34 protein-coding genes (1 of these 34 running past the window's edge) are annotated in these 57,671 nt (G+C 55.1%); 12 read left to right on the top strand and 22 right to left on the bottom strand.

Annotated elements, in window-relative coordinates:
* Positions 1-1,023: the 5' portion of a sialidase family protein gene (locus B2R17_RS11230; RefSeq protein WP_286764055.1), read on the bottom strand. The gene continues 207 nt to the left of window position 1, outside the view; 1,023 of the gene's 1,230 nt are visible here — the first part of the coding sequence; its start codon is at positions 1,021-1,023; its stop codon lies beyond the left edge, outside the window.
* A gap of 201 nt (positions 1,024-1,224) precedes the next feature.
* Here B2R17_RS11230 and B2R17_RS11225 point away from each other — a divergent pair, with 201 nt between their 5' ends.
* Together B2R17_RS11225 and B2R17_RS11220 are read left to right on the top strand one after the other, a co-directional pair.
* The gene (locus B2R17_RS11225) at positions 1,225-3,381 is read left to right on the top strand and encodes a cytochrome c peroxidase (RefSeq protein ID WP_286764054.1); all 2,157 of its coding nucleotides are present in this window, start codon (positions 1,225-1,227) and stop codon (positions 3,379-3,381) included.
* 724 nt (positions 3,382-4,105) lie between these two features.
* The gene (locus B2R17_RS11220; RefSeq protein ID WP_339887925.1) at positions 4,106-5,527 is read left to right on the top strand and encodes a PAS domain S-box protein; all 1,422 of its coding nucleotides are present in this window, start codon (positions 4,106-4,108) and stop codon (positions 5,525-5,527) included.
* Positions 5,528-6,295: 768 nt separating this feature from the next.
* On the opposite strand, the gene B2R17_RS11215 is transcribed toward B2R17_RS11220, so the two are convergent.
* Both B2R17_RS11215 and B2R17_RS11210 read right to left on the bottom strand, forming a co-directional pair.
* Entirely contained in the window at positions 6,296-7,561 is a 1,266-nt protein-coding gene (locus B2R17_RS11215; protein ID WP_286764053.1) for an OmpP1/FadL family transporter, read from the bottom strand.
* Between the two features lie 269 nt (positions 7,562-7,830).
* Entirely contained in the window at positions 7,831-9,198 is a 1,368-nt protein-coding gene (locus B2R17_RS11210) for an SAM-dependent methyltransferase (protein ID WP_339887937.1), read from the bottom strand.
* Between the two features lie 386 nt (positions 9,199-9,584).
* Here B2R17_RS11210 and B2R17_RS11205 point away from each other — a divergent pair, with 386 nt between their 5' ends.
* Together B2R17_RS11205 and B2R17_RS11200 are read left to right on the top strand one after the other, a co-directional pair.
* Entirely contained in the window at positions 9,585-15,602 is a 6,018-nt protein-coding gene (locus tag B2R17_RS11205) for an ATP-binding protein (protein ID WP_286764051.1), read from the top strand.
* A 218-nt stretch (positions 15,603-15,820) separates the two neighbouring features.
* Positions 15,821-17,884 carry a hypothetical protein gene (locus B2R17_RS11200; RefSeq protein WP_286764050.1) on the top strand — a complete coding sequence of 688 codons (2,064 nt, stop codon included), beginning with the start codon at positions 15,821-15,823 and terminating at the stop codon, positions 17,882-17,884.
* Here B2R17_RS11200 and B2R17_RS11195 read toward each other — a convergent pair.
* Both B2R17_RS11195 and B2R17_RS11190 read right to left on the bottom strand, forming a co-directional pair.
* The gene (locus tag B2R17_RS11195; RefSeq protein WP_286764049.1) at positions 17,869-20,964 is read right to left on the bottom strand and encodes an FG-GAP-like repeat-containing protein; all 3,096 of its coding nucleotides are present in this window, start codon (positions 20,962-20,964) and stop codon (positions 17,869-17,871) included. The genes B2R17_RS11200 and B2R17_RS11195 overlap by 16 nt on opposite strands.
* Positions 20,954-23,995, bottom strand: coding sequence for an FG-GAP-like repeat-containing protein (locus B2R17_RS11190; protein WP_286764048.1), 3,042 nt, complete (start codon positions 23,993-23,995; stop codon positions 20,954-20,956). The genes B2R17_RS11195 and B2R17_RS11190 overlap by 11 nt, the downstream gene beginning before the upstream one ends.
* 231 nt (positions 23,996-24,226) lie before the next feature.
* Here B2R17_RS11190 and B2R17_RS11185 point away from each other — a divergent pair, with 231 nt between their 5' ends.
* The 3 genes from B2R17_RS11185 (at position 24,227) to B2R17_RS11175 (ending at position 28,907) form a co-directional block, all read left to right on the top strand.
* Positions 24,227-27,187, top strand: coding sequence for an FG-GAP-like repeat-containing protein (locus B2R17_RS11185; protein ID WP_286764047.1), 2,961 nt, complete (start codon positions 24,227-24,229; stop codon positions 27,185-27,187).
* 120 nt (positions 27,188-27,307) lie between these two features.
* Entirely contained in the window at positions 27,308-27,496 is a 189-nt protein-coding gene (locus B2R17_RS11180; protein ID WP_008672650.1) for a hypothetical protein, read from the top strand.
* Between the two features lie 214 nt (positions 27,497-27,710).
* Positions 27,711-28,907, top strand: coding sequence for a DUF1559 domain-containing protein (locus tag B2R17_RS11175; protein ID WP_008672648.1), 1,197 nt, complete (start codon positions 27,711-27,713; stop codon positions 28,905-28,907).
* A 356-nt stretch (positions 28,908-29,263) separates the two neighbouring features.
* On the opposite strand, the gene B2R17_RS11170 is transcribed toward B2R17_RS11175, so the two are convergent.
* The 4 genes from B2R17_RS11170 to B2R17_RS11155 form a co-directional block, all read right to left on the bottom strand.
* Positions 29,264-30,505, bottom strand: a complete 1,242-nt coding sequence (locus tag B2R17_RS11170) for a DUF1559 domain-containing protein (protein ID WP_286764046.1) — start codon at positions 30,503-30,505, stop codon at positions 29,264-29,266.
* 84 nt (positions 30,506-30,589) lie between these two features.
* Complete coding sequence (locus tag B2R17_RS11165) at positions 30,590-30,778, bottom strand: hypothetical protein (RefSeq protein ID WP_286764045.1); 189 nt, start codon at positions 30,776-30,778, stop codon at positions 30,590-30,592.
* 263 nt (positions 30,779-31,041) lie between these two features.
* Positions 31,042-32,523, bottom strand: coding sequence for a sulfatase-like hydrolase/transferase (locus B2R17_RS11160; RefSeq protein WP_286764044.1), 1,482 nt, complete (start codon positions 32,521-32,523; stop codon positions 31,042-31,044).
* Between the two features lie 246 nt (positions 32,524-32,769).
* A complete protein-coding gene (locus tag B2R17_RS11155) occupies positions 32,770-35,073 on the bottom strand; it encodes a glycoside hydrolase family 2 protein (protein ID WP_286764043.1) in 2,304 nt (767 codons plus the stop codon).
* Between the two features lie 438 nt (positions 35,074-35,511).
* Here B2R17_RS11155 and B2R17_RS11150 point away from each other — a divergent pair, with 438 nt between their 5' ends.
* A complete protein-coding gene (locus B2R17_RS11150) occupies positions 35,512-36,054 on the top strand; it encodes a hypothetical protein (protein WP_286764042.1) in 543 nt (180 codons plus the stop codon).
* Positions 36,055-36,085: 31 nt separating this feature from the next.
* Positions 36,086-36,880, top strand: a complete 795-nt coding sequence (locus B2R17_RS11145; protein ID WP_286764089.1) for a DUF1853 family protein — start codon at positions 36,086-36,088, stop codon at positions 36,878-36,880.
* A gap of 15 nt (positions 36,881-36,895) precedes the next feature.
* Here the strand turns inward: B2R17_RS11145 and B2R17_RS11140 are convergent, their stop codons facing one another.
* The 7 genes from B2R17_RS11140 to B2R17_RS11110 all read right to left on the bottom strand — a co-directional run bounded on the left by B2R17_RS11140 (position 36,896) and on the right by B2R17_RS11110 (position 47,767).
* Positions 36,896-38,014 carry an alpha/beta hydrolase fold domain-containing protein gene (locus B2R17_RS11140; protein WP_286764041.1) on the bottom strand — a complete coding sequence of 373 codons (1,119 nt, stop codon included), beginning with the start codon at positions 38,012-38,014 and terminating at the stop codon, positions 36,896-36,898.
* A 119-nt stretch (positions 38,015-38,133) separates the two neighbouring features.
* A complete protein-coding gene (gene pelA, locus B2R17_RS11135; protein ID WP_286764040.1) occupies positions 38,134-39,144 on the bottom strand; it encodes a pectate lyase in 1,011 nt (336 codons plus the stop codon).
* A 49-nt stretch (positions 39,145-39,193) separates the two neighbouring features.
* Complete coding sequence (locus tag B2R17_RS11130) at positions 39,194-39,733, bottom strand: DUF1697 domain-containing protein (protein ID WP_286764039.1); 540 nt, start codon at positions 39,731-39,733, stop codon at positions 39,194-39,196.
* A gap of 92 nt (positions 39,734-39,825) precedes the next feature.
* On the bottom strand, positions 39,826-42,192 hold the full coding sequence (locus B2R17_RS11125) for a beta-agarase (RefSeq protein ID WP_286764038.1): 2,367 nt from the start codon (positions 42,190-42,192) through the stop codon (positions 39,826-39,828).
* Positions 42,193-42,420: 228 nt separating this feature from the next.
* Positions 42,421-43,830: a 2-oxo acid dehydrogenase subunit E2 gene (locus B2R17_RS11120; RefSeq protein WP_286764037.1), complete on the bottom strand. Its 1,410-nt coding sequence runs from the start codon at positions 43,828-43,830 to the stop codon at positions 42,421-42,423.
* 137 nt (positions 43,831-43,967) lie between these two features.
* Positions 43,968-46,697, bottom strand: coding sequence for a pyruvate dehydrogenase (acetyl-transferring), homodimeric type (aceE, locus tag B2R17_RS11115; protein WP_286764036.1), 2,730 nt, complete (start codon positions 46,695-46,697; stop codon positions 43,968-43,970).
* A 473-nt stretch (positions 46,698-47,170) separates the two neighbouring features.
* Positions 47,171-47,767, bottom strand: coding sequence for a dCTP deaminase (locus B2R17_RS11110; protein ID WP_286764035.1), 597 nt, complete (start codon positions 47,765-47,767; stop codon positions 47,171-47,173).
* Positions 47,768-48,257: 490 nt separating this feature from the next.
* Between B2R17_RS11110 and B2R17_RS11105 the strand changes: the two genes are divergently transcribed.
* The 3 genes from B2R17_RS11105 to B2R17_RS11095 all read left to right on the top strand — a co-directional run bounded on the left by B2R17_RS11105 (position 48,258) and on the right by B2R17_RS11095 (position 50,587).
* Complete coding sequence (locus B2R17_RS11105) at positions 48,258-49,004, top strand: Bax inhibitor-1/YccA family protein (RefSeq protein ID WP_286764034.1); 747 nt, start codon at positions 48,258-48,260, stop codon at positions 49,002-49,004.
* 3 nt (positions 49,005-49,007) lie between these two features.
* Positions 49,008-49,790, top strand: coding sequence for an LON peptidase substrate-binding domain-containing protein (locus B2R17_RS11100; RefSeq protein WP_008656950.1), 783 nt, complete (start codon positions 49,008-49,010; stop codon positions 49,788-49,790).
* Between the two features lie 446 nt (positions 49,791-50,236).
* Positions 50,237-50,587: an MGMT family protein gene (locus tag B2R17_RS11095; protein WP_286764033.1), complete on the top strand. Its 351-nt coding sequence runs from the start codon at positions 50,237-50,239 to the stop codon at positions 50,585-50,587.
* A 65-nt stretch (positions 50,588-50,652) separates the two neighbouring features.
* Here the strand turns inward: B2R17_RS11095 and B2R17_RS11090 are convergent, their stop codons facing one another.
* The 6 genes from B2R17_RS11090 to B2R17_RS11065 all read right to left on the bottom strand — a co-directional run bounded on the left by B2R17_RS11090 (position 50,653) and on the right by B2R17_RS11065 (position 57,647).
* Positions 50,653-50,955 carry a hypothetical protein gene (locus B2R17_RS11090; protein ID WP_286764032.1) on the bottom strand — a complete coding sequence of 101 codons (303 nt, stop codon included), beginning with the start codon at positions 50,953-50,955 and terminating at the stop codon, positions 50,653-50,655.
* Positions 50,948-52,756, bottom strand: a complete 1,809-nt coding sequence (locus B2R17_RS11085) for an Hsp70 family protein (protein ID WP_286764031.1) — start codon at positions 52,754-52,756, stop codon at positions 50,948-50,950. The genes B2R17_RS11090 and B2R17_RS11085 overlap by 8 nt, the downstream gene beginning before the upstream one ends.
* A 71-nt stretch (positions 52,757-52,827) precedes the next feature.
* Positions 52,828-53,712 (bottom strand): nucleotide exchange factor GrpE, encoded by an 885-nt coding sequence (grpE, locus tag B2R17_RS11080; protein WP_286764030.1) that lies wholly within the window; start codon positions 53,710-53,712, stop codon positions 52,828-52,830.
* On the bottom strand, positions 53,709-54,032 hold the full coding sequence (locus tag B2R17_RS11075) for a J domain-containing protein (protein WP_286764029.1): 324 nt from the start codon (positions 54,030-54,032) through the stop codon (positions 53,709-53,711). The genes grpE and B2R17_RS11075 overlap by 4 nt, the downstream gene beginning before the upstream one ends.
* Positions 54,033-54,114: 82 nt before the next feature.
* Positions 54,115-56,586 (bottom strand): hypothetical protein, encoded by a 2,472-nt coding sequence (locus tag B2R17_RS11070; RefSeq protein WP_286764028.1) that lies wholly within the window; start codon positions 56,584-56,586, stop codon positions 54,115-54,117.
* 779 nt (positions 56,587-57,365) lie between these two features.
* Positions 57,366-57,647: a tyrosine-type recombinase/integrase gene (locus tag B2R17_RS11065; RefSeq protein ID WP_414707299.1), complete on the bottom strand. Its 282-nt coding sequence runs from the start codon at positions 57,645-57,647 to the stop codon at positions 57,366-57,368.
* Between the last annotated feature and the right edge of the window lie 24 nt (positions 57,648-57,671).

Genomic DNA, 57,671 nt, shown 5'->3' with positions numbered 1-57,671 from the left:
GTCGTAGCTGACACGAAGAACGCCGTTTTCGCGTTTGGCTTGAGACGCCGGGTTGGCGAACAAGATTCGACTTTTGCCTTCCGACGGCCACGAGTAGCGAAGGATCGATGCTTGGCAGGTGGGCTCAATCAACGTCTGATCGATCTGAAGTTTTGACCACGTTTGCCCGCCGTCGTCGCTAACGGCGACCTTGCGATGTTTCGTTGAGCCCTTGCCTTGCGTTCGGGCGTTTAGCATCACACGACCGTCCGCAAGTTCGACCATTTGGACTTCGTTGGCGTGGCCCTTGCCGTCGCCCGGAGCCACGTCGCCGATGTTCCAAGTTTGGCCGTCATCGTCGCTATACGCTGCGTAAACTCGCCAATTGTTGTACGGACCTTGGTTGAACGGCATGATGATTCGGCCCTTGTGGGAACCATTCCGCAGGATGATTCCGATGCCTGGACCCGCAGCGACGCTCGTCACATTCTTTTCGCGTTTGACTTGCTTTGAAACGTCATGCGGTGCGGACCAAGTTTGCCCATCGTCGTCGCTCGTCTGGACAAACGTAAAGTACGAATCAGGTCCGTAGCCGTCCGACGCATTGTGTTCGCCGAGCTTGCTGCGTTGATACATCAACAAGACACGGCCGGAATCAAGCACAACGGCTTGAGGGTTGTTCAAGGACAGTTTGCCTTGATCGTTCATCAGAACAACGTCGCTCCAGGTGGATCCGTTGTCGGTTGAACGCTTCATGATCATATCGTTGTCGGAATGATCTCCGCCTTGCCGACCTTCGGCAAAAGCGAGCAAGGGTCCGTCGTTGGTGGTGACCAGCGAAGGAATGCGAATCGCGGGATATCCGTCTTGTTTGGGAACAAAGACATCGACGATCTCGCGATGTCCGGTGGCGTGATCGCCAGCTCGGGCGTCGATCGGCAACATCGCGACAAGAAAGCAGATTGCCGCGAAAAGGAACAGGATTGCCGAGACGAATTGACGGCTGACTCTGCGATGAGGCGGATCGGATAGCAGGCGGGACACAACGAACTCCGTGGAGGAGAATGGGTGGGCGTGAGCGGGTGGGACGGCGAGTGAGCCGTGATTGCGGATTGGCTTTATAGCACGGCGCCGACACGTGGGGTGGCTTCGGCGGGTCGCCCGCTGTCATTGCGATTTGCAAATCACTGGTCCTCATCGACAGGTCTGCGTGACATCGGCAAATGATCGGGTCATACTGTTGCGATGAATTCAAGCAAACTTTCAAGCCGTCGAATCACGGCCCTTCCCTTTTTCGCGATCGGTACGCTTTGCGCTGTGTTGGTCGGGCCGGCGATGATCGTTTGGAGCAACCAGCCAAACGAGTTGGCCAGCGTTGATACAAAGGCAACTCAGCACGCGGAGAAGGTCTTTCCGCTTGTCACACCTGAGACGAAGCTGCATCGTCGACCGGTCGCGGTCGTCGCGATGGAATCCGGCCGTGCCGTCGTCGCGAATCGCCGGAGCGGGACGCTCAGCTTCGTTGACACGGAGTCCTTGCAAGTGAAATCCGAGTATCAACTCGGCGGGCATCCGACCGATGTGGTTCGATCCGGCCAAAGTTTGCTCGTGACCGAACAAGAGGGGCGACTCACTGCGGTTGAGGTCAAGGACGGCGAACCTCGCTTGCAGTGGCAATTCGCAATGCCCAATGAACCGGCGACGGTTCGAGTAACGAGTGACGGCGAGTGGTGCTCGGTTTGCTCGACTTGGGCGAGACGGGTCACCTTTGTGAGTTTGCCGAAAGCGATTGGGCAATCACCAGAGGTCTTGGCTAACGTTGAGCTGCCTTTTTCCCCACGTGAACAATTGTTGCTCCCGGAGCAATCTCGGTTGTTGGTTGCCGATGCCTTTGGGCCTCGAGTCGCCGTCATTCGTTTGGATGACTTTCAGGTCGAGTCCATCCGTGAGATACCCGGAAACAACATTCGCGGGCTGACGCTTGGGCTAGGTGGCGAGAACGTCTATGTGACTCACGAGTTGATCAACGAGATCGCACCGCCGCGAAGCAGTGAGATCATTTGGGGATCGATGGTTTCGGATGCGACGCGCGAAATATCCATTCAATCGATCGTTGATCCCTCAGCGAGTTTGATGAGCGGCAGTCGTTTCATTGCTGTTGGTAACAACACGCGAGGTGCCGGTGACCCCAATGCGGCTTTGATGCGACACGATGGTCGATTGCTCGTGACGATTGGCGGACTTGGGCAGCTCGGTGTGGTTGAACCCGATGGCATCGGTGTCACCCGTATCCCGACGGGCAAACGTCCGGTAGCGATCGCGGAGATCTCGGCGGATCGATTCTTGGTTGCCAATGAAATGTCCGACACCCTGACCCGGATCGATTTTCATTCCGACGCGAGCGTTGTCAGGAAGCAGCCGAAAGTGAGCGGTGAATCATCGCAGGACGAGACACCGTATTCGGAGCCTGAGTCATACGACGAGCAGGAATACAGTTCGAGCGAGTATGAAGAGAAGAGTTACCGAACCGAAGATTATGACACCAGCGACTACGAGTTGGATGGCGACGACGGCGAGTCTGAGGATGCGGGGTATGAGAGCGAATCCTATCGAGCTTCCGATGATCCGGAGGCCGAACCGGTGCTGCCCGTGCGAAAGATCGCAAGCTACCAAATCGGTCCGGACGCGTCTGATGGAGTCGATGCGTTGTTTGCGACTGCGACGACTATGAACCTCGGCGTTGCACCGGAGCTGGAGCCGGCTGATCGTGGCGAGGCTCTGTTCTTCGACGCCAGTCTTTCGCGAGGTGGTTGGTACAGCTGTCACAGTTGTCATACCGATGGGCACACAAGCGGATCGTTGGCCGACACGCTCAGCGACGGAGGCGAGGGGGCGCCGAAGCGAGTCTTGTCGCTTCGAGGCGTCGGGCAAACCGGACCATGGGCTTGGATTGGCGACAAGTCGGAGATTGACGAACAAGTCAAACAAACGCTTCGGCTGACCATGCAAGGAAGAAGGTTGAACGATCGCGACGTTTCTGATTTGGTCGCATTCCTAAAATCGATTCCGCCACCGCCTGCCGCTGCTACATCTGGATCGGAGGCGGATCGACTGCTCATTGAGAAGGGGCGGCACTTGTTCGAAACATTGGATTGTGTCGCTTGCCACTCAGGACACGTGTTCACATCCGAAGCCACCTATGACGTCGGGCTGGATGACGAACGAGGGACGAAGGAGTTCAATCCACCATCTCTGCGCGGCGTAGGTCATCTCAATGGACTGTTCCATGACCTGCGTGCGTTATCCTTGGAACAAGTCGTCGGCGAATTCCGACACCAATTGCCGAGAGACCTTTCCGATGAGGAGCAGTTGCAACTCATTCGCTATCTGAGAAGTCTGTAGAGACAATCGATCTTTCTTTGTACGGAGTGGCGAATACTTCGCCTTCCGGTTGCGGTTTTCAGTAGAAACTGCATTTGGATATCGCATCCAAACTGATTTCGCGTAAAACGTGTCAGCATGAATTTGGCAGGCGTTGCACCGAAACGGAAAATGCTTTGATCGCACGATCTAGCCGGCTTGAGTCCGCGCGTAGTTTGTTGACCTGTACGCCGGTCCACAGGCGTCGCGCCAGGAGGAACTGTGTTTCCTGGGAACAAAACCGAGAAACAGCTCTTCACCGACTCGAATGCCGATCAGCGGCGCTGTAAACTGAGCACACGAGTTGCTGCGGTCCGCAGTTCTCCAGTCTGTGGTACGCATTGTTTGGTTGGCTCGGATCTCGTCCGCGATCAACATCGAAGCATCGGTTTGGCTGGGGCGTTCGCGGTATAGCGGTCGGCAAAGGAAAGAATTTGTCGGGTGACCGAATGTGATTTCGTTCCTACGTCGGACATTGCAGCGATTCTGATCGAAGCGGCGAAACCCGCCACCAAATTGACGGAATGATTGCTACATGATTGATGTGTCTGTGTCGTGAGTCTGAGGCTCGGCATTTGCAGTACGGATCAAACCTGGATGGTTTTGGCGAAGAATCTGAACGGATGTGATGACACGGACACAATTTTTTAACGGGATCCTCGGTTGGACGATCAATCCGGGTGAACGAAGTTAGGCAAATGAATTGATGACACCGAACTCGAAAGACTCCAACCGCGCAAAGTCCGATCAAAGAATCGATGTTGCTCATCAATCCATTGCAAACCTCGGAAGTGCTCTCGATGAATTTGAAATAGGTTTCTTGCGTCTTGAGACCGCGACCATGGTCGTCCAAGACGTCAACAGAACCCTCGCCAAGATGATAGGTCGAGAGGAAAGTGACCTGATTGAACAACCGCTTTCTCAATGGGTTGATGCAGAACAACGGTCCCGATTCATTGGATTCGTAGAAAGTCTTCGCGAAAGTTCGACCAGGTGCGTTGTGGATGAATTTCCCATGACTCACGGCAACAACGCAACGATCTGGTTGCGGTACACATTTGTCGCCAATCAAGTTAGCGATCGACAAACCGATATCGTCAACGCCACGGCGATCGATGTAACTCACGCGAAAGACACTGAAGAAGAGTTGCGATTGGCAAATGACCGATTCGATTCGGCTCAAGCAAATTCTCGAGTTGGCAGTTGGGAGTGGGTGGAGGGTGAACGAGTCGCGTGGTGGTCAAAGCAGCTGTATGATCTGCACGGCATGGATCCATCGCTAGGACCACCCACTTTTGAAGGGTTCATTGAGCTGGTTAATCCGGATGATCGCGAAAAGATAATCGAGGTCAATCGTCCGCCGTTCATTGAAGGCGATGTGCGCCGGTTTGAGTTTTCGAGCAATCCTGCCTTCGGCCCCATACGGCATTATGCTGCCACCGTTTGGTTGACCAACGTCAACGGAAAGATGGTTCGACGAGGGACGACTCAGGACATCACCCAGCCTGTTGCCTTGCGTTCGGCTCTTCAGAAGAGCGAAGAACAGTACCGCGAAATGGTGTTGACCAACGCGGAAGGCAATGCGGTCCTTAACCTCGACGGAAGACTCCTTCAGGTCGACCGGAAGTTCGCCTCGATGCTCGGTCAAGAAGTGGATAGCATCGCAGGCTTGAATCTCTGCCAACTGGCGGAGGCTGAAAGTGCGAAGCTGATCGAAGACCGGATGCTTCATCGAAACAAGTCAGAAGCCCACGAGGTCAGGCTTGCTCACAAAGACGGACATCTGGTGTGGTTGTTGCTGACTTGTGAGCCGCTAATCAACGACTCGGATCAATTCATTGGGATCCAAGCTCACGCCGTCGACATCACGCATCGCAAGCATGTGGAGACGTTGACCAAATTGGCGTCCGAAGCCAAAGAGAAGTTGAAACGTCTGACCATTCGCGAACGTCAGGTCCTTGAGCAGATCGTTGAGGGACGGATGAACAAGGTCATCGCGAACCGGTTGGAGATCAGCGAGAAGACGGTCGAGCGACACCGTTCCAACCTGATGAAGAAGCTTGACGCTCAGAGTGTTGCGGAGCTCGTCAAACTGTCCATGACCGCAGAGATCATGACCGCGTCTTGAATCAGCGTTCTGATTGCACCGTGTTGTCGGTGACGCAGCAACACTCAGGTTCGGTGTCTGACAGTAAGAGTCGACATCTTGTCGGCGGTCTGCCGCAAGAAACACTGAGATGGACCGGAGAGTTCGGTCCAGAAAGCAGGCAAGCTCGGCCAGCATCCAAGGTGACTCTCCTTTGCCCCAAGGCGAGTCGAGTGGATGCTGACCGAGCTTTGCTCTTTGCCCCATAACAGTATCGATCAAGAAACACTATTGAGTAGTAGAGATTTCACAAATTGAGGGGCATCCCCAGGCGGGTGTTCATGTTGAGCGTGCGTGGTAGCGTAGTGTAAGACTTGTCGTGTCAAAGAATGTTCAAAGTGGACGTATGAGTATTTAGTTGTCATGCGTGAGCCACCCATTTGGGAGAAACCTATATTTGAACTGACTGCTGACATTGCTGCCGATTCAGCGAATAGGAAGAGTTGCCAGCCAACGATTTCGGAGCTGCGCGAATACGGAGATGCCGCTTGTTGTTCGGGCCCTCTGGTGGGAACCAAGTCGCCATTAGCGATCGGCGCTATAGCGCAAACCTCGCCTGCCAAGGATGAATTGTCATGTAGCAACTACGCGACAAGAGAGATGGCGTCGCGACGTGACATCGTCGATCGCAACGGCTGCAAGATGCAAAGGCTATAGAGTTGCGCTGCGAAGTCAGCGGGGAACCGCATCGCGAGGGGCAGATCGCGAAGTCGGTTGAAAGTCGAGTTGCGTGATGCCGCTGTTTGCGAACTACTGCTTCATCACGATACCGAAGCTGAGGAAGTCAGCCGACAATCGGTTTGTGATTGATGATCCGGGTACAGCACCCACGCCGGGCAGAATGACAGCCCCCGTGCGAGTGTTTTCAAAGTAGTGCGACCATGCGAGGTTGACGGCAACCTTCTCGTTCAGATTGTACGAACCGCCCATGCTTAGCACGTGTTCGTAGATCAAAGGCGATGCCATGTTGAAGAACGATTCGCTCTCGCGAATCGGATTTTGGTTGTAGCTGTATCCACCTCGCAGAACCAATCGTTCGCCGATCGAACGTTGTGCTCCCACTGCGATCGCGAAGACGCTGCTCCAGTCCAACCCGCCCAGTTTTCCGGTTCCGTCGTAAGTAGCGTCGTCGCCAAAACCGTCCGCGTTGGCGTAGTCGAAGTAGCGGATGTCCGCTGCGAAAAGCCACTGGTCGAAGCCGGTGTAGCCAGTTCCCAGTGATACTACCGAAGGCAGATCGAGATCGCAGGTCAGAGTTCTCGGCAACCCGTTTTCGTCGGCGCCAGTGAACTCAAAAGTCTCCATCCACGCCTTGCTTTTGTAGCATGCACCCAATTGCCAATCCGGCGTCATCAGGAAGTACGAACCCAGCTGAAAACCGCCGCCCCAGTGGTAGCGAGTTGCACGGCCGGACGAATAGGTGTTGTCGCCATTCACAGAATCGAAAACGAATGGTTCGATGCCGACCTGGCCGGTCGTGACCGTTGGTCCAGCAGCAATCGACATTCGTTCAGTGACCGCCATCGATAGGACCGGAGCGATTTGCAAAAAGGACGCTTCGGAAGTGATTTGTCCGAGTCCGGTTGTTTGTGGGGCAAGAACCGGGTTGGTCGTGCTGGATGGAAGACTGGTTTTAAAACCCGCCACTGAATTGACACCCAAACCAAACGTGAAACGCGGGTCCTGCAAGCGATGGGTCCAGGCGAAGTTTGGAACGGGGAACGTCCCCGGCTCTGCATCGGTTGAACCAGTCGTGCCGCCGACAGTGGAGGTCACGTTGTGATCAGCAAACAACAGGTCAACGCCGACTTCTAATTCGGTGTTCTCCATGCCGCTGATCGAGGCTGGATTCCAGTACATCGCGCTGAGTGCACTGATGGGAGCTGCTGTGGAAGCACCGCCCATGCTGCGGTTGATTGGCCCCGCGGACGATATGTAAACGCCCTGCGAATAGGCGAGATTCGCCAACGAGGTGGCCAGCAGCATTGCTGCGAGCGAAAGAAGTCTCTTGTTCATTCGAATTGCCCCAACGATTGATCATTGCATCTGTCGACTGACCGAACACCTCGGTACCTTCGATCAAATCGACTCAATCGCTGCGACCGGCCTGAAATTCCGTTCAAACCGCTACAGTTTCACAGCACGCTCAGAAAACAGCCCCTCTGTGTGACGGGGCTGTTTTGTCAGCAATACAACCGGTGAGATTCTGTCTCTACCATTCCGTAAACGACGGATCTCAAGAAGGTCGTCTCCGGTGTGGTGTGAAACGTCTGTTTCGGGGCGGTCTACTTCGATCCGACAGCAAATTGATAGGTCGCCAGAACGGGATCATCTGACCCGAGAAATTCGCCGACGGTGGTGGATCTGGTTTGCGGTAGATCGCAGGTCAGGAAGAAGTCGGTAGGCGAATTGCTGCCGAAGATGAAGCGTTCGCCCAGTTCTTCCATCCCATCAGTGAACTTTTTGATGTCTGGCGAAGGCACGGTTCCTTCCACGACGTTTTCGCGAACGAGATCGCACCACACCAAGCTATTGGGATGTTGCAACAAGGAGGCGATGTCGCTGAGGATTTGTTGGTTCTCCTCGCGAGTGAAATACATCGAACAACCTTCGAAGACGACTGCGGTTGGACGCTTGGGGTCGAAGTCAGGGTTCTGCAACAGGAGTTGCGAAATCTTGTCGACTTTGAAATCAGCCGACATCGAATGCCGCCTCACACTTGCATCGGGTTTCATCTCCGCGATGACTCGGTCACGTTCCTCGAGCATCTCCGGAAGATCCAATTCGAAGAACGTGGGGCGTCCCAACTCTTCATTCATGCGGAACGGCCGCATGTCCAAGCCAACGCCAAGGATGACCACCTGTTCGATGTTCTCAACGCTTCGAAGCGTTTCATCGATATGACGGGTGCGTGCGAGGACCATGTCCTTCAATTGCGGCAGCACTCCGTTGAGCCGGTTGGCGAGCAGTTCGCCGTGAGGACCGGCGGCCTGCCGTTCGTGACTTTGATCCACCCGAATGTTCTTGCTCTCCGATGACGCGCGAAGGCCAGCGATCATTCGAGCGGAGGCTTTTAGCTTTTGTTTGAAGATCGGCGAGATGCGTGGGTTGGACTTGGTCGGTTTTAATTGAATGGACGGTTGTGCGAAATATCGCATTTCTGCTTCCGCGACCAGTTCCCCATTCGAGGTGAAAACAACCGGCAGAGTGACGAGAACGCGTTTTCCGTTGAAGTAACGCTGCTGGACCGTACGAGCGATGTTCGCCGAGATATCACATGTTGCCGTCAGGTGACCGGTGCTTGGATTGCGATACTTCACATCCATGGCGGCCAACCATAAAGAAGCCGAATCCTCGTCGTTGCAACGATGGATGCCGGCCAACGGAACTCCACGCAACAGTGTCGTCAGTGCGAGACCACCGGTGTAGTCCGCGGACAAAGAGATCAAAGCCGCTTGATGGGTGCCATGTTGATTGGTGGATGCCTTCGTCAACGGCAACACTGATTCGCAGCCGCCCTCAGTCACGGATGTGACCTTCCACTGCACGGCTTTCAGAACTGGGATGGCGTTGTGCAAGAGCTCCGTCATCAGCTCTGGATTCACTCGTTGCTCATAGTCTTCTTCCCAGCTAACCGCTGGCTTTCCATCCACTGATGTAAGCATGTTCTCTCCAAAGGAGCCTACTGGAATAGCAAGAACGCGTGTTCACCCAAGAACACTGGATCCAATCACTTTGAAAGAACCGGGAACTTTACCAAACGTTCTTTTTGGTTGGCTCGCCTCCAAATCGCCTCGCGACAAGATGGTTATACCAATGGTATGGACACTATTGAGAGTTTTTAGAAAGTCAACTGAAATATTCCGCTCATTTGATTGGTTCGTTGAGAGTGGCACGGATCTGCGCGGTACTGTTGCACGGGCAAAGTCTAGCCATTGCGCAAGGATGATCGATTGCCCAAGGAAGCACAGTGACCAAGGCCCCGAGGTCATGATCGCTTCTTCGCAGTGACGCTTTCAACTATCCAATCGAGGCGAATGTGAGTTCCCTTCCACCTAACGTTTCTGACGCAACAAGCAGTCAGCGGTACAACGTCCTGAAGAAGTTGTCCAACGCGTCCGTTGTTTCGTGTTTCTCCGCAATTGACACGACAACCGGTGGAAAGGTCATCCTGCGCGAGGTCCCCAAACTCTTCTTTCAAGAGCGCGGTTTTCATCGATTCAAAACAGAATCGCGACTCACTTCAGGCATTTACTGCGAGACGTATTCGCGGCCGATTGACTTCATGGTTGGCGAGACCCACCTGCAAGTGGTGTATCCGTACGTGGAAGGAGTCAGCCTGGCGCGGCGGTTTCGAAAGCGTCCGCTGACGGCAACCGAAGCGATGCTTTTGGCCAAAGATTTGTTTGAAGCCCTCGAGCAGATCCATCAGATTGGGTGCATTCACAGGGATATACGCCCGTCCAATATCATTGTGCGTGACGACGCACGTTCGGTGCTGTGTGGTTACGTTCCGTTGTGGTGCCCGGAACTGTTTGGCAAAGACGATTTGTTGGCTCGCGAGTGTGCGACTTATACCTCGCCAGAGTTGTCCGGCATTATCGATCACGATATCAGCGAAACATCGGACCTCTATTCGGTTGGGCATGTTCTTTATGCCGCGTTGACCGGTACACCGGCTTTCGCGGGCGACGTCAGCGAAATCTTATACCGGCACATGACCGCGGACCCGGATGCCGGATGCTACCCAGATGAGACACCGTCGGTCGTCATCGCCTTGGTTGAAAAGCTTATCCGGAAGGAACCTCGCGATCGTTATCAGAGTGCATCCGCGGTGCTCGATGACGTGAAGACAATTCTTCATCAACTGAAGACTGGTGGCGTCGCAGATGACTTTGTTATTGGAAACACTGACAAGCGGACCGTGCTAATTGACCCCGCCTTTGTGGGTCGCGATGAGCACGTTCGGACGCTTGAGAAGTCGTTGGACAATGTCCTGGATGGACGCTCCGAACGCGTGTTGCTGCGAAGCGAATCGGGGATGGGAAAAACCCGATTGCTAAACGAAGTCTCACGATTGGCTTCACGAAAACGTTTCTTGGTCTTGCGTGGACGATCGCTGCCGGATGCAAATCAACAGCCTTCGGCGATCTGGCTGCAGGCGATGGATCAGCTGGTCAAACACTTGACCAATGACCCCATCATGCTGGAACGCACTCGCGAAAGAATGGAGCCTTATCGGCAGGAAGTCACGACGGCTTTGCCGGCACTTGCGAAGGCTTTTGGATGGGGCAATGCAAAGCTTTCTGGGCCGGATGAATTCGGGCAGGGACGAATCGTTTCCGCGTTCCGAACCTTGTTCACTGAATTGGGGACTCCTGATACAAGCGTGATGATCACACTCGATGATTGTCAGTGGATGGATGACCAATCCTTCCGCATTTTACAAGCCATCTGTGAGTGCCCCGCTCGTCACCTTTTCCTTTTCGCGGTGACTCGTCCCAGCGAGGGGATGTGCACTCGACTCAACGACGATTTGAGTTTCCCCGTCAAGCTCGAGCTCGGCCCGCTCACCGACCAAGCGGTTCAACAGCTTGCCGAATCGATGGCAGGCCAGCTTCCAACCGAAGCGATCGAGGTGGTTCAGCGTTTTGCCGGTGGCAGTCCCTTCATGGCCTCCGCGATTGTACGTGGTTTGGTCGAGTCCAGTGCGCTTCGTCCGGCTGACAAATGTTGGGTGGTCGATGATGCAAAGTTGTCAAGTTTCCAAGCAGCCGATGATGCCAGCGAAATTCTCGTCGACCGACTGACACGACTCCCCGTTGAAACCCGTGAGTTGCTGACCGCCGCCGCGGTGATTGGTCGAGACTTCAATTTGGAAGTCGCAGCCGATTTGGTCGGCATCCGACTGGCGGACGCGCACCGCGCCATTCATCCGGCTCGAGTCCAGAGATTGGTATGGAGCCGGCCCGATCGCGTGTTGGCTTTTGTGCACGACAAAATTCGCGAGTCAATCTTAGAAGAATTGAGCGCCGATCGTATTCGATCGATGCATGGCCAAATTGGACAGTACTACGTCGAACATGAGCCTCTTGAATTCTTCAAGCTGGCCTACCACTTCGACGCCGCGGAGCTACACGAACAGGCATTGCCGTTCGCTTTGAGAGCCGCGGAAATTGCCAGAAACAGTTTCTCGCTCGTCAGTGCAGAAGAGCAGTTGCGGATCGCGACTCGCGCGATTTGTCACGCCGATCGCTCCAAACAGCATCACATCGAAATGATGATGAGCGATGTGTTGATGCTGCAGGGCGAATATGACAAGTCGGAAGCGTGGCTCGACCAGGCGTTTGAAAGTGCACAGACCGATACACACAATGCTCGCGTGCTTCTCAAACGAGGTGAACTGCACTTCAAACGAGGCAGCAAGAATTTGGCCGTTGAATGCTTCGAGGCCTCTTTGCGGCAACTGAAGCAACCTGTGTGCAACAACCGGCTGTCTCTGATGGCTCGCATCGCACTGGAGGCGGGGCGTCAGGTTCGCAACTCTTTGCTGCCCTGTTTTGTTGGGCGCCGATGTGGTCAGCCGTCTGAAGAAGAGCAAATGTCGTTGTCGTTGTACAGCCAGATTGCTCATGCCTATTGGTACACTCGCGACAAGTATTACACCCTGTGGGCTCACTTGCGTTCCATGAACGCGGCCGAACGTTTTCAGCCGACTCGCTATTTAGCGCAATCGTATTCCGAACACGCGCCCGTGATGACGTTGCTGCGATGGGAAAAACGTGGGGTCGAATACGCGCGACGGTCGCTGGAGATCCGCAAGGCATTCAATGACGTTTGGGGACAGGGGCAAACTCGCAACTTCCTCAGCATTTTGTTGCTGTCGTTTTCACGATACGAACAGTGTGTGGAACAGGCCGGCCAAGCGGTGAAGATGCTTGAACGCACGGGTGATTACTGGGAAGTGCACATCGCTCGCTATCAACTGGCGGCATCGCTGTATCGACTGGGGCGACACAAAGAGGCGCTCGAGCAATCACGAATCAACTTTGAGTCCGCGATGAAACGCGGTGACTATCAAGCGACGGGCAATATCATCGACGTGTGGGCTCGTTCGACCAACGGCGACATTCCTGAAGAGATCATCGAAAACGAACTGGCTCGAGACTTGGCTGATTCCCAACGAATGAGTCAGGTGTTATTGGCGAAGGGTGTTCGCGAATACTATCAGGACCGTTTTGCTGAAGCGGTCCAGTCGTTCTCGCGAGCAATCTCCGTCGCGGAAGACACGCGTGTTTCAAACACCTACGTCAGTCCGGCATACCCGTGGCGCTGCACCGCCATGCGGCGACTGTTGGAAACCTCGGTCCCGAGAAGTGCTCAACGTCGTCGGAAAGCGATCGGCGAATTGGGGCGAGCCACGAAATCAGCCGTTAAGGTGAGCAAGCAATTCACCAACGAAATTCCTCACGCGTATCGTGAACGCGGTGCTTATCTGGCCTTGGCCGGAAAGCTTCGAGCGTCACGGGTCTGTTTCCAAAAGAGCTTGCAGGTTGCGGAATCTCAGGGCGTGGTTGTCGCTCACGCGAAAACCATGATCTTGTTCGCTGAATACGCGGCCGAATTTGGATGGCCGATCGATAGCGATGCGATCGAAGAAGCTCGCGGAACATTATCGGAATTGGAATGCAGCGACTACGACGTCAACGAAGGCGGCTCGCTTTCGTTGGTCAATCGGTTCGACTCGTTGCTAGCCTCAGGAAGACGTATCGCGACAAGCGTACTGCCAGAACAGATCTATCAAGAGGTTCGTCGTGCGGCGACGAAAATTCTTCGCGGTGAGCAAGTCTTCTTGATCACTCGAACGGAGGATGAGCGGCTGAACACTGTTCCATCCGGAATGCCGTTTGATCCCGCAATCGTCATCGAGGTCGATCGGACTCGGCAAACCGTTGTCACCGACGTTGAGAATGCGGTGTCCAATGGCATCGCAACGACCAAGCAAGGCACGTTCCTATGCAGTCCGGTGGACGTGAACGATCAGACTGTTTCGTACCTCTATGTCAGCAACGAACGATTTAGCAATCTCTACGACGACGATGAGATCCGTATTGCTGACTATCTGACATCCGCAGCGGGTGCTGCGATGGAGAAGGCGAATAGTTTCCAGCAGCTTCAAGATTTGAACCTGAATCTGGAGAAGAAGGTTCACGAACGGACAGAATCGGTTGTTCGGCATTCGAAAGAACTCGAATTGACCGCTCAGCAATTGACCGCGACCAAAGAGAAACTGCAAGTTGCGAAAACTGCGGCTGAAGCAGCCAACCATGCAAAGAGCGAGTTCTTGGCCAGAATGAGCCATGAGATTCGCACGCCGATCACCGGCATCTTGGGATTCACCGAGTTGTTGTTGCGTGGTGTGGTCACCGACGACGCGGAACGTGAATCGCATTTGCAAACCATTCACTCCAATGGCTTTCATCTGTTGAATCTGCTCAATGACATCTTGGATATTTCCAAGATCGAAGCGGACAAGATTGAGACCGAGCGGGTGCTGTGCAATCCGAGTTGGATGGTCCAAGACGTGATCGCGTCGTTGCGTTCCAAAGCGATTGAAAAAGATATCTCCCTTGAAATTCGCGTCGATAGTGATTTCCCCGAAGAGATCTACAGCGATCCGACTCGACTGCGCCAAATTCTCACGAACCTCACCAGCAATGCGATCAAGTTCACCAACCAAGGTGGCGTGACGATCTCGATCAGTGCCGTTGGTTCGGGTGAAGCTGGCAGCAAGATGAAGATTGTCGTGGAGGACTCCGGTATCGGCATGACGGAGGAGCAAACCGCCTTTATCTTTGAACCGTTCAAGCAAGCGGATGTTTCGACCACGCGGGAATATGGTGGCACCGGATTGGGGCTTTCCATCAGCAAGCGTTTGGCGGAGGCTCTCGACGGAACGTTGGAAGTCGAAAGCAAGCGAGGTTTCGGAACGCAAATGATTTTGGACTTTAACATCGAGTGCCCGTCGGGTGTTCGAATGCTGAGTCCTGCTGAAGTTCTGTTGCCCAGCAATGGTGTCAAAGACAATCAGTTCGACGTGGTTGATTTGACGGGGGTCCGTGTGCTGGTAGTGGATGACTGCGAAACGAACCGGCGATTGCTGTCGTTGTTGTTGCAAGACGCGGGAGCCGAGGTCGAAATTCGATGCAACGGTCGAGAAGCCGTCGATGCACTGCGCAGCGAGCCGTCAATGGTTGACATCGTCCTCATGGACATGCAGATGCCAGTGATGGATGGATACACCGCGACATCCGCGTTGCGTGAACAAGGGTTCCATGCACCCATCGTTGCTCTCACCGCGAATGCGATGACCGGTGACGAAATCCGTTGTCGCGAAGCTGGATGCACGGACTACCAGACCAAACCGCTTGATCTCAACGCACTGCTCCAGTGTGTGGCCGGAAACACAGTTGGCGGAAACGGTGACACGCCGAAGGTTGCTTCCATCGATGAGCCAGCGCCAATGATCGATGAGCCAACGCCTGCGATTGTGGAAGCAATGCCATCGATTGAGATGGATTCGCAGTCGCAAGTTGAAGGCGAACCGCTTGTTGTATCGACTGGGGGGCTTTCACACGAAAATCAGGAACCCGAAGTAAGTACGAACGCGGAACACGAACCATTGAATGACGAAGCTGATTCAAAGAAGGAAAAGATTTTCAACTATGATTGGCTGCATGAGTTTGCTTGCGATTTGATCGACCAACTTGACGAAACGATGCCGAGCATCATCAACGCCTACGATCGCGGCGATTTGGAGCAAGTTGGCAAACATTTGCATCAAATTCGTGGTTCCGGCGGGACCGTCGGTTTGCTGCAACTGTCTGAAATTGCTGCCCAAGGGGAATCGGCGATCGAGGTTTCCGAATGGGAAACGCTGCGAAACACGCTGACCGAGCTGCAAAATTACGTCAGTGAAGCGATCCAGGAAAAGAGCTCGTCTTCGGACAATGCTTCAACCGGTTCGCTCGACGCCTCCACCGACATCAGTGGCTAGTCCTGGATCGATACGTAGCGAAAATCACTGTTCAAAACCTCGATGATTGAGGTAGATTGTCTTCCTGATTTTGATATCGCATCCAATCAGGCATCGATCCCATCTGCGTCTTCTGGACGGACTTGTGTCATCTGCCAAATTTGTTCGCGAGTTCGTCGCAAGGTACGCCAACTGCGTGTACACCTTGCCAATTGCCCGAGCCGAAGGCGGAATGAAACGTGAGTGTGCTGAACGACCGATCATCGTCTGCGGTCGTGTGCGAGTCGACACAACGAACCTCGCAACGCTCGAGCGGCGACAAGCTCAGCCTATGCTTCGCGATGGTGGCACTTGCGGCATTGCTCGGATGCAACCGTTCGAAGAACAACGTTGTCGAAACGGATGATTCACCGGTCGTTCAAGCTGACTCCACCGCTGATACCACGCGTCCAGGTGGCGACGACAATGACACGCGAGTGACTCTGACGGCTTCACAATTGAGGCCGGTGATCGAACTGGAAGAGGGTTTTGTTGCTTCGGAAACCTGTCTGCAGTGCCACGCCGACGAACACCAATCCTGGCACGCGTCGTTTCACCGAACGATGACACAGGTTGTCAGCATCGAGACCGCTCCGAGTGCCATCGCGGACGGGGAAGTTGTTGTTCAAGGCAAACGATACCTGTTCGAGCAAAGTGGCGATTCGTTCTTCGTGACCTACTCGGATCCGTTTCGAGGTGGCATGACGATGCGTCGTGAGCTGTTGATGATGACAGGCTCGCATCACATGCATGTGTTTTGGCACGAATCAGACCGCCCCGGAACGCCAGCTCAACTCGATATCGTCTATCTGATCGAAGAAGACCGTTGGATTCCTCGAGACTCGAGTTTTCTTCAGCCTCCGGATCATCATGCTGGGTTGGAGCTTGGGACCTGGAATCGGACATGCAGCCGGTGTCATTCAACGCACCCTCGAGAACGTTTCAACGCTGATGCCCAGGATTGGAGCACTCGCGTTGCGGAGTTTGGGATCGCTTGCGAAGCCTGTCACGGCGAAGGTCGCGGGCACGTGCTTCGACATGCCAATCCAGAGAACGATGCAACGTTGAGTCAAGTTTTGGCGGAGTCGGAGAATGACGCCGAGACGAAGTCGGACGATTTGATCGTGAATCCCGCAAAGCTTTCCAAGCAAGCATCGGCGGATGTTTGCGGCCAATGCCACAGCGTTTTCACGCCTGACTACGAAGTGGTCGCGTTGAAGGAATACGAGCAGAACGGCAACCCGTTCCGACCGGGAGATTTGTTGGACGATCTCGGGTTTTCGAAGGTCGTTCGAGCGTCAGCGGAGCATCGAGAATCGGAGGCGTTTCAGCAGTGGTCCAAAATGGAAGACGTCGGCGGTGCATTCTGGGCAGATGGAATGCCTCGGATTGCTGGGCGAGAGTACAACGGGTTGATCGAGTCGGCTTGTTTCCAGCACGGCGAGATGACGTGTTTGTCCTGCCACCAAATGCATCCGGCGTCAGGGGACGACAAGGATGCAACGCCTCAATTGACTGAATGGCGAAACGATCAGTTGGGCTCGGGCATGGCGGGTGATGACGCGTGCCTGCAATGTCACTCGGAGATGGGCGATCAGATTGAGATGCACACGCATCACGCGGCAGGATCCCATGGCAGTCGTTGCATGAATTGCCACATGCCTCACACCACCTATGGATTGCTCAAGACGATTCGTAGCCACCAGATTTCCAGTCCATCGATTGCAGAGAGCCGACTCACGGACCGCCCGAATGCGTGTTCCTTGTGTCACCTCGATCGCGGCTTTGATTGGGTGTCCGGACATCTGCATGATTGGTATGGGCAGGAGATTCCAGAACGCACGAAGTCCGAGTCCGATGTTGATTTGTCGACATCCGCGTTGCACTTGCTCAGCGGCGATGCGGCTCAGCGTGCGGTGCAGGTTGCAGCGATGGGATGGAAGCCGGCGCAGGAAGCATCAGGAACTGAGTGGATGGAGCCCTATCTGCTTCTTGCGCTGAACGATCCTTACGACGCGATTCGCATTGTCGCGGAGAAGTCGCTGCGTACGCTTCCCAACCGTATTTCAAAACCAATGGATGCGATGGCACCTGTTGGGGAACGCATGGAGGCTTTCAATGACGCGATTGAAGCGATCGACGAGAGTTTGAAGATGGAGCCTAGGCCTTCGGTTCTAATCAACGAAGAAGGGCGATTCGATTTTCTGCGAGCCAGAGAGTTCCTCGAACGTAGGAACCATCGTCCGATTCATTTGCGAGAATGATTCTGGCGTGACCATGGGACGGTCGATTCTTGTTCGATCACCAAGTAGCGATGGTTGAGTGGAACGTTCTCAATGATTTGCTCTGTCCCCGAGGGCCACAAGATGGTGACTTTGCACGGGCCAACTGAATTGCCCAGTCCAAAATCGAGTGCCGCTTCGTTGCTGGTCAAGAAACCTCCGTTGATCACCCAGTTGGTCCAGCGATTCGCGCCGGATTGAACCTGGACAGTGGCTCCAACTGCGTCGCGTTCGCTGGTCGTTCCAACCAATTCCAATTGTAGCCAGGATTGCTGGTCGGATTCGTTTCTCAACAGTTCCATCGGTTGATCCAGATGATTGCCGACAACGTCCGGCATTCCATCTTGGTCCCAGTCCAACACCGCGAGAGCGCGGCCGAGAGTCGGTTGCGACCAGAATCCATCAGCTTGTCTCAAGTCGGCGTTGGATGGACTGGAGACCAACTCGAAGTGATCGTCGTGTCCTTGATAGAGTTGCGGCAACATTCGAAAGGGGACGCCTCGGTGCGTGTGATTCACAATGTGTCCGTTGAGAACCATTAGGTCAGGACGTCCGTCGCGGTCAAAGTCGGCAGCTTGCGTTCCCCAACCCACCGTTGATTTGCTGGATTCGCGAATTTTCCAGGGGCGACTGGAGTGTCGAAAGATCGCATCGTTACCCTGAAGGTACAGGTCGGCTTCTTGGTCCCAGTAGTTGGTGACGTGCAGGTCGGGCAGACCGTTTCGGTCAAAGTCAGCAAGCGTGAGTCCCATCGATCCATGTCGACCACCTTGTTGGCTCGTCGCGATGCCTGAGAGGTAAGCCGTCTCTTCTGCTTCCCACTTAAAGGATTTCGTTTGGTCGTCGTTTTCGGGTGTCAGCTGCGAACTATTGGCCGCGTTTGATCTTCGATTTTGCCAGAAGAAATTCGCATCCCCGTCATTGGCGATGTAGACATCGTTTCCGGATTGGGCATTGAGATTGCCGATGATCACCGCGAAACCGTGACCGGCGATTGAATCAGACGCGACCGCACCATCGGCTTCTGTTGACGAATGAATGGATTGGAATTCGCCGGTGGGATTGAGCGAAAACCACCGATCCGCCGCGGGTTTAAATCGACTGGGGCCGCAGGCATCGTTGTCCGGCACGCAGGGGATATCGAAAGCGGACGGATCATTGATGTAATTCACCTCAATCAACTCAGGTAAATGATCGCCGTCCAGGTCTCCACAAGCAATCGATGTTGTCCATTGATCGTTGCCGAAGCTGTGTAGCTCGCCACGCGAAAACGTTCCATCACCGTTGTTGAGAAGAATGACGTTCTGACCAATGTTTGCGATCAACAGATCCGGGAACCCATCCTGGTTGGTATCTGCGACCGTGATACCTTGACCGTAACCGTTGTCAGCGGAATGCGACGCTGCCGTGACATCCGCGACTGAGGTGGATGAAAGATTTCGGAACAGTTGGTTCGATATGCCTGACTGCCGAGTGAGTGCATCTTCGCCGGCTTGAGCACAGTAAAGATCCGGCCATCCATCGCGATCAAAGTCGATGACTCCGATGCCGCCGCCCGTTTGTTGATGCAAGTAAAATTCGTTGTCGGCTTGATCGTCGCCGTTGTCGTATTGAAAGTGAAGCTTCAGGTCCGAAGTGATGCGTCGGAAGCGGATGGGTGCGGGAACGGATGAAAGCTTGCTCTGTTCGGACGAAATTGGTTGATCGGTTTCGGGCGACTGCGAGTCGCGAAAGTCTGGCATTGGCCAATTTGAGAGCTTTGCTTTTGACCAGGGGACGGTTGAGTCGGCGTATGACTCATTGGCTGCGGATTGCTCTTTCAATCGATTTCGTTTGAGGTCGAGAGCAGCTTTGTCGCTTGGTTGGTTGCCGGTCTTGGCAACTGCGATTTGCTGCCACGCGATCGATTGCCATGGACGTCCCAGTTTGTCCAGCAAACTGGCCATTTCGCGATATTGGGCTGGCGTGCCGGAGGCCAATCCAAAGATTTTTGCCAGTTCCGAAGTTCGTTCCAGCATCTCAAAATGCCGCATCGCTTCGTCAGCCCCGTCGGTTTCTCCGATCTGACGAAACGATCGAGCCATCGAGACCAGCGAATTGCGATCGGTCGGATCAAGCTGAAGAGCCTCGCCAAAACAACGAATCGCGGCGGAATGTTCTTCTCGATTCTGTGCGAGTTGCCCAATCGCGTACCAGTATTCGGGTTCAGACGTGATGCCTGGGGGCAAGTCCTGCCGCCACTTTGCGACGGCGTCGAAATCTCCTAGGTCGGCGAGTATCCGGCCTTGGAAAGCGGCGATCGCTGTGGAATTTGGATATTGCTGTCGAAGCTTCGCAAGTGATTCACTGGCTTCCGACAGTTCGCCTTGGTCCCGCTGCCTTCTCGCGAGCGAGAACTGTGCGAGTGTTGGTTTTGAGAAGTCTGGGGCGGGCAGGGTTTCATCAACGAACGCATCGCCCAGCGTGATCATTGAGAAAAGTTCCCGTTCACTGGCTTGGCCTTCGCGGATCACTGGTTGCAGAACTCGACTGGCGGCAACTCGATGACCTGACTGATTCAAAATTTCGACCAGACGATGACGGACTCGAGCGTCATCCGGTCGATCCTGCAAGCGACTTTGCAATAGATCGATGGCGGCTTCGTACGCATCGGCTTCGAGATAAAAGTCAGCTGCGACCAATGCTGCCGTGGTCGCGCGGTCTTGGCTTTCAAATGGGATCGAAGCGAGCAGCTCCGCCGCGGCGACGTTATTGCCCATCCGGTGCTGGATCTCAGCCTTCAGCCGCAACACCTCTTGATCGTCCGGATTGCTGATCAGCAGTGGCCCAACGATCTCGTTTGCACGCTCAACTGAGCCGAGTTCAAGTTCTTTCTTAGCCAATGCGATTTGTTCGTCCGTGTCCAAGTCGGTCGTCTGCTTGGCTGCTTCTTTGAGTTGCTGTCGCTTTCGAAGCTTGTCAAAGTTGGATGGCTCGGAGCTGCAACCGGCAATTTGCAGGCACAACGCAAACAGAAGGATCGCTTTCGTTGGTCTGCCTTGAAACCTCGGTTCATTGCACATGCTTGTTCATCGGAATCGGCTGAGCAATTCCCTCCGTCAACAGGTAGTCGCGGCCCGCTTCGAGTTCTTTGAATGATTGGCTGTGCCCTGAAGGCCAATTCACAACGATGTCGGCGTTGTTTGATGCATCCGGCAACGCGAATGAGAGCCTTCGTTCGTTGCTGCCCATGTAGCCATCTCCGGCGGTGAGTTGGAGCGTGCGTTTATCTCCCGCTGATTGGACCTCAACAGTGGTCCCAATGGCGTCTCGATGGCCCGATGTCGCTTGGAACCGCAGCCCTATCGATTCTGAGGAAACTTCGGATTCATTGATCAGCAAGGCGACGGGTTCGTAGAGATGCGTGATCAAAACGTCTGTTCGTCCATCCAGATTTGCATCGAGAGTCACCAACGCTCGGCCGAGGTGCTCGCGTTCGAAGTAGTCGCCGAGGGAGTTGTTTGGTTGTTCCTGCCAGCGTCCGGATTCCAATCTGGTGAACAGCTGCGGGGGCATCTCGTAGCCGATGTCCGTGCGGCCGGTGTCGCTGACGTGGCCATTGGTGACCAACAGTTCCGTGGCTCCGTCCGAATTGAAATCAGTCCATGTCGTTCCAAAACCGAGTTGGTTCAAGGAAGGTTCGTACAGTCCAACCGCGTGCGTTCGGTCTTCCCAAAGGCCGGGGGCAACTTGCTCGTAGTAAGTATTGTGTTCTTCAGCGAAATGGGTGAGGAAGAAGTCGAGGTCGCCGTCGCCATCGGGATCACCGGCGGCCATCCCCATCGACGCTTGCGAATTGGACTGCCCGCTCATTGCCAAACCGCGAACGGTGCCGAGGTCGGTCAGTCGTATTGTGGCGGCGGTGGACTCGTCACCTGCAACGCTCGACGTCGACCACAGATGGTTGACGGACATGTCGTTCGCAATGAACAGGTCGAGCCCCGGTGTTTCATCGAGTTGTCCCGCGATGATGCCGAGTCCTCTGCCAATGTTGGTCGGCTGCATCCAATCACGGCTGACGTTTTTGAATTGGCCAGTTCCATTGTTTTTCCAAATTCGGTCGGCACTGGCTTCGAATTTCAGAGGCGGGCAGCTAGCCAATTTGCCCGTCGCGTCGCTTCGGCACGGTGTTTCGTAGGGGGCTTTGCCGCCGCAATAGTTGACCTCGAACAAGTCCGTATTCCCATCGCCGTCCATGTCAGCGATGACCGCGGAAGTGGTCCATTCGTTTCCGACCAAATTCATTTCGTCTGATACATCGCTGAAGGTGCCGTCGCCGTTGTTTCGGTAAAGACGATTGCGGCCGATGTTCGCATCAAACAGATCCGGAAAGCCGTCGTTGTTGTAGTCACCTGACGTGATCCCTTGAGCGAAACCAGTGTCGGCGTAACCGCTAGCCGATGTCGCATCAGAGAATTGACCGTCTATATTTCGAAACACATGATTAGGGCTTGAGTTGCTTTGCATCGGTGCACCGTCAAGGTTGGCGATCGCAACGTCAGGCCATCCGTTCAAGTCAAAGTCGAGTACCGCGGCGCCACCACCGGTGCTATGATAGATCCAGTGCCCTTCCGTCTCCGCCTCGGGTGCCAGAGAAACGGTGTGCAACAAACCTCTCTGCTTTGCCTGTTCGACAAATCGAACCGGCGATTCTTCTATTCGGTTCGCGATTGTGCGAGCGTTTCGAACGTCAGCGTCCCACGTGACCAAAGGCATGTCACTGATGTCGATCGAACTCGCCACGAGACTGGCTTCGGTTTGCCATGGAGAGTCCGGACGCAAACGAGCTCGTATCGCGAGGTGAGCTTGATCGATGGTGGCGACTGGATCCTCCGGTAGCGATTTCGCGAGGCTGGTCCAAGCTTCCGCTTCCCACATCCTGCCCAAGTCAACCATTTGATAGGCGACCCGGAGAGCGGCGATTTGTGATTTTGAATTGCGTTCAAGAAACGTCTTGACCGCGTCATTCAATCCGGCGATTTGATCGAATCGTTTCGCCACTCGGTTGGATTCGTCTTCATGGCCGATTTGCCGCAGGCTGGCCTGCAACTGCGAGAGCGTCGGTCCATGGTTCGATTGATGCAACCGCGACGCTTCGGTAAAAGCGCAAACTGCGGCGGCATGATCACCGGTGTGGTTCGACCAAATGCCAGCGGCAGTCCAGTACTCCGGCAGAGTCTCCAGGGCCGCGGGTTTGTTCGTTGCCCACTCGACCAGATCCTTTCGCCGGCTGGCGTCGCTTGGATCAGCGATGGCCAACGCAACCAATGCGCGACCTTGCAGTGCCCACGCCGGGAGGAACTCAGGATGCCTTTTCAATACGGCTGGCAGACGCTTCGAAACTGCTGACCAGTCTTGCTTTTCGGCGTCCAGTTTCGCGAGGGCGTAGTGGGGGCGAAGGTCTTCCGGGGCACGATCCAGAAGTTTGCGGCAAAACTCGGGATCGGGTTGAACGCGATCAGGGTTGGCCAATACGACCAAGCTTTCTTCGTCTCGAAGGTTGTTCTGGATCAACCATTGCAATGGTTTGACCGCGTCATGATTGAGACCGAGTACCGTGACGAGCCCCGCCAAGTCATACCGTGGACGTTCCAGGTCGGGGTGAGCTGAGATGGTCTGCTTCAGAATCTCGACCGATTCATAGGCGTTCGCGGTCGCCATCAGATTTTTCGCCAGTTTGTCCAGCAACGCGTAGCCGGGTTGCGGCGTTTGCTCGACCGCGTCGCGATACCACTGGATGGCTTGCGGGGCATCGCCCAGGCGAGAGGCGATGTCACCCGCCAGTTCCATCGCTTTGGTGTCGGATGAATTCGTTAGCAGGTGTTCGCGAAGGGAACGTTGTGCGTTTGGGAAGTCGCCGATGCGAACCGATTTCACCGCCTCGCGGTAATGAATACCGGGTGCCGCAACGTTCTTCGCGGGAGGCTTGGCCGGTTCAGAGTGAGTTTCCGACGGAGTGGAAACGGATTCCCCCCCCGACCCATTGCATCCCAAAAGAAGGCAACACGCGAGGCAGTTGCCAAAAACGTTGAGGACAAGATAGGTTCGACTCACTTTGGACTCAGAGATACCGAGTTGATTGGGGCATGTGGAAGCGGGACGTCAGATCGCCAATTGACGCCGCCAAGTTTCGCGACATGTCACGACGCTGGAACGCCTCGATGAGACCGTTTTGAAGGACGCGTTTTGCAATCGGCACTGCGTTCGAGCAGCGATACTTCTAAGATAGCGGATTGGCCGCCGCCGATACTCCACCTCGACATCCCTTTTGCACGACACAAATTGATGAAGTTTTCTTCGGTTCGATTCGATCGCACGCTCTCGCGTCAATCACCTATCGTTGTCTTGGGAATCGCATTGTCCTTCGTGGGCGGATGTGGTGGTTCGGGGACGGAAAAAGATTCGCCAACCAGTCAGCCGCCGATTGCTGCTTCGACGGACGAACCGGCTCCCCAAACATCACCCGAGCCAGTCGCGGAGCCTCCTCGAGTCGACACGGCAAAAGAGTTTGACGAGTTGCTTCGGACTGCGAAGTTTGCCGAAGCCGAATCACTGTTGAAAAGTGCAATCGAGCAAGATCCGGATGACATCACGGCGCGTCGTCTGATGGCGCAAATGCTGAGTGCTCAAGGGCGACGCATCGAGGCCAGTTATCACGTCCGACACCTGATTCGCTTGCGAGTGATCCAGCAATACGAGTTGCTCAGTCTCATTGATCTGAGCGGCCCCTTTGGGCTGGTGAACTACGGTCAGATGCCGGGCATGGAACCAGATACTTTGTTCGGTTTGGGAGAAGCTCGGCGGGTCTATTTTTCGCCCCGCGCTGACGTGGACGAGGTTCTATCCATGCTGATGAAAGTTCGTCGCAAACACCCCGATCACTCAACTGTGGTGGCGCTTACCGGTCGTGTTTTGGCCGAAAACGCGAGGTGGAGCGGATTGCAAGAATGGATTGCGGAACTGCCTGAGGACGTGAAAAAGGTTGGACCGGTCACTGCGAGTGATGACGGCATCGCTGGAGTGAATCGGCCGATGACGTTGCGAGACGAGCCCGAGTTTTGGATCGCGATCGGGTTGTGGCTGGATCACGGCGGATTGCACGAAGAAGCCGTCAATGCATGGACTGAGACGCTTCGGCGCGATCCAACCAACCGAGCGGCACTTCGTTTGATCGTCTCGACGACGGAGAAGCATCTGCCGGAGGACTCGCGTTGGAGCAAAGAGCTGCCCCGACTGCGTCAGTGGATTGGTGATCTCGACAAAGTCTTTCGTTTGGCGCGAGATGCTGACGCCGAGCAGGCGGCGTGGATTGCTGAACGCATGCAGAGTTGGTTTCGGCCTTGGGAGTCGGCGGCATGGATGATGAGAGTGGCCCAGCTCACTGACCGGGTGGCGGCAGTGGTGCCGGAACTCGATCAACGTCGTGAATCGTTGTTGGCGTGGGAATCTCAAGCGACCGAATTTCAGGCTCAGCAAGCTCGTCTGCAGCGTTCAATGGGATTCACGCCAAGCCCGTTCGAGATGCCATCGTTGAACGAATCGATCGCGATGGATGGTGAAGCCGACGAGTCCTCGCGGTCTCCGCTCGTGTTTCAGGACGTTGCTTCAGAGCTGGGGATCGACACTGAGTTCACGACGGGATATCCGGCGGATGGCAAAGAGTTCTATCTGCATCAAGCCAATGGCGTCGGGCTCGCCGCCTTGGATTATGACTTGGATGGTCGTTGCGACACCTATTTTGCTCGAGCGGGAGGTGATCCGAACGAGTTGAACTCTCTGCCAAACCAGCTTTATCGGCAGCTACCCAGCGGCCGATTCGAGGAGGTGACTGAGACCTGCCGTGCTGACGATCGTGGGTTCGGTCAAGGAATATGTGTTGGCGACGTGAATCAGGATGGATTCCCGGACATTCTGGTCGCGAACATTGGTCGGAACAGTGTTTACATCAATCAAGGCGATGGCACCTTCCAAATCGATCCCAAGCTGATCAACGGAAACGAAGAACGCTGGACCTCCAGTTTAGGACTCGCCGACCTGAACGGCGATGCACTGCCCGACTTGGTGGAAATCAACTACATCGACGATCCGCTGGCGTTCGAAGTGATGTGCTCGACCCCGTTCGATAATTGCCAGCCACAAAGCTATCGCGTTGCCCAAGACTACGTCTATGAGATGAAGCCTGATGGGACTTTGAGCCCCTGGCAATCCGTTTGTGAGGCAATGGCCGAACGGCCGAAGCTTGGTTTTGGTGTCATCATTGGCAATTTTGACGATCGCTGTGGGAACGATTTCTTTGTTTCCAATGACGGCGACCTGAACCATTTTTGGGTCTCAAAATGTTCCGAGACTCCCACCGGCGGTGAATCGTCAGGGGGCAGTGCCAATACAGAGTCCGACACCATCACCACGATGATTGAGAATGCTGGTCTCGCGGGTTGCGCAGTAGGGCGAAGCGGGATCGGAGAGGCATGTATGGGCATCGCCGCCGGCGACTTCAACCGAGATGGGCGTTTGGACCTTCACGTTACGAATTTTCACCAAGAGTCGGTCAATCTATTTATGCAGACGGCCGGCGGCTTCTTCGCCGACGAGGCGCTGGCTTTTGGTTTGGACACGCCCTCGAGATCCACGACTGGCTTTGGAACTCAAGCCGCTGACTTCGACAACGACGGCTGGTTGGACCTTGCCATCCTAAATGGCCATTTGTTCAACAATATGTCTCAGAGTGTCCCGTTCGAAATGTTGCCGCAATTATTTCGAGGCGGACAACGGGGGTTTGTATCAGAGCGACCCCAAAAGAGCGGGGTGTATTTTGAAGCTCAGCAAATAGGCAGAACGCTCACCCTATTGGATTACAACAGTGATGGGAGACTCGACCTCTTAGCAAATCACCTTAATAGACCAGTTGCACTGCTGAGGAACGACACTCCTTCGGAGGACTCGGTTCAGCTCGAATTCATCGGGAAAACCAGTGAAAAGGCGGCTGTCGGTGCGGTGGTAACGGTGTCGTACCAGGCAGGGGGGGAGACTCGAGAGATCACGGACTTTGTACTGTCTGGCGGGGGCTACATGAGCACCAGCCAGGGGTTGTTGCACATCGGTTTGGGTGAAATTGATGGGGCTATCATGATAGATATATCCTGGCCTTCAGGTTTGAAGGAAAACATCAAATCCTTAGAAGCCAACAAACGGTATCAAATCTTAGAAAGCTCTGGCGTGATTAACGCTACTCGCTATATTAAATAGTGTTGGTAAGGTTGCCTTACCATTCGATTAACGACCGCTCCCAGTTCCGTCTCTTTTATGGGATTGTGAACTCTTGCGTCTCTTGGGTGGTCGCATGTCCCCACTATTAGGTCTAGCAATATGTACCGAAGCTTTGTGTTCTGTCTGTTTTCATCCCTCGGATGCATCGCGATGCTCGGATGTGGATCTAGCGGGGAGGCCCAATACGACCCATCTGAGGTTCCTGCCATGACGGAAGAAGAGAAGCAGGCTCAGGCAGACTACGACGCACAGATGGAAAAAGAGTTTCAAGAACAGTACGGCAACTAGTTCTGGTATTGGATTGCGGCTTTCGTCGGGGCCTAGGGCGGAAGAGTTGTTTTGGAATGGCCGGTTTGAGATGGCGTCTATGTTAACCGCTCGGTCGTTCTTTCTTTTGTGAAGGTGACGCTCTGTCGCCTTTCTTACGTGTTTTGCTGGCGCTAAGAAGTTTTCGTTTTGGAACGCCGGCTGTATTTTCTTTCTTTTCTAGGATTCTCGATTTATGAAAAGCAATCAAACCCGACAGGGTTTCACCCTTGTCGAACTCCTGGTCGTTATCGCGATCATCGGAGTACTCGTTGGGCTCTTGCTGCCGGCTGTTCAAGCCGCACGTGAGGCCGCGCGACGAATGAGCTGTAGCAACAACTTCAAGCAAATGGGCTTGGGGCTGCACAACTACCACTCGGCATACAACAAGCTGCCTAAGCACAAGGGTGGCACGCACATCGATGGGGGTAACAACTACACCCACAACCGCGGTTACCTCTCGTTCTTGGTCGGCATTTTGCCTTTCGTTGAGCAACAGGGCATGTGGGAAACCATTTCAAACCCGTTCAACTTTGACCGGAACGGCAATGCGTTGACTCCGCCGAACACTTACGCGGCAATGGGTGGCACGCCTTGGAATGAGGATTACCAACCGTGGTTGACTCAGGTGCCGATGTATCGATGCCCGAGCGATCCGGTTGTTCCAGCCGGTACGCAGGTTGCGTTTTCGAACTATGCCGCTTGCACTGGGGACGCGTTCTTCGAACAGCATCACAACGGTATTCAAGACGGGAACGGTCAGCCCAGTGGCGATGGTACTTGGGGTGCAACCGCCGGTAACCGTTGGGCTCGTGGAGCGTTTCACGGTCGTAACTTCACTGGTTTCCGCGACATCTTGGATGGTCTTTCCAATACCATTTTGTGTGGCGAGATCGTTGTCGGGAACGGCAACCGAGAGATCTTCAGCTCCATCCACCGCGATGGAAACGTTGCCAATCTACCACCAAGTCATTGGGCGACTTCTGGTGTCATCGATCCAGCCCGTCCACAGTTCTGGTCCGACAGCGCGAACTGGGATGGCAATGCCAACCACCAACGCGGTCGACGTTGGGCAGACGGTCGTCCGACCTACACTTCGTTCATGACGATTGGGCCTCCCAACAGTTACAACGTCTGTCGAGGCGAAGGTAACTTCGGAATCTATTCAGCCGCGAGTCGCCACCAAGGTGGTGTTCACATCTTGATGGGTGACGGGGCAGTGAGATTTGTCACATCATCCATCGACGCCGGGAACCAAGACCACGTTGCCTATGGCCGTGACAATGGTGACGGTCGTGGAGCGAACGGTGGTGCGGGGCGTGAAAGCCCGTACGGGCTGTGGGGTGCTTTGGGCACTAAGGGCATGAAAGAAGTGATCAGCACCGAGTTCTAATCAACACCGAGTTCTAATCAACTCAGTGATCTGACCCACTCAGCCTGCTTCCAAACCTTGACCGCATGTTGCTTTAGCAGCATGCGGTTTTTCATGCGCTCGCGAAGACGCCCTGAGTCGCCAGTATGCGCCTCGAGTGATTGAGCCCAGGTGGATTTTTCCGCCAGCGGCATTGGACCCGCGAATTGGGCTTTCAGGTGCGTCATTGGGGAGATGACATTGGCGTGAGGCAAAAGAAAAACGGACGTTGCTCGTAGGAGCAACGTCCGTTTGTGATTTAACCTTCATGTCACATGTTTCCAAGATCAGCGGACTGCTCTCGGTTCCATGCGAACTTGTCTGCTACTAGCAGTTGGTTAAGGAATGTTGGCGTCCGTTTCCTTGCCGTTTCGAGTACCAAGAGCGCCCCATACTCCAAATGGGCTTTCTTTTCCTCCATCGACCTTGGTTCCCCATCCGCCGGTGACTGGATCGGATCCAATCGCAGGTGACATTTGGTTACCCGTATCGATTGACTCGGTTACGAACCTCACTGCTCCATCGGACATCAGCACGTGAACACCGCCAGCATGGTTGCTACTCGGAGTGATGTAGCCGGTGTTCCCTTCCGCTTGCTGCACGCTGTAACTGTTGGGAGGCCGGACCGTATGAATCGCACCATATGCCATCCGGCCATCAGGCCAACGACGGCCTTTGTGGTGATGGATCGTGTTCGTGTCGACCCCAACCGTACCACCACCGCCACCAGGAGCGAGTGCCTCGGAATACCGCGTCGGCTTGAGAGGATCCACTAGGGTTGCCTCCCAGGAACCAGGCGGATTGTTGACCGGTCCCTTAGCGTTTCCACCGGCGGTGTAGATAGCACCCTTTAGTGAAAGGTCGCCTGCGTAGGCGATGACTTCGCCAGCAGCGATCGTATTGGACAATCCATCGACGATGTCACGGAAGCCCTGGAAGTGGCGTGCCCGAAAGACACCTCGCGACCATTTGCCCCCGGCAGCAGCACCCCATTCACCACTATTGCTGGCATTGCCTGCATCGTCGACGCCGCCATGCTGTTGCTCGAATGTGGCGTCGCCTGCACAAGCGTTGTAGTTGCAGAATGCGACTTGGTTCGAACCGGATTCACGTACGGTTGGGTCACTAGGGCATCGGAACGAGTTCACTTGCGTCAACCAAGGGGCGTACCCAGTGTGCCAAGGCACGGGGCCCATCGGTTGAAAGTTTCGAACCGTTCCTCCAACGTCCTTTTCCATTGGGTTACTGATCTGCTCCCAAAGGCCTTGTTGCTCGATGAAGGGAAGTAGCCCAACTCGCCAACTTAGCCAGAAGCGATTGTTGTGATCACCACTCGTGCCACCCTCATTATCTGTTCCACCAGAAAGTGCGGGTAGCATGTTGTACGAGGAATGATAGTTATGCATTGCGAGACCAATTTGCTTGAAATTGTTGCTGCACTGCATGCGTCTCGCAGCTTCTCGGGCGGCTTGGACTGCGGGCAAAAGAAGCCCAACCAAGACACCGATGATTGCAATCACAACCAGCAATTCCACGAGCGTGAAAGCTGAGCGATTGCGGAACAAGCTTGATTTGTTCATAGATCCTCCAGACAAAAAAAGAGAAAAGAAAACAACTCACCATTCAGCAGGTGAGCTAAGAACCTGCTTTGTACAAATCGAGCCTTATTGACCGGCTGGTTGACCGGTTTTCGGGTCGATTGCGTGGGACTCGTTGTAGTTCTCCATTGCTTCTTCCTCTGCTGCGGTCATGGGGGCAACCTCCCCCGGACCGACCGTGCCGTTATCGGCTCCACAACCAACGAGCGAGAATAGAGCGAGCGACAGAGAGAGGAGTAGAAGTGAACGAACCATTCGGGTTCCTTTCGGAAGAGGGGCGAAAAATACAATGCAAAGAGCGGAGAACGCACCCTTGCATGGTCAGTGTATTGAATTCGCCGCCATAGTCAACGTCAGTAGGTCCAGGCTATCCCCCGTAGTGAACCTGCGCCCATCCCGGCTTGCGGCTAAACGCATCGCCCCGGTGCAGATCTATTGTCCGCGTTGACCGAACCGCGATGGCGGTCATCAAGCGTCGACCCAATTACCGCACAGCCCACTCGAGGGGTGTTCTGCAGCTACTTTGAACGACGGCGTTCTCTTTTCTTGGGCTTCATGCGGTAGGTCGCACCATTGTCAGCTGGCATTGAACGGTGCCAGCTAACAAGATCCTTTGTCATTTCTGCGACCGTGTTGGGATGTTCCGCCGCGACGTCGGTGGTTTCACCTCGGTCAGAGTCCAGGTCGTAGAGTTCCGGTGAAGAGCCGTCGTATTCGCACAAGAGCTTCCATTTGCCTTGTCGCATTGCCAAATCCGGCAGGTCGTCCACGCCGTAGTACGAGTCACGGTCTGGTGGTCGTCGAAAGAAGATTGGTGCGGTTCGCGATTGGCCATCCCCGGTGAACACGGATGCGAGCGATTCGCCATCGAACGTTGTGTCCTGCGGGTGCTTGGTTGCCGTGATATCCAAAAGCGTTGGAACCAAATCAATCGCTGAAAAAACCGATGTCGTGTCGACGGCATTGGTTCGCGTCACAATACCGGGGCCCCATGCTATCAGCGAAGAGCGAATGCCACCTTCGTACAGATGCGTTTTCTGGCCGCGAAATGGTCCCGCCGATCCGGCACCTTGCTCCGGACCGTTGTCCGAACAGATCAAAACAAGCGTGTTGTTTCGCAAGTCTTCGTCGTTTTGGATTCGATCAAACAACTTGCCCAGTTGACGATCCATTTCTTCCAGAACCGACAGGTACAAACCGCGTTTTCCGTCAGCCCACTCATCCACGGGCGGCCAAAACGGTGAGTGCACGTCATCCGGCCAAAGATTGACGTAGAAGGGTTGGTTGTTCTTTTGAGCTTCATCGATGAACGGGATGGCAGCATCGACGAACCCGCCAGTGATCTTGGATCGCAACATCCAGCGATAGCCCTCACCCAGTCTTTCGGCGTCTGCCCATATTCGGCCGGGTTCGTCGTCACCAGGTTTCAGCGTGAGTGGCAAGAGTTTCGGCCCCATGCCTTCAAAGTTCGTCAGCGACTCGTCGAAGCCGTACTCGGTGATGTACGGCGCGTCGTCGACATTTCGCTGGCCGCCCATGTGCCACTTTCCGAAGTGCCCGGTCGCATAGCCCGATTGCTGAAGCGATCTCGCGAGCATCGGGGCTGCTGGATCGAGCCATTGAGCGATGCCTCGCTCGTTGTTGTGATCGCGATTGTTTAGGAACGAACCGATGCGCCAGCGCTGCGGGTATTGACCGGTTGAGATCGCGGTTCTCGAAGGTGAACAGATCGGCGAGTTCACATAAAACTGCTCGAACCTCACTCCTTCGCGGGCCATTTGGTCGATGCGAGGTGTCTGAGCATCCTGGTTTCCGAAACACGAAAAGTCTTCCCATCCCATGTCGTCAATGAACACGAGCACCACATTCGGACGCTGTTGTTCCGCCGCAGTGGCAACGAGTGGCGGGCACAGTGCGATTAGCGTGAAAACCAACAAGCAACAGGACGACCGGAGTGTGGTCGCCTTGAAATGTTGGAATGAAAGATGGGGCTCTATCATGGACAAGATTCCTTGGTGGGGAGGGTGGGGATTGGTGGGAGCGTCGCCAAAACGAGGGGATTCGTTTTGGTTTCGCCAATTTGCAATGGTGTTCGAAATGCGATTGTTGCTGTGTCGTGGCCGAGACGCAACTTTTCCCGACATCAGTGAAGACGTTCTGGCTAAAGAGAAAACGCCCGGATCAAGAGGGATCCGAGCGTTTGGCGAATTTGCATCACGGTGATTGATCAACGCGAGGTCAATCAATCAGTCGACTGGTTCGAGCAACGGCTCGTGAAGTTCAGCCAGTTCATCCGCGGGGATTTTGATCACCTTTCGATCGTATGTCATCAAGCCGTTGATTTCGCCTTCGACATCGGTCGTTTGAGTGTAAACACCTGCAGCAATTCCTTGTTGCTGAAGATCCTTCAGCTTTTCAATCGACGTCGTGTATCGATCTTTGTATTCGGCTTTGGTTTCAGGCAATCCGCCATAGCCCCAATTGCGCCGATTCGTGTCCCAAAGGTGTCCTTTGACGGGATACCCGTGACCTCCAAATTCGCCAATCACCTTGATGAAGTCATTGAACCGGCCGTTCGTGTTCAGCTTGAACGGGAACCCTGGATGCGGGTACCGGTGCTCGTCGACGATGTCACCAACCGGCCAAAAGTTGCCACCGCTGGCGATATTGACCAAACGCGAAGGGTCACGTTCAACCGTCCATTTTCCGACTTCCATCGTCAGGTGCTGTCCCCAAGCTTCATTGAAAGGGACCCAACAGACGATCGACGGATGGTTCTCAAGCGAATTAATCATCCACTCCAGTTCACGCATGAATTGGGCGTGAGGCTCGGCCGGCCAAGTCGCGTCGGTTGGGTTGGGATCAAGACGCGTCCATTTGGGCCAAGCACCTTCACCTGAACCGCCACTGACTTGGTCTTGCCAAACCATCATGCCCAACCGATCGCAGTGGTAGTAGTAGCGGCGTGGTTCAACCTTGATGTGTTTGCGAATCATGTTGAAACCGGATGACTTCAGCCATTCGATATCGAACAACATGGCTTCATCGGATGGCGGGGTGAGCAACCCGTCCGGCCACCATCCTTGATCGAGCGGTCCCCAGTGGAAGATGACTTTGCCGTTCAGTGTAAAACGCCAGTTCCCGTTGGCATCTTTCACTTTCCCGACGTCGCGAATTCCTGCGTAGGATTGAATCTGATCCAGCACTGCACCTTCGCTGTCGAGCATGGTTGCCTCGATCGTGTAAAGGTGCGGCGTGTCCGGTGACCAAAGCTTTGCGTTGGGAATCGCCAGCGTCGCCGATTTTGACTCAGTCGTTGCCGATGCAACCACTTTGCCGTCATCTTTGACTTTGATTTCAACCGGCGCACTGCCTTCTCGATCGACGGCGATTGTGATGGAACCGGCTTTTGCATCCGTCATGATTTTTAGATCGCTGATGTGCTGCGAAGCGACCTCTTCGATCCAAACGGTTTGCCAGATTCCTGAGACTTGCGTGTACCAAATCCCGCGGGCGTTCAAGGTTTGCTTTCCACGCAATTGCCACTCTTCCGTCGCATCTTCGACGCGGACGATCAGTTCGTTTTGCCCCGCTTTCAAAGCGTCAGTGATATCAAACGTGAATGGCGTGTTGCCTCCCGTGTGCGATCCAACGGGCTTTCCATTGACGAAGGCTTCGCACTGGTAGTCGACCGCTTCGAAGTTCAGAAGGGTTCGTTTGCCCTCGGTCGGAGTCCCCTCAAAGCTGCGTCGATACCACAGCGACTCTTCCGAATCGAGCAAGCGTTGGACGCCGCCAAGTTTCGATTCGAGCGGAAAGGGAACCAAAATTTCGCCTGCCCATTCGGCCGGCATCTCCGATTGCTTGGGAGTGATCGCGTAGGCCCAGTTGCCGTTCAGGTTGGTCCAATTGGATCGTTGTAGCTGAGGTCGTGGGTATTCGGTCCATGCGTTTTCCGCGGTGACTTCGGCTCCCCACTTTGTGATCAGTTCTGATTGAAATGGCTTGGTGCTGAGTTCCGGCTTGGGAAGTGTTGGAACGTTCTGTGAATCGACCACGTGAACATCGATGAACTGTCCGCCAGTTTTTTGCACACAGTGCACCGCCATCAGGTTTTTGCCGACGTGAAGCGCTGACGCTTGCGTGGGTTCGAGCGGAACCGTGTGGTATTGAGTGCTGTAGCCGCTCAGTTTGGCGACCAATTTCCCATTCAAATAGACTTCGGCGTCTTCGTCGTGATGCACCAACAGTGCAGGGATCCAGGGAACCGATTTGAGGTCAAAGGACTTCCGCAGCCAGATCGAGTCGGTGTCCCAAACATGTCCAATTCGTGCGGCGGGGGTGCCATGCGTGCCAAAGCCTCCATCCGCATCCGACCATTCTGAATCGTTGAAATCGGGTTGCTGCCAGCCCTCGCCGGGATCGTTTAGTTGAAAATTCCACTTGTCGTTGATTTCTTGCGCGGTCGCGACGGAACCAAAAAGCGAGAGCAGCAGGCCACTCAACAGCATCAGATACTTCGATATGAACTTAGAACGATCATTCGTCATGGGGGGATCTCTTTAGGTCGGGGATACGGTGAATTCGACAGCCACCGAGTGACGCAGAAACTGAGAGCTCCTGCGTGAGAACTGGCTGGCGAATAAGTTGCGGGGCAGGGGAGACGCGCGCCTTTTCCTAATCAGGACGTGTTCTTGTGCGTTTGCAGCGGCGTTTCTAGTCTTCGGATCCTGAGGTTATTCAAAAGCCAATAGCCAGGCTAGCGTGACAAGGGGTCGTAGTAAAGGGTTGCGTCGCAATTAGGTCCGGTCCGCGACCCTAGCACCGAGACTCCGGCGATGACACGATCGAGAATGTGCATCATCACAGATCAAACAAACTCGGAAATTGCCGGGCAGCGTCCCACACCAATGGTCTTATTCGTTATCCGAGGCGAAGATAACGACGCGTCGCTTTCGATGACCAAATGCTGCTGGGAGGAACATGGGATGCCAAAGGAAAGTACAGCCACCGACGATGAATCTCAGATTGTCGCGGAGATCGAAGCGTTCGAGTCCGCCTATGGATACAACGCGGACTACATGAAGGATTTGTTCGCTCGGTCGCCCGAATCGTTCCGACGTTTCGCCGCCGCACGCCCGATGACAATGCACTACGAGCAATTGACCGCAGAGGCCTACTTCACCGCGGCCATCACCGTGATGCAGGAAGAAGACTGCAGTGGATGCTTGGAATTGAACGTGAAGATGGCGAAAGAAGCTGGTGTCTCCGAGCTGCTTATCGAGCAAATGGTCGGTTCACCTGAACGCTTGCCGACTGAACTCAAGGACGTGCGGGAGCACACACTGAATTGCTTGGGAGTCGGATCGATTGACGAAGAGGTGGCTCTCAGGATTGAACGGCACTTCGGAAGAGCCGCATTTGGCGAGCTCGCGATTGCCATCGTCGGCGTCCGTATCTATCCCGGTTTGAAACGTGCGTTGATGAAGATGCAGAGTTGTCACATGCCAAACAACACTGTGGGCGAGTAGGTTGGATCAATACATTGAAGACTTGCTTTGGGTGGTGAACAGCCCATCTCTCATTTCACCAGCGGGGAAATGTCCGACGCTTGAACGTTCACAGGTTTACCAGCAGCACCTACGTGCTTTCATGGATGAGCACGTGTCGAACAAGGTCGGGCCATACTTTGAGCGATTGGTTTTGTATTGGCTCAAGCACGTTCGCGGCTTGCAAATCATCGCTCACGCGTTGCCTGTTCGCGAGGAAGGCAGAACGCTCGGTGAGATTGATTTTCTTTTCGTTGATGAGCGTGGCAGGCTAACTCACTGGGAAGTCGCGGTGAAGTTTTACCTGCATCTGACCGGGCAGCCACATCGCGGAAGCCACTTTGTCGGCCCGAACTCACGCGACACATTCGAGCGGAAGACTCAACGAATGCACGATCATCAGTTGTTATTGAGCAACAGAATTCGAAATGACGTCGAGGTCCGTGAAGCGATCGTGAAAGGATGCCTGTTCTACCCGCCGGGTGCCGACAAGTCTGCAGAGCTGCCACGTTGGATGTCTGCCGATCACGACCAAGGACGTTGGGTGCATCATCGCGAATTACAGAAGGTTGCTGACCCAGGTGGTGAATTTCGGATACTGACAAAGCCTCACTGGTTGGCAGTGAGTTCAAGCGGTGACGCGTCAGCACCATGGATGGATGTCGACGAGTTTCTTGGCGCCGTCGATCAGCAAGCCGCGCAGTTTGACCGGCCCATCTTTGCGGCCCGTCGCTCCATGTCCAGCACGAACACTGCGGAAGTTGTCGAGCGGTTCTTTATTGTTCCCGATGAGTGGCCCAATAACTGAGCTGACAAAGCGTTTTCATTCAGATGGTTGAAGGTGCTTCTTCAGGAACGTCGTGATCAGCTCGCGAATTTCGGGATCGTGAAATTCGCGGCCACCGTGCTTGGCGCCTCGAATCAGTTTGAGAGTTGTTTCGACACCGGCTGACTCAAGAGCGTCATGGATCAGTTGGCTTTGGTTGGCTGGAACGACTGGATCATTCGTTCCGTGGATGATTAGAAAGGGCGGATCCTTCTCGTCGATGTACGTGATTGGGTTGACGCGACGAATTCCCTCGTCGTTCCCGAGGACCTCACCGCCGCCGAGCAGTTTCGATTCGGGCGAACCGTCGCGGTTGTGGGACTCGAATCCTTTGGTGGTGACAAACTTTGAAAAGTCGGTCGGCCCATAAAGATCCACCACCGCTTGGACACGACTGGATTGTTCAGCCCAACCGCCTGATCCTTCCAGTTCTTTGACATCACCCGAAGTGCCCAACAATGCGACCAAGTGGCCGCCCGCGGAACTGCCGCCCACGGCGATGCGATCGGGATCGATGCCGTATTCGTCGGCATGTTCGCGTAGAAAGCGAATCGCACATTTGCAGTCTTCGATTTGTGCGGGAAAAGGAGCTTCACCGGTCAGTCGATATTCGATCGTTGCACCGACAAACCCCTCGGTCACGATTCTCGAAACCTGGTTGATACCACCTTCTTTGGATCCCCCTTGCCATCCACCACCGTGAATCCAAACATAAGCCGGCAATGGTTCGCTCGGTTTTGACTCGGGCAATACAATGTGCATCTTTAAGTCACGGCCGCCGCCCTTTCCAAAGACCACATCACGTTTGACTTCGACACCTAGAGGGGAGGAAGGTGGCGAGTTTCGAACGTTTTCGGGGCGTCTCATTGGCGTTTTCCCGACGACTTCCATAATGTCGATTTGACCGTCGCCGTCACGGTCGAGACGCTCGAATAGTTTGTCAGGGCCACTGAATTCTCCCTTGGAAACTTTCCCGTCGTCGTTCGCATCATCCTTTTCCAAACGATCCTTGATAGTTGGACGTGCACGCTGTGCCAGAACGTCCGTGGTCCAGCAACAAGTGACGGTCAAGGTCAGCAAAAAGAGGACCGGAAGTCGGAATGAATGGTTCATCATCAACTCGGATTCGAATGGCAGGTGGAGGAGAGTGATTCATGATAGCCCCTGCTTGCGATCGAATCAGGCGTGCCGGTATTTGATACAGTTCAAATTCATGGATTGAACACCGCGTCGGATTACTTCTTCCATTTTGCGTGAGCTTTCACGACCTTGGTTCCCCAGGTTCCGTACCATGTGTAGCCGCTTCTTCGTTCTTCGCCCACTTGGTCCAGGTCGTAGGCGATCTTCCCATCGCGATCGCTGAACATCGGACGGTTGGTTTCGATTTCATAGAACCGAGCCCAGATCGGCGGGGCGTTTTGATCCGCGATCAGCGATGGTAGTTCCTTCCCCTTTCGGTAGCGGTAACCGTTCACCTTAGCCGAGTCGAACCACTTCACGCCGGATTCCACCGCCTCGATCACTCGCGGTGACGGTTCCGGAAGATCCATGAGGTAGAGAAGAATGCCCGCACTTTCGGCACCGCTGAGCGATGGATGTTCGTAGCTTCTGGCGAGGACCGGAGCGAGCGTTGCCGCATGATGCTGGGCACACCAAACGGTTCGCTCACCATCAACGACAATTTGGCATTCAAAGATGCACTGGATCCCGCGTTCCAACGCCTTTCGCGTGCGGAGGAGACGTTCATCGCCGATCAAGTCGTAGGCGGGTTCTTCAGTCACCTGGTCCAGGAACTGCATGATGTTGATCATCGTTCCATCGTTGAAGGTGATGTGCCGGTGGTAGTTCTTGCTGAGCGGGAAGTACTGTGGCCAACCGCCGTTGGGATACTGGGCGGCCAAGAGATGGTCGAAGCCTTTCAGGAAGGCTGATTTGTATTCGCCTTGTCCGGTGGCTTGGAAAGCCCGTGCCAAAGCCTGCAGCTCACCGATGGTGGCACTATTGTCGAAGCTGCCGTTGGGTTTGTCTCGGTCCGCAGGGAACGGTTTTTTCGTGGTGTCGATGTTCTTTGGCCAATCGCCGTGATCGGTTTGCCAAGACAGAATGCAACGCAGCGTTTGTTGCCCTTCAGCACCTCGGAACCATTCGCCAGGTTGTCGTGCAACTTTCTCGGCCGGCGTCGCGGCAAAGAGCAGTGAAGCGTTGACGGCCAAACCTGCCAGGATCGCGATGGATATCCGCTGCATAGTACGTCTCTGTGAGCATTCGTTTGTCTAAGCCAGCAGACATTATGGACTATTCCGAATCCAAAAGGCTCGCGAGTTTTTCGATCGTTGAGTGGTTGCGAGCGGTCGTGGCAACCCCCAGCTTTCGTTCGACGCCTTTGGCCAATTTGGACGTTCCAAAACCGTCGGGAGTGTGAAGGTAGAACACATCCCCAATCAATTCAAAGCGTTCGGTGTCGGTAGCGAGATCGGCGATCGACGCTAGATCTGGATCGTCTGGTGTTGCCGAGAGAAAGAAGAAGTGAAGCGTTTTGGGGAACGCAGCCGCATCGGGGAATGGATTGTTTGTGACGGCAACTCGAAATTCGTCTGGCGTCAGAAGCATCACTTGAGGCACGAACCCAAAAGTTTCGTCAACCGCGTGGGCGATTCGTCGGGCAAGCTTTGCCTTCGAGGTGGACTCGCACGTGAACACCACATTGCCGCTTTGGATGTAGGTCCGAACGGTTTGGCATCCGATGGATTCCAAAGTCGATCGCAATGCGGCCATCGGCAGTTTGTTCTTGCCGCCAACGTTGATGCCGCGAAAAAGGGCGATCCAGGTTGTCATGCATTTCCGCAGCGGAAGGAACGTTGGTGAGGACGCAATGAAGCAGGTTTCGTGCGACTCAAAGATAGCAGCAGTGTCCGCCGTCGATAGCCTCACTCAAAGCGGTCGTGGATCAGGTGGACCGAAGTGATGGTCAAGCCAGGCTGGGATTTGATTTCAATTTGGTTGTTTTTCTGCAGCCAGTCTTTGGAGATAGAAATCTCTAGCGGAGCCATCAGTTGATCAAACTCGTGGGCCCATTCAGGGTGAGACTCAAAAGACTGTCCATTGAAGGTTCCGGCAACGGCTTCTTCCAGTCCGCTGTTGCGATGAATCCCGATGACCAGTTTCGCCGAATCGATTTTTGATGCGTCATGAATTTCGATTTGGAACGCACGCGATTGATCGGCGGTCACGGCCGTACCTGCAGCGTAAGCAAATTCACGATGAAGTTTTTTGGCCGGTTGGATCATTTTGTCAAACGAGAACGTCACAACGGTTGTTTCCTCCGCGTCGACTGGAACCGCCTTCGAATGAGGCAGAGAGATCGCGTCTTCGTAGATGACTTGGCCGTCGTTGTATCGTAGTCGCCGCTGGTGAATGGATGATGCGTTCAGGGTGTCGCTTGCGATGTCGGACAGGTCAACGCTGAGTTGACGACTTGTCATGTTGGTCAGTGCAAGTTGCAGGCGATTGCCTTGATAGACAGCCGTCGCGTTCAATCCCACAGGGGCCAGCCCGCTGGTTTCAACTGGAAGTCGTCTGCCATCGAAATCACGCCACAGTTCGAAAAAGTGTGCGACTGGTGTGGGTTCAAAGTCGGCCAGCGGGCCTCTCGCCGAAGCACCTTCGGTCGGAACGAAGGCGACGTTGCCGCTGTTCGGGTTCCAGTGCATGTTCGTGAATACAAACGGGACCGACAAATCAATTTGATGCGGACGGCTCATGAGTTTGTGCAAGAAGGCACTGAAAGATCGCAGACGCAGCCAATAGTCCGCTGCGCCGCGGCCAGCTTGGAGTGAACCACACTCGGTGATCAGGATCGGTTTGACGTTGTCCGTTTCTTCCATGTGAGCTCGCAACATGTCGAGCGTGGCTTCGAGACGACCGAGTAGGTACCCCGAGTAACCTTTGTCGCGACGTTCCCAGGCACCGAGCGATCCCTTGTCTTCGTAGAAATGGTGGGAGTAGAAGTCCAGATGATCACGGGTTAGATCCATGAACCGAGCTTGGTCGCGATAGAGTCCAAATTGATTGACATGCAATTGCATCCACGCGGAGGTCGGGCCGCCGACATTGACCGACGGAGTCTTCGCGTGCACCGCTTTGGCGACATCGTTGTGGAACTCGGCGAGCAAGGCCCAAGAATCACGGTGCTTTTTATAGTGGTAGTCCCACTCGGCTTTGATGGTGGACTCGTTTTTGACTTCCCACCATTTCGCGGTCCGTCCACCGTCTGCCTCTTGGTCGGCAATGTGTGCGGCGGCAAGATCAGCCGCGTCTCCAAAGTGTTCGATCAAGGGTGTGCCGCGCCCGACGTGTTCGACGGACATGAACTCTGGGTAGTCGTTCAAACACATCGCATAATCAGCGTCCTCAAACGCGGGGATCGTTTTGGGGGCGGATGAATCATGACGCTCGAAGAACGTGAGGTCAGCGGCTCCTTTGTTATTGGGATCTTCCTTCAGTTTTTCGCCCGGACCGTAGCCGACCACCAAGGCGGGATCGAGTTTGAAAATTTGGCGGCCCGGAGAAAAGTTGTGTTCGCTGGCCCAACGTTCAAAGCTTGGGTCGGATGTGCCCGGTGCGGCGTAGTAGCGAAAGAACTTTTCGCGTTCCAGGTCGACGTGGCCGGCAATGGAAAGTTCGTGTTGCAGGTCGACACGCACGCTGACCGGAACGCGAGGTTGATCGGCTCCCAGGGTTCGATAGGGGATGTCGTCGAACTTCACCGGCAGTTTGCCTTGTGAGTTAAAAGCGATCTGTGTGACGGTTGCCGTCTTCCCTGCGGCGCAACGAGTGCGAATGCGAATTGGTGGCATGTCTTCGCTGGGGACGGGCATCGCGGGCGGTTTGAAACGATACAGCTTGGGTTCTTGCGTGCTGCGTTCCACCGTTCCGCCACCGGAATAGGGAGCGACGTCAATGCCGCCGAGATGATTTAGGTTTTCGCCGCGAAGGATGATGTATTTGAACAACGATGCGACCCGCTGGCTTCCGGGCGGCAATTCGATCGAAACGTCTCCGCTGAGCTGGAACGTTTCGTTGGAAAGGACCAGTTCGACAAGATCGCGGTCGTCACCTTCGCCGCGATAGGTCGTCTCTTTGCCGTTTGTAAACTGGTTGAAAAGATAGGCATGCGCCGCTTTTCGAGCGATGCCTTCATCACTCAACTGATTGGTGCCCGGCGACGGTTGAGCTTGCAGGCTCGTGGTGAACAAAGAAAGACAAACGAGAACAACGGCGTGAATCAGTTTCATCTGTGTGCTGTGACCGGTGACTTGGGTGTGGGGAACAACCAATGATCGTCACGATGAATGCCTTTGTCCAATGTATGGACTTAGTGCGGAGCGTATGGACTTAGTGCGGAGCAAACCCAGAGTTGCGATTCGCTTCGAATGTGATGGCACAAAAAAAGACCGAGTCGGAATGACTCGGCCTTTTCATGGTTCAATCAAGTGATCAGAGCAGATCGCCTGGCTCTGAGATCAGAGAGCTAGCAACAGACGGCTTGGGGCCTGCAGGTATCCGATCACATCGTTGAGGAAGCGGGCTGCGGTTCCGCCGTCGACCAAGCGGTGGTCGTACGAGAGGCTGAGCGGCATCATCAGGCGAGGTTGGATCGAATCGTCGGGCATGACAACGGGCAACTTTCGCGAGCGGCCGACCAACAGGATGGCGACTTCGGGAACGTTGACAATCGGTGTGCTGTACTGGCCGCCGATCGCGCCCAGGTTGCTGATCGTGAACGATCCACCACGCAGGTCGTTGACTCCGAACTTGCCGCCACGAACTTTGCCAGCCATCTCGGCGATGTTGCGAGCGGTATCGGGAATGCCCATTTGGTCAGCGTTGTGCATCACGGGAACGACCAAGCCGTTGTCGGTGTCGACCGCGATGCCGATGTTGACGTAATCCTTGTAGATGACTTGCTGGTTTTCGGAATCGATCACCGCGTTGAGTGATGGGTGATGACGAAGAGCCGTTGCGACGGCTTTGACCAAGAAAGGCATCGTGGTCAGCTTGAGACCTTGAGCGGCGTAGTCGTCTTTGCTGCTCTGGCGAAGGCGTTCCAGATCTGTGATGTCGGCATCGTCGAAGTTGGTCACGCGTGGAACGGTGGACCAAGACAGGTGCATTTGAGCCGAGATCGTTTTACGGATCTTGCTCATTCGTTCGACGCGAATCGGGCCGTAGTCGTCCGTGTCGGGAGTTCCCGGAAGATCGCCCGAAGTGGCGTTGGTTCGAGGTGCAGCCGCGCCAGCCGATGGGGCTGGTTTCGCAGCAGGTGCGGCAGCCTTTTGGCTGGCCGATCGGACGACGGCCAAAACATCGTCGCGAGTGATTCGTCCACCAGCACCGGTTCCGGTCACGCTAGCCAGGTTCACGCCCGTTTCGCGAGCGAAGCGGCGGATCGCTGGACCGGCTGGGATTGATCCACCGCCGTCGACGGGTGCATCGGGTTCGTCCGCGACCGCGGGAGTTTGAGCGGCTGGTGTTGCGACGGGTTGAGCAACGGGTGGTGCCGCAGGTGCGGCTGGTTTTGCAGCAGGAGGTGCGGCGGGTTCGGGAGCAGGTGCTTCCGCCTGAGGTTCTGGTTTGGGTTCAGGCTTCTTTTCCGGTTCCGCTGGAGCAGCCGGTGCAGAAGCGGATTCAGCTCCGGCGGCAGCTTCCACTTCGATCAACACGCCGCCGATTGGCACCGTGTCACCTTCGCCAACCGAAATCTTGGTGACTTTGCCGCCCACGTCGCTCGGCACGGGAACGGTTGCTTTGTCCGTTTCCATTTCCACGATGTCTTGACCGGCGGTGATCACATCGCCGACAGAAACGAAAATTTCAAGGACATCGCCAGATTCGATGCCGTCGCCGAGTTCGGGGAGTTTGACTTCAGTCATGGGAAAGATATGTCAGAGTGTGATTGGAGAAGGTTGAGACGCTCGGTCGTTCGACGGTGGCCAAGTCCCCGGTGTTTCGGGGACGATTCAAATTTGGGCCATGCGTTGCGAACGACGTTCGCGTTTTGCGATCAAAACTAGGCGAAGTAAGGATCGACTTTATCGGGATCGTAATCCAGGTCTTTGATCGCTTGTGCCACGTCGGCAGCTTCGAACGTTCCGGCTTTTGCCAGGCGACCCAGAGCAGCGATGGTGATCGATTCCGCATCGACTTCGAAGTGGCGACGGAGTGCTTCGCGAGTTTCGCTGCGGCCCATGCCGTCGGTGCCCAAGACGTAGTAGTCGCCCGGGATCCAAGGAGTGAGCTGTTCGCCGAGAGCACGCACGTAGTCGCTGGCCGAGATGAATGGGCCTTCGACTCCTTCGAGCACTTCTTCCAGGTAGCTTTTGCGAGGCGTCTCGGTGGGATGCAAACGATTCCAACGCTCGACGGAGTGAGCTTCGCGACGCAGCAACGTGTAGCTGGTCACCGACCAAACGTCGCTGGCAATGTTGTACTTCTCGGCCAAGATTTCTTGAGCTTTCAAAGCACTGTTCAGGATCGCACCGCTGCCGAACAGTTGAACACGAGCCTTGGCACCGTCCACTTCGCGGCTGTTGAACTTGTACATCCCCTTGATGATGCCTTCTTCGCAACCTTCAGGCATCTTTGGATGCGTGTAAGGATCGTTTTCAGCGGTGATGTAGTACATGCATTCTTCGCCATCGGCATACATCCGTTGCAGGCCTTCTTGGATGATGACGATGACTTCATACGCGAATGCAGGGTCGTAGGCACGCACGGTTGGGAACGCGATTGCGTTGAGCAGGCTGTGCCCGTCTTGGTGCTGCAAGCCTTCGCCGTTGAGCGTTGTTCGGCCGGCGGTACCACCGACGAGGAAACCTTTGGCTCGCATATCTGCGGCAGCCCATATCGAATCGCCAACACGTTGGAACCCGAACATGCTGTAGTAGATGTACAGCGGGATCATGTTCACGCCATGACAACTGTACGCTGTGCCGGCAGCGTTGAAGCTGGACATCGAACCGCATTCGGTGATGCCTTCTTCCAAGATTTGGCCGTCTTGGGCTTCTTTGTAGAACGAGATTTGGTCCGAATCCATCGGCTCATAGAGCTGTCCGGCGTGGGCATAGATACCGAACTGGCGGAACATGCCTTCCATACCGAAGGTACGCGATTCGTCCGGAACGATCGGCACAACGTACTTGCCGATTTTCTTGTCGCGGCACATCGCCGTTAGCATTTGAACGACGGCGAACGTTGTGCTGCACTCTTTGTCCTCAAGCTTGCCGATCAGCTTGCGGAACTCATCGAGCGAAGGAACTTCGAGCGTCGGATGTTCGGTTGGACGACTTGGAACCGGCCCCCCGAGTGATTCGCGACGATCTTTGAGATACTTGATCTCGTTGCTGTTCGCTGGCGGTTTGTAAAACGGAGCGTCGCCAACTTTTTCGTCGCTGATTGGAATGCCAAAACGAGTTCGGAATTCCAGCAACTCGGCTTCGTTCATCTTCTTTTGGTTGTGAGCAACGTTGCGTCCCTCACCGGCTTCGCCGAGTCCGTAACCCTTGACCGTTTTGGCCAAAATCACGGTCGGTTTGCCGTTGTTCAGTGTGGTTGCACGGTGATAAGCCGCGTAAACCTTTTCCGGATCGTGACCGCCGCGGCGGATCTTTTCGAGCTTCTCGTCTGAGAGATGTTTAACCAACTCGAGAAGCTCGGGGTACTTGCCGAAGAAGTGCTCGCGAATGTAGCTGCCGGGCATCGACGTGTACTTTTGGTACTGGCCGTCGACGACTTCGTTCATACGTTTGGCGAGCAAACCAGTCGTGTCGCGAGCGAGCAGTTCGTCCCATTCGCCGCCCCAGACGACTTTGATGACGTTCCATCCGGCACCGTGGAAGATCGATTCGAGTTCTTGAATGATCTTGCTGTTACCGCGAACGGGACCATCGAGTCGCTGCAGGTTGCAGTTGATCACGAAGATCAGGTTGTCGAGCTTCTCACGCGAAGCCAATCCGATCGCGCCAAGTGTTTCAGGTTCGTCGCACTCGCCGTCACCGAGGAACGCCCAAACCTTTTGGCCCTTGGTGTCTTTGATACCGCGATCGTTCAGGTATTCGTTGAAGCGGGCTTGGTAGATCGCCATGATTGGACCGAGGCCCATCGAGACGGTCGGGTATTCCCAGAAGCCGGGCATCAACCAAGGGTGTGGGTAGCTGGAAAGTCCGCCACCGGGTGCGAGCTCACGACGGAAGTTATCGAGGTTCTCGTCGGACAAGCGACCTTCGAGGTAGGCACGCGAGTACATGCCGGGCGACGCGTGACCTTGGAAGTAGATCGAGTCGCCGGAGTAACCGTCTTCGCCGCGACCTTGGAAGAAGTGGTTGAATGCGACTTCGTAGAGTGTTGCGGAGCTGGCGAAGGTGCTGATGTGTCCACCAACGCCGCCGGGCCGTTTGTTGGCTCGGACGACCATGGCCATCGCATTCCAGCGAATGATCGATTTGATGCGTCGTTCGAGTTCACGGTTGCCGGGGTAAGCGGGCTGCTCGTGAGGTGGGATTGTGTTGACGTATGGCGTCGAGGTGTCCGAGGAAAGGGGCACGCCTTCTTCGGCGGCTCGGTCACGCAGTTGATCGATCAGGAATTTGACCCGTTCGGGGCCTTTGCTCTGAAGGACATATTCGAGGGATGAAATCCACTCTTGGGTTTCGGCGGAGTCGACATCGACGTCCGGCGAGTGCTGCAATTCGCCAAGGTTTTGGGAAATTTCAGCTTGAGCGACGGATTTTGATTCGGACATAGAGAGTAGAGAACTCCGGCTCGCGGACGATTGGATCAGATAGGTCGAGTTTTTCAGTCAGACCTAGTAGTTTAGCCGTTCTTGCACGTTTCCAGCAAGGTTAGGAAGGGCCGCTGAAATGCCCGTTTCAGGTTTGCTGGACAGTTGGTTGTGCTAACCCCCTTTGGCTAGGGCGAAAGTTTTTCTTCAGCACCTTTTCGGCGTTCAAAAAAGCTTGGTGAAGCGATTGTGAAGATCGAAATAGGAGGCCGTTCCGTCACGATGCCCCCAATTCTCGCCGGACCATGCACCGGACGCGGTTGATTCCGGCCAAATTGGCGATTGAACCGTTGGTCGCTTGGCGTCGGCACCGGATGTTGCCTCGGATCCTCGTGACGATTGCTGCGGTGACATTCGTGTTGAATGCATCTGACGAGTCAGCGGAAGCAGCGACATTTGGTCGCGTCTGAATTCGGCGGAATGATTGCCGCGGCTCAGGAGGTGCTGCGAATGGCTTCGTCGAAGCCCAATTCCAGTTGGGTGTCTCGATCGTCGAAACCCAATTCGCGATGCATCAGCGATGGTTGAATATCGTTGCTGTTTTGATATTTCTCGCTGACTTCCTCGGGGCTGTCGCCGCTGATTTCCCAGTACGTGATCTGGCAGATTTGAATGTGCGGGTAGATTCGGACGGGTTGGACGCAGTGCAATTCCAGCGTCCAAGTGCCGCGATATCCGGCGTGCCCGAGGCTGCCGCCAGGATTCAGGAAAAGCCCCAAGCGACCGACGGAGGATCGCCCTTGGATGATCGGGACCAAACCATGCGTTTCGGTGTGTTCGGTCGTGCGGCCCAAATACAAAGTTCCGGGCTGCAGCGTCAGGCCTTCCTCGGGAATGGCCAGTCGGCGGTAGCGGTTGGGTGACGCTGAGTCCAAAACGACTTCTTCGTAGACCAGAAGCTCGTCGTGAAGCGTCAAGTTGTAGCTGTTGGGTGACAAACGAGACGGATCGAAGGGATCGATCACGATGTCTTTGCCCAGCCGCGATTGAATGTCTTGACCGGAAAGGATCATGATCTGTGTTTCCTTCACGGAATGTGTCGAGGAGCGAGACGGTCCGGGAATCAGTCAATCACGCGGCACCAGATGTTGCCAGAAATCGCCACGTTGGCGTTTCAGGAAAGGTGCGAGGATTGCGTTGGAATAAGCGGATCGTTCAGTGGGCTGCTCCTGGCAATTTAACCACATCGAGCTCTCGATTGATCCCCAAGATGTTGCATTGGGGTATATTTCTGGAAACCCAAATGTTCGAAGCGAGCAACAACCGATTTGCTCCGTAGAACCGGTTTGAACCGCACAAATTGTCTGATCGTCGACAAAGCGTCTTCTCAGCCGCCGAGTCGGTGAGAAACGACCGTGAAATCTTCGAGTGGATCGTTCATCCTGGATGCAGCCGGCAAACGCTCGTTGTACCCTCGGGGATAGCGACCTCCCCCGCGGAGTTTGCGAGCGACGATTGCTTTGGCAATCCAATTTGTGAAACCAGCAACGATTCAGACTTTCCTTTGAAACGAGTTACCTCATGAGCAACATGAATCCTTATTCGTCCGGTGTCGACGGTGCCGCTTACGGCAACGCAGCGATCTACGCGGACGAAAACGAACGCATTGGATTTATCCGACGCACCTACGCTCACCTGTCGGGAGCCGTGTTCGCGTTTTTGGCATTGGAAGTGGTTCTGTTCACTTTGGTGCCAGCTGACACGATGACGATGCTGGTTCAGCGAATGACTGGCGGCTACGGTTGGTTGTTGGTTTTGGGTGCCTTCATGGCCGTCAGTTGGATGGCTCGTTCGTGGGCCAGCAGCGGGCAATCGCGCGGGCTGCAATACGCTGGGTTGGGGCTGTATGTGGTCGCCCAAGCCGTGATCATGCTGCCGCTGATGTACATCGCGATTCACGTGATGAACCAGCCTCAGATTCCGATTTTGGCAGGGATCATCACGACACTGACCTTCGCTGGTCTGACAGGATTTGTGATGTTCACGCGAGTCGATCTCGCATCGTGGGGAACGTACTTGTTTGTCGCCGGTTTGGTTGCGATGGGCGTAGTCGTTTGCGGCGTGCTCTTCGGATTCTCGTTGGGATTGTTCTTCAGTGCCGCGATGGTTGCCTTGGCATGCGGCTACATTCTTTACGACACTTCCAATGTTTTGCATCACTACGACACGCGTCAGCACGTTGCCGCTTCTTTGGCATTGTTTGCTTCGGTCGCGTTGCTGTTCTATTACGTGCTGCGAATCTTGATTGCCTTCTCCAGCAGCGACTGATTCATGAGTTTTGATTCGATCACAGGGGTGACCAGTCTGCCGGATGACTTCGACGGGCTGGTCCGGTTGTTTCCGCTACCGGGAATGGTTTTGTTTCCCCATGCGATGCAACCCTTGCATGTGTTCGAACCTCGCTACGTCGACATGTTGCAAGAAGCATTGTCGACGGATCACCTCATCACGATGGCGACGTTGACGAATCAACAGGGCAACGTCGCGATCGATGAGGCGACCAAGCAAAAGCTACCGCTGAACATGTTGCCGCCAATCTCGCCGACTGTTTGTGTCGGCAAGATCATCTCGCACGCGGAACTCGAAGGCGACCGGCACAACATTCTGATTGTCGGAATCCGTCGTGCCACCGTTCGGCACGAACTGGAGACCGGACGTTCATTCCGGACCGCACGAGTCGATTTGATCGATGACTTCTATCTGCCCGCCGGAACGCAGAAGCGAGCGGATCTGAAGAAACGTTTGCTGGAAGCGTTCGGCAAGATCATTCCGGTCAGCGAAGGCTCACAGAAGTCGCTGCACGATTTGATGGCTGGTCAAATGGGTGTTGGGCCGATCACCGACATCATCGCTTACACGTTGCCGTTTGATCCGAACGAAAAGATCAAATTGCTGGCGATGTCGGATGTGGATGAACGAGCGGAAGCTTTGATTCGCTTGATCAAGAAAGGCGGATTGGATCTTCAATCGGTCAGCGTGGAAGAAGGTGACGTCGATCTGGCCGAGTCGTCGCGCTCGCGAAAAGATTTTCCACCGCCGTTCAGCGTGAACTGACGCATTCGCTGCAACGATGCTTCGTGACATGTTCGTTCGAATTTGAACACGCCTGGGATTGAAACATGCGTGAGCCTGAATTGGTCAGCGCATAAAAAACCCGTCTGCTGAGACCAAGGTAACCATCTCAGCAAACGGGCGATGCTCGCGTTCTAGAAAGTGATCGCGAGTGGGGTGGCTGACCCTGGCGTCAGCCCGCCGACTTTCGTCAAGGGTTTCCACCCCGTTGGCTAGTACAGCAATAATCCACTTGATCACCTCCTTTAAAAACATGGTTCGACGCCACTTGCCCAGGTGCCAACCAGAACAGACAAGCGAACGTGCGGAAGTTTTGTCGCGACGCGGAATCGCGACCCGTTGACGACATGATCGTCGGTAGTCAAGACGCATGCAACTAAAATCAGGTTCGCGGTCTCGAAACGAAAACAGAGTGGAATTCTGAGCCCATGCCATCGAAGTCAGCAAAGTCGTCTGAGTGGACCGTTCGCGAATCTGAATCAGATCCGATGCGAGCGGCGTTCGTTCGCACGATTGAGAAGCTTCGTCCGGGCGAAGTGGTCAGCTATGGCGACGTCGCCGCACGTGCGGGCTATCCACGTCGGCACCGAGCGGTGGGGCAATTACTCGGTACATCGTTCGACGCGTTGCCCTGGTGGCGAGTGGTCTACAACGATGGGCGATTGCCGCCAGTGAACCCGTCTTTGCAAGAGCAACGACTGCTAGAAGAAGGCGTGACGATGAAACGCATGCGAGTCGTGGATTCACCTCTGGGAAGGTTTGCATCCTCGTCGAAATGAGATGGATGCATCGGCCGCAAACGCGTGAGGCCGACTTCGTTTGAATCGCTCGCACGCGTTTGAGTTCAATCAGCCGACTGCGTCGCAAGCAGGTGTTGCAGTGCTTTCGCGTTTTGTGGAGCCAACATCTCGACGGTCCGCAATGATTGCTTCGCGTCCGATGGGTTGCCCGCCACCAAATTCACGAGCGCAGCCAGCGACGCGACCGCCTCGCTGCGCCGCAGTGCGTTGATGGACGATAAGTCGGCACGGCAGCGCCGACATTGGTCCGAGACAACCTGTTTGGCATGGCAAACGGGGCAGGTCAATGACAACGGTGTTGGGCTTGTCGGGAGTTCGCCGGTGGCGGTGTCGCTGAGATCAGGCATCGTTGAGATAGAAAAGGAGGTCTTCGAGCGCTTCGACTTTTTCGGCAAACGCTTCGGAGTTGTTGCTGTCAGCGGCCGCTTTCAACTCAGCCACCAAGTCATCGATCTCCTCTGCATCTTGTTCGTCAGCGTTCTGGCGGGTGGCGTGGATCGATGGCATCAATTGATCGAGCCGCCGTGTCAAAGTGTTGCTGGGTTTGGATTCAGCTTCGAGTGCCTCGTCCGTTTGAGGCGACTGGGTCTCGTCCGTTTGAGACGGCTGGCTTGCAGGGACGCGTCCGAGCATCTCTGAGATCTCGTCCGCCGAAACCGAACTAAACTCGGTTTGTGATCCTGCCTGTTTTGATGATTCGTTCAAGCGTTTGATCTCAGCGGAAGCCTCTTTGCCGGTTCGTCGGTCGACAGCTCGGACCTCCAGCATGCCGTTCAGATTCATCGTGAATGTCACCGAGATGGGACTGTCAGCGGGTGAATCGGGATCCAGGTCGGCCAGTTCGACTTCCCCAACAAAAATGTTTTCAGTCACGACCGCGGCTTCTCCTTGGAAGACCTCCGCCGAAACCTCCGGCTGACCTGGGACCATGGTGTAGAAAGTTTGCGAGCGTTTACAGGGAAGAGCGCTGCCGCGGGGAATGATGGGCGCAAAAGCATTCGCGGGCCCAAGCGGATCGCGAGCCTCGGCACAGCGAATCCCAAGCGTGTGAGGCGTGATTTCGATCAAGACTCGGTCGACGTCTTGTCCTGACAACAGAGCACCCTGCACGGCAGCACCCAAAGCCACGCAAAGATCGGGATCAATTTCTGCGGAAGGTCGGTGCCCCAGTTTCTGAGTCAGTAGTTGTTCGACCAGAGGTGTCCGGGTGCTGCCGCCGACGAGGATCACTTTGTCGAGCTGGCCGGCATGCAATCCCGCATCTTTAACGGCGGAATCGACACACGAGATCGTTCGATCCAAAAGTGGCTCGATGGACTGTTCGTAATCATCCCGTTCCAGGGTCGTTTCCAGGTGGCTGGATGGATTCCCGGGCAACAAGAACTCTTCCGCGACCTGGGTGAATGTGTCGAAGCTCAGACGTCGCTTGGCCGCTTCGGCTGACAAGGACAAACGTGCCATCGCACCGACATCAGCGAGAATTGAATCTTTCAAATCCCCCGTTGCGTTTACCAATTGGTTGCACAGGAGTGCGTCAAAGTCGTCCCCGCCGAGGTGCGTGTCGCCAAACGTGGCCAGGACTTCGACGACGCCGGATTCAATGGCAACGATCGAAACATCAAACGTGCCACCGCCCAAGTCATAGACGAGCACTTTGTGTGGATCGTGACTTTGCGAATCGTAAACCAAGGCAGCAGCGGTTGGTTCGTTCACGATCCTCAACACTTCCAATCCCGCCAGTTCGCCGGCGTGGCGGGTGGCTTCTCGTTGGCCGTCATCGAAGTAGGCGGGCACGGTGATCACGGCGCGGTTGACTTCGCATCCGAGGTCTTGTTCTGCCCACTGACGCAGGCGTCCGAGGATCACGGCGGAAACTTCAGGCGGCGAAAGTTGTTTTGCACCGAGAGTGAGTTGGACATGCTCACCCATCTTTCGCTTGACGCTGCGAATCGTCGATTCAGGAAACAAGGCGGCTTGATTGAGCGCAGGTTGACCAACCAACAAATTGCCGGTCGGATCCAGCCCAACGACACTGGGCAGGACAGCCTCACCCGTTTCCGGGTTCTTGATCACTCGGGGAGTGCCGTTTTCAACGACGGCGACCACGCTGTTGGTGGTCCCTAAATCGATCCCGATCGTCGGTTGCATTCTGTTTCCTTGAATGGATGGTCAGTCGTTGGAGGATGACGCGTGGAACGCATCGATGGGAAGAGTTCGGCTCAAGAATTTGTGGTGACGGCCTGGGCCGTGACAACTTGTGCGGGACGAATCAACCATGTTGCTTGTTGATACCCGGTTCGCAGAACCCGCAGGACAGTGCCAATGGGATGTTCCGAAGAGGGTTGGACTTCCAACACCTGCATCGTTTGCGGATCAAAGGCGTCCCCGGCGACTCCCACACGTTGGATATTCAGTGATGCCAATTGTTGACTCATTCGCTGCGTGGTCAATCTCAGGCCTTCCGCCAGCCCGTTGAGGGATTGATTTCTGGATTGCCAAGCGGTTTGCCAGAGTTGTTCGTGCTCTTCGAGTTTGCGACGACCAAACCATCCGGTGGCCACCGTGGTGGGCGGCTCCGGGCAATCTCGCACCGCGGCTTCGAAAGCTTGTGTGAGCCGCGAGAGCGCTTCGTCGACTTCTACGATGGCGGTGATCGCTGAACGAGTCGTTTCCGACATCGACGCATCTGCGGGTGACACTTGTTGCCCCGTGGGCGATTGGCCGGCAGTTGTCCGAGTCGAGTTTTCGCGGAGTTGTTCCAGCAACGCGTCGCTGGCCGCAACGATCCGTTCCGCGTCACTGGCGAGCGTATCTGAAAGCGACCGGTTTTGTTTCGTGTTGAGCTTCAGTTCATGCCGCAGTGCGGTCAGGTCGCGAGTGATTTGCCCCAGTCCATGAAGCGAGGCTGCGGCGGGTGCATGCGGAAGGGCAGCGTGTGGCGGGGCAGACGCATCGGAATTCCATTGATGGTCCAGTTCCGCCAGCATACTCGCCATTTGTTGTCGCCCGTGGTAGGTTTCGCCTGCTGTGTCGATCCATTCGAGCAACCTGTCTTTGATTGCCGCTCGCGTTTGGGGCCAGTCGTCTTCTGCGGGAATGTTCACTTCGCTGGTCCACGGTTGGATTGATGGAGTCGTTGAGCACAACGAAGCAACGCATCGGTGGGCAAGCGTTGAGGTTGAAATTGAAACTGGTCAATGACGTCACTGAAATGGGGGAGTTCAGGGGCGAACAGTCGGCTGGACCAAACTCGAATCGGATCTCCAACGGCTGTGTACGCATCGTGAATTTCAGCAAACCGATCGGCGTCACGTTCGGGTGGATGTTGACGCACCAGTTCCAAGTACCGGGCGCGAATCTCAGCGGTCGTTGCCTTCGCGTCCAGGCCAAGGACTTCGAAGGGATCTTGATTCGAGGGGCTCATGACGATGTTCTTGTCTGTCAAACAGTGAATTGATTTTTAAGCGAGAGAGGTCGAGAAGACGGCAGGAAGCGTTGGAGTGGAATCAACCTCGCACACGCCGCGCGAGCACCTCGAGCAAAGCGTCAGCAAGTTTGCCTGGCATCATTTGTCTCATTTGCGCTTCCATCGCCTCCGGGTCCTGCATATACGCCAGCAGCATCTCGGGCGGGATCGAATTCATAACGTCATCCGGGATGTCGTCAACGTCTAGAAATTCGAAGTCCATGTCGTCGTCATCCGAGTACATGCCTTCGTTGTAATGCTCCTCGCTGGCTTCATAGAGTCGCAGGGCAATTGGACGCAGTTCAGCGGGCAGACTGTTGGAGGCAGCGGGATCCGCGTACACCACATCGGAAAGGATGGACGAAGCGAGCTCCAAATCGACTCCTAACGCTCGGACCAAGCTGACGATGTGCCAATCGATGTGGCGGGGTGTGGCTTGCAAAAATCGTCGGCGCAGGACGTCATCTTGGGCGAGAACAGCAAAGACGCCGATGGTGTTCGCCATTTCGATGTCGTAAGCATCGATTTTCGATTGGGTCAACGCTCGTTTGGCCACAGTGATCAGCTCCTTCTTCATGCCTGCACGGCCAGGGAAGTCGAGCTTTTCGTTCACCAACATACGACCCGCCTTGTCACAGGCGGACGATACGGCTTGCAACGATGGCGATTTCGAAAGCGGCTTGCGCGCGTCGCGAAGTTTTTTGCGGGTTTTGGCTGGCAACCCACACCTGGCGGAGATCGCTTCCAACAGAAGCAACGATGCAAAGCGAGGCACCTTCAACTCATCGTTTTTGACGAGACAAGATTCCACATCGGTGTCGGGGTCTTGCGCCAACTGGCAGATGGCACGGTACAGTTCCAGCAAACCGTCCGGCTGATCGGAAGGCACGTTTGAGCTGAGCAACTCGAGGTGCTGTTCAGCTTCATCCGTTTTCCCATTTTGGATCGCGGCGATGAAGGACAGTGTGCTCAGATTCCATGCGAGACGGATCGTGCGCTGGTCACGCGGTGCGATCTGAATCAACTGCTGCACCAGTGGACGAGTGCGTTGCAGGTCGGTTTGGATATAAGATTCAGCTGCGGAAAAGAGGACTCCGAGATCATCACCCCGAGCTTTCAAACGGGTTTCATGTATCTCGCAGATCAATTCTCGGGGAAGCAGAATGGGATCGATGCCCGCAAAGGGGGCATGCTCAAGCGGCGCGTCCCAATGCGGGCACGCTTGGACGGCATTCAACAATCGCTCCAGATATTGTTTTCCGATGACTTGGATCGTTTTCAGCGAATCCGAGTCCCCATCGGCATCAGGAAGAAGTTCATCATTGAAGCGTTTCACCAACGTGCCGAGGAAGAACGCTATGCTGGCGTTCACCACGGCTTTGATCGCGGTCCGATCGGAATCCGATAGGTGCGGATTGCTTTGAGTTGATTCGACGAACCGATCTATCTGGGCATGAGCATGGGGGTCGGCCGGATCGCCTGAAAAGAACTGTCCGATTGCCTTGGGCAATGCCAGCTTGGGGTCCCAAGCCGGTGGGCGAAGTTTGGCGTAGATCGCACCGGCCTGATCGGGAGTGCTCGTTATCAACAATTGTGTGTAGATGGCGTCGTGCAGAGCATTGCGAGTGGCTGGAGAGATCCACCCTTCTTTCTCCCAAGTGTTGATCTTCTGAAGGACTTCGTGGAACAGTGCTCCCTCGAACAATTCTTGCAAGTCGTTTCGGATGTCCAGCAAGTCGGGCTGCTTGTTCTTTGTCAGACCTGCCAAATTTCGTTTGTCGACCTTGGTCTGACCCGGAAACGCCACACTCACGGTTCCCAGAATCGCACGAGCCATGGCATGGGGCAAACGGTCCGCGGGCAACCGTTTCCACGTTTCCAACGCTTCGTCCCTTCGGTCCCCGTAGAAGTGAGCCATGCCGCGAATGAGGAGACGCCAGGGCGCCATCACCGAGCGGAATCCGATCGGTTTGAGGACGGACAAAGCTTCTTCATCCCGGCCCGCCTCGACGTGTTCGAGAGCTTCCACGATAAGCCGAGTCTCTTCTGCCAGTTCGTTTGGCAACCGTTCTCTGAGTTCGGGTTTGGCGATCGCTTGATCCGCCATCACGCCTAGCAGATCGGAATCCGCAATCGCTTCCCCACCGAAGATGTTCCGCAAACGTTTGGCTGACTCGAGAATGACATCGACGCGATCCGATTCGCCGGTCGTGGACGAATCGTTGATCTTCAGACGTTCAAGGATTGAGTCGATCCTGGCCAACAGCGCAGATGGATCCTTGGGAAGGAAGACAAACGATTCGGCCGCTTTGGATCCAAGCGTGAACACGTCGGCGGCAAGTGCCAAGTGAGTTGATCCCGCTTCCGCGTCGAGAAGTTGATCCAGTCTCATGAACGCGGCGTCATGCAGATGTTGCGTCATCGCTTGTCGCACGTCGATGACTCGGGTGGGGCTGTTGGAAGCCTTCGAGCCTCGCTGCCCCTTCTTTTTCTTCTTGGATTTCGAGGCCACCGCGAGAACCTTGCATGTTGAATGTGGACTGAACAGGAAAGCAGTGGTGCCGGATCCAAACACGCCCTGGCCTGCTACGATTTTGCGTGATTGTCACTCGTTCCGCCATGAACTGACAACCCGTGAACGAGTCCGCGTTTCTCAAGTGCCACGATGGATGCCAACAAGAACAAGACCAACGAGGGGATCACGGGAACGATGAGCAACGCATGGTGCCACCCACCATCTGATACTCCACCTGGCACTGTTTCTTTGGCGACGTTCGAAAAATAAATGGTGGATGGCGTCTGGGTTTCGCCCCGGATGGGGCCGTCGTAGAAGTTGGGGGGCGTCCCTCGCTAACGCGTCGCGTTGTGATGGGCACTCTTGCCCGTCGGAGTTTTGGATGTCGGCCAAGAACGGCCAACCCACAACAAAATCGACGACTCCAAGCGAAACGGGTCGGAAAGCGAGCGTCCAGCAAAAGAACCAATTCACCCTCCTGGCAGGAGGGTCGAGCGAAGCGAGGGGAGGTCGAACGCAAACACCCCAGTCGATTGAAAAAGCGAAATTGACAATTGCAAACTGCAAAAGGACTTGCCACTCCCCTGTTCAACGCCGCCGCGCCAGCAAGTCGGTCGCTCGTAGCCCAGGTCCCACCTGGCACTGGATCTTTGGGGGACGTTTGAAAAATAAATGGTGGTTGGCGTCTGGGTTTCGCCCCGGATGGGGCCGTCATGCTTAGCTCGGGGCAAAAGCCCCGCTCCAACTCCATCCAACGCTGTAGCCGACTGAGGCCCTCAGTCGGCTCGAGCGCAACCCACAGCCACCTCCTCGTCCTGCACCAATCGGTCGAGAGGGCTGACCACCTTCGCCTCGTTCGGATTCCGCACGTGCGTGTAGATCTCCGTCGTCTTCACATCACTGTGCCCCAACAACTGTTGGATCTGACGAATGTCCGTCCCGGACCATAACAAATGAGTCGCAAAACAATGGCGGAACGTGTGGCTCGTCACATGCTTCAGAATCCCCGCCCGCTCCACCGCGCGTCGCAAATGAGTTGGGAAGGTGCTCGCGTGCAAGTGATGCCGATGGATACGGCCCGT

It is taken from the genome of Rhodopirellula sp. UBA1907 (genome assembly GCF_002337565.1).
GTDB lineage: Bacteria > Planctomycetota > Planctomycetia > Pirellulales > Pirellulaceae > Rhodopirellula > Rhodopirellula europaea.
The sequence above is the reverse complement of the archived record's forward strand: the minus strand, read 5'-3'. Positions and strand labels throughout refer to the sequence as shown.

Bases quoted from the DNA above. Each gene is read 5' to 3' on its own strand.
- B2R17_RS11225 (WP_286764054.1), top strand. From the start codon at position 1,225: ATGAATTCAAGCAAACTTTCAAGCCGTCGAATCACGGCCCTTCCCTTT.
- B2R17_RS11220 (WP_339887925.1), top strand. From the start codon at position 4,106: ATGACACCGAACTCGAAAGACTCCAACCGCGCAAAGTCCGATCAAAGA.
- B2R17_RS11215 (WP_286764053.1), bottom strand. From the start codon at position 7,561: ATGAACAAGAGACTTCTTTCGCTCGCAGCAATGCTGCTGGCCACCTCG.
- B2R17_RS11195 (WP_286764049.1), bottom strand. From the start codon at position 20,964: ATGTGCAATGAACCGAGGTTTCAAGGCAGACCAACGAAAGCGATCCTT.
- B2R17_RS11185 (WP_286764047.1), top strand. From the start codon at position 24,227: ATGAAGTTTTCTTCGGTTCGATTCGATCGCACGCTCTCGCGTCAATCA.
- B2R17_RS11180 (WP_008672650.1), top strand. From the start codon at position 27,308: ATGTACCGAAGCTTTGTGTTCTGTCTGTTTTCATCCCTCGGATGCATC.
- B2R17_RS11175 (WP_008672648.1), top strand. From the start codon at position 27,711: ATGAAAAGCAATCAAACCCGACAGGGTTTCACCCTTGTCGAACTCCTG.
- B2R17_RS11170 (WP_286764046.1), bottom strand. From the start codon at position 30,505: ATGAACAAATCAAGCTTGTTCCGCAATCGCTCAGCTTTCACGCTCGTG.
- B2R17_RS11165 (WP_286764045.1), bottom strand. From the start codon at position 30,778: ATGGTTCGTTCACTTCTACTCCTCTCTCTGTCGCTCGCTCTATTCTCG.
- B2R17_RS11160 (WP_286764044.1), bottom strand. From the start codon at position 32,523: ATGATAGAGCCCCATCTTTCATTCCAACATTTCAAGGCGACCACACTC.
- B2R17_RS11155 (WP_286764043.1), bottom strand. From the start codon at position 35,073: ATGACGAATGATCGTTCTAAGTTCATATCGAAGTATCTGATGCTGTTG.
- B2R17_RS11150 (WP_286764042.1), top strand. From the start codon at position 35,512: ATGCCAAAGGAAAGTACAGCCACCGACGATGAATCTCAGATTGTCGCG.
- B2R17_RS11140 (WP_286764041.1), bottom strand. From the start codon at position 38,014: ATGATGAACCATTCATTCCGACTTCCGGTCCTCTTTTTGCTGACCTTG.
- pelA (WP_286764040.1), bottom strand. From the start codon at position 39,144: ATGCAGCGGATATCCATCGCGATCCTGGCAGGTTTGGCCGTCAACGCT.
- B2R17_RS11130 (WP_286764039.1), bottom strand. From the start codon at position 39,733: ATGACAACCTGGATCGCCCTTTTTCGCGGCATCAACGTTGGCGGCAAG.
- B2R17_RS11125 (WP_286764038.1), bottom strand. From the start codon at position 42,192: ATGAAACTGATTCACGCCGTTGTTCTCGTTTGTCTTTCTTTGTTCACC.
- B2R17_RS11120 (WP_286764037.1), bottom strand. From the start codon at position 43,830: ATGACTGAAGTCAAACTCCCCGAACTCGGCGACGGCATCGAATCTGGC.
- aceE (WP_286764036.1), bottom strand. From the start codon at position 46,697: ATGTCCGAATCAAAATCCGTCGCTCAAGCTGAAATTTCCCAAAACCTT.
- B2R17_RS11105 (WP_286764034.1), top strand. From the start codon at position 48,258: ATGAGCAACATGAATCCTTATTCGTCCGGTGTCGACGGTGCCGCTTAC.
- B2R17_RS11100 (WP_008656950.1), top strand. From the start codon at position 49,008: ATGAGTTTTGATTCGATCACAGGGGTGACCAGTCTGCCGGATGACTTC.
- B2R17_RS11095 (WP_286764033.1), top strand. From the start codon at position 50,237: ATGCCATCGAAGTCAGCAAAGTCGTCTGAGTGGACCGTTCGCGAATCT.
- B2R17_RS11090 (WP_286764032.1), bottom strand. From the start codon at position 50,955: ATGCCTGATCTCAGCGACACCGCCACCGGCGAACTCCCGACAAGCCCA.
- B2R17_RS11085 (WP_286764031.1), bottom strand. From the start codon at position 52,756: ATGCAACCGACGATCGGGATCGATTTAGGGACCACCAACAGCGTGGTC.
- B2R17_RS11075 (WP_286764029.1), bottom strand. From the start codon at position 54,032: ATGAGCCCCTCGAATCAAGATCCCTTCGAAGTCCTTGGCCTGGACGCG.